Genomic DNA, 57,671 nt, shown 5'->3' with positions numbered 1-57,671 from the left:
TTTGTCTCTTCATCAGCTGTATCGGATAACGTTAAAGTGGTTTTCAATTTTTAATCTTAAATAAGCGTGCTGGTTAATCAGCACGCTTTTTTAGTGATTAGTTAATTACAATATAACGATGTTTAATATCTGACGTTATTTTACTGTCACCCTTGCCTCGCTCGTGTATCCTATAGCTTGTATATCATTTATCAAAAGTCTGTATGCCAAACTCAATCATTGCTGTTGAAAATATCAATACCCAACCAGTCACTTGCGCTAACTGCCAAGCGTGTTGCTGCCAATTAGAAGTGCGTATTGTCACTGATACCGGTGTTCCTTTTCGATATATTGATTACGACAAATGGGGCAGTGAGGTCATGAAGCGCGGCGACGATGGCTGGTGCGAAGCACTTGATAGAAATACCCTCATGTGTACTATTTACGAAAATCGCCCATTAACGTGTCGAGAATTTGAAATGGCATCGGGTGAGTGTATTACTGAGCGGGAGCTAGCGGGTATTTAAAACGCGGGCTGATTAACCCGCGTGAATGTTTGTTAGCCAATAGAGAGTTGCGCGCTTGGGTATCTTAGCTTTTTAGTGCGTGGACTTGCTAAAAAATAGGCGATAGTGAGCGGACCTATTCTGCCCATGAACATTAAAAACATAATAATAAACTCTCCCAGTGGTGATAGCGAGGATGTTAAACCACGTGAAAGCCCTACCGTCCCCAGTGCAGATACCGCTTCAAAAGCAACATCTAAAAAAGGCGCATCTTCGACGACTAGTAAGGTAAAAATAGCTAACCAAGTGACTCCTGCTGAAATAATGGTTAAAGCTAATGCTTTATACACAGATTCTTTGTCTATTTCTCGGCGTAACACAGTGACGCCTTTGTCACGTCTTAGGTAGCTATAGGTTGCTAAAATTAAAACGATAAACGTAACGACTTTAATGCCACTTGCGGTACTTAAAGAGCCGCCACCAATAAACATAAGCATCATAGTTAAAGCGGTGCTGGCATTTTTTAATTCTTCAATAGCAATGGTATTGAATCCCGCAGTACGGGGTGTGACAGCTTGAAACCAAGCAGCTAACCATTTACCTACTTCAGACAGTGGTTGCAGTGTTTTTGGATTATCGTATTCAATCGCGTAAATAAGCAATAATGCAATAACGTTAATAATAACTGTGCTGATCAACATTAATTTACTGTAGGGACTGAGCTTTGCCCAACGCTTTGATTTATATAAATCCATTAATACGGTAAAGCCAAGCCCACCAATAATAAACAAACCGGTAATAGTTAAATTCACAACGGGGTCTTCAACATACTGCATTAAGCTGTTAGGACTCAATGCAAACCCTGCATTGTTGAAAGCGCTAATGGTATAAAAAAGAGCATGAAAAAAGCTTTTCTGTAAACCCATTTCAGGTAGCCAATACAGCGTTAAAATAACAACGCCTATAGATTCTACGATTAGTGCAAACAGTAAAACAGACTTAGCGGTATTGACCAACGTAGATGTATCTGTTTGATTAAAAGCAGCTTTGGTGACTGTTTTTTGAATAAAGCCAACTTTATTACCCAGTGCCATTAAAGTTACAACCGCAAAGGTCATTAACCCCAGACCACCCAGTTGAATTAATAACGCAATAACGCCTTGTCCAAAAGGGGTAAACACTGAACCGGTATCCACTACAACCAGTCCAGTTACAGTCACCGCAGAGGTTGCCGTAAACGCACTTTGTATCCATGAAATAGGCTCATAGGTTGCGAAAGGCAGTTTTAATGCTAATGCTCCTAGCGTTATTAATATTAAAAAACTGCAACATAAAATAAGAGGCGGAGCCGCATTGATTTTTTTATGCCCACTGACTTTGCGCTCAATAGGCGTTTTGAGAGGGTGCCATAAAACCATGATTATAAGAGCCTTGGAGCTAGATAGTTTAATTCGACTCGGCTACCTGATAGCAGTAAGGTGTCGTGGGTATGTAACTCAAAGTCGTCATCAAGTTTGACAAACGTTTGCTTGGCGCGCTTTACCAATAGAGGGTCTACAGTGCCTTTTATTTCTCTGAGTAGATGCCCTAGTTTTGTTTTATGTAGGTGAGCTTTTATACTTACTTCAACAACGTATAAGCCATTGCCTAATGAAATATAGTCGTTCACTATCGGGTAATTAAGCGCTTGTGCAACGCGCACCCCCATTTCTTCCTCAGGGTGAATAATGCGTGTTACACCTAATTTAGAGATAATAGTGTGATGGGCTTTAGTACTCGCTTTTACCCATATTTGCTCAACAGCTAAGTTTTTTAATGCAAGCGTGCACAGAATGCTCGATTGCATATCTTCCCCAATCGCCACTAAAACAGCCTGACTACTCGCTAAATCAAGCTCTTTAAGCGCGGCTTCATCGGTGGAGTCGCAAACGACGGTTTCAGATAAATGCTCAACATACTTTTCGGCGAGTTTTGGGTTACTATCAACGCCAGTCACTGTGTGCCCTAAATGAATTAACTCAAGACTTGCTGCAATGCCGAAGCGACCTAAACCAATCACTGTAAAATGTGCCATATTATTCCTCGTTATTTTTTCCAAAAGCTATGAGTAAAAAGTGCAAAAACAGTAAAATATTCTAACCGGCCCACGATCATAGCGACCGAGAGTATCCAAATACCGGTATCTGAAACGGGTTGAAAGTTAGCGCCAACTTCACCAAACCCAGGGCCAAGTACATTGACGCAAGCAGCTACCGCAGTAAATGCACTCCAAAAATCAAGACCCGTTGCCATAAGCAACATTGTAAACAGTAAGCTTGTACCAACAGCAAAGGTCATAAATGCCATAATTGCATGGCGTACATCTTCTTTAACGGGCGAACCTTGATATTTAAGTGTAAATATCGCTCTTGGATGAAGTAGCTGTTTAATATTGTTATTAATCATTCTGCCAACAATAATGTTACGAATTATTTTATTTCCGCCAGCGGTTGAACCTGCGCAACCACCAAGATAGCCAGCAATAACCAGCAAAAACCCAGCCTCAGCTGGCCAGTCAGTAAAGCCTGCTGCGCCATAACCGGTGCTGGTAATAAAAGAAATAATATGAAATGTGGAGAAACTAAATGCTTCAAGTACATTTGAGTAGCTGTCTTTAAGCAGCAACATGGTGGTTAAAAGAACTGATAAAAATACGACGATATAAATAAAATAACGTGTTTCTTCATCGTGATAATAACTAGTAATGGCTCTTTTGTGCGCCACTTTGAAGTGCAAGGCAAAGTTAATCGCACCTGCAAGCATAAAGACATTAGCTATCCACAGCAGTAAATGGCTGCGGTAATACCACATACTGGCATCATGCGTTGAAAACCCCCCAGTTGAAACTGTGGTAAAGGCATGTGCAATCGCATCGTATAAACTCATTCCGCCAGCGTAATAGGCTAAAATACAAAGTAGCGTGATTGCAAAGTAAACACCCCATAAATAATGCGCGGTACTGGCAACGCGCGGAGTTAATTTTTCGTCTTTAATGGGGCCTGGGGTTTCTGCTTTTAGTAATTTCATGCCACCAATATTCAACATAGGTAAAATAGCCACTACAAAAATTACTATGCCTAAACCGCCCATCCATTGTAAAAATTGTCGATACAATAAAAAGCTAGCAGGCATGTTATCGAGCCCTGATAGCACGGTTGCACCAGTGGTAGTTAAGGCGCTAATTGACTCAAATACTGCATCGCTAAAGTTAACGCCAGTGACAACCAAAATGGGAATAGCGCCTAACACACCGGCTATAATCCACGTTACTGTGGCGTAAATGAGTGCATCTCTGAATGTTGCGCCGGTATAATCTGTTTTACGTAAATTGATAAGTAGCACTAAAGCGACTGAGATCATCGTTGCGCCAGAAATAAGAAACGCACTAATAACGCGATCTTTAAAAATAAATAATGAAAGCGCTGCGAATACTAGTTGCACCACTCCCATCCAAATAATAGGAAAGGCGAGTAGTCTTAAGGTGATTTTCCAATTTATCATCAATACGCCTTATCAAATACCTATTGCAGGTAACACGCAATCACTAAAGTTGAGTTGAATATACGGGATCAAATACTAAAGTCAGCGCTGCACTGCAAAGCTTTATAAAGATTTAACGAACGAGATAAAAAACTTTATAAAAACTTTATAGAGGCAATATCGAAAAGGCAGTAACCTAAGTGCTCAAATGTTAGAGGAATAATTAATGAATCAGGTCGAGGCCAAACCAAGGTGGTATAAAGCATTTTTTTTGGCGTTAATAATGCCATTAATTGTGGTTATGGCCATTTTCCCTGTACGTAACTGGTTTACTACTACCGATATTGTAATGCTTCAGTTATTGTGGGTGACTTGGGTTGCTGTACGTAGTAACCGTCGCCTTGCGATACTGACCACCTTAGTAAGTGTCGCATGTACAGATTGGTTTTTTGTTGCCCCTAATTTTACTTTTCATATTGAAAACATAGAATATTTAGTAACTTTTATTGTTATGCTAATTGTTGGTTTTGTGATCAGTCAATTGGCGGGGGAGCTCAGTACTAAAGTCAGAGATGTGCAATTACACGCAAGTAATAGCCGCACCTTGTATGAACTGGCAAAAGACCTAAATAGCCTAGATACGCTGGACGAACAAAAAAAGTACTTTGTACAGCGGATCGGTAAGCATTTAAATGCATCTTGCACATTTATGCCTGCAGCACCGCGAGGCAACAGTGAATTTATATTACTTAGTGAGGCTAACCCGAGCTGGGGCGGGTTTAATTTTACTAAACGGTTAACGCAAGGGCAAAAAGCTTTTGCTGATACCGCTATCTCGCTGCTTTATCAAGTACATGAAAAAACGATATTACGCCAGCAGTCGGCTGCTATTTCGGTGCAAGCGGAATTAGAGCGCGCTAAAAATGCACTTTTACGTAGTTTGTCACATGATTTACGCACACCATTGGCAACTATTATGGGCGCATCCAGCATGCTTGCAGATGATGAAATTACCCTCAGCGACAGCGTGATAAAAGAGCAAGCGAGTAATATTTATGAGCAAAGTAAAATACTTAATCAGCACTTTGATAAAGTCATGGAGTTAAGCCGAGTTAATAAAATGGGTGAAAACCTATGTTGGCAAACAATAAACTTACAAGCATTACTCAGTGAAGCCAAAGCTCGCAGACAGCAGCAACTCACTCATTTTGTTATAGATACCAATATAGACGCTCAGTCAAAATGCATAGGGGATGTGACTTTATTAGAAATTGCGCTAGCTAATATGCTCGAAAATGCATGGCGTTATGGTGATGGGAAGGTGAGCGTTGAATTTACTCAAAGTAGCAATCAGCAAAAGGTATGTTATCAGTTACTTCTCACTAATAACGTGATCACTAAAGCGCAAACAAGTAGCGATGAAGGCGTTGGGCTGGGCAGTATTATTTGTGATGTGGTAGCTAAATTTCACCAAGGTACATTTACATTAACAATTAACAACGAGACACAGATGGCGTACGCAAAATTGATCTGGGAAAAAGACAATGACTAAAATCTTAATATTGGAAGACTCTCCCTCTTTACAAAGCTTTTTAAAAACCTTGTTGCAAGCCAGTGGTTACGAGCTAAGTATTTGTGATAAAGGCTTAGATGGTTTTGCACGTTTAAGTGAGCAAAGTTATGATCTTGTGTTATTAGACTTAGGCTTGTTAGATATGGACGGTCAAGACTGGCTGATTGAGTTTCGACAATGGAGTGCCTTACCTGTTTTGGTGCTGTCAGCGCGAGATGGCGAAGTTGAAAAGGTAACCGCGCTTGATAATGGAGCAAATGACTATATTACCAAACCGTTTAGCGCGAATGAGTTACTCGCCAGAATTCGGGTGTTATTGCGCACCCAAAGTCAGCCGAGTGTGGCGTTTACCTGTGGGAATATAAAAATAGATCCACAAAAGCACATAGTAACCACCTCGGGGAATGAGATAAAACTGACTAAAAAAGAGTACGCAATATTATTATTGCTGTTTCAAAATAAAGATAAAGTACTCACTCATAATGCAATTTTAAGCCATATTTGGGGAGCGCAGTACATAGACCGTCCTGAATATGTGCGGGTACATGTAGCGCAGCTCAGACAAAAACTAGAAGCTAACCCTGCTAGTCCAAAATACATATTAACTGAACCCGCTGTGGGTTATCGGTTGGTCGATTAAACAATAAGAACTTTACAGTCTGCTCTACAACTCAGCGAGTCTGATAAATTATATAAATAACGCTTTTGTTTCCAAGCGATACTCTATTTAACAACCTTGTCCGTTATATAGCGGGTATTTTAATACCCCGCTTCTGCATTAATTTCTACACAATTGATTTGCCTAGAAAGTTTTTATAGTCTAATTTTTAAGCTTAATACTTCAGATCCTCAGGATGTTGGCTTGCTTGTTTAAGCCTAAAATTATGCGACTACCACTCATACACTCTTTGCAAGGAAAGATGCTGCTGTATTTGGCATTGCCCGTCATGCTCATTATTGCCAGTATCTTGAGTTATTGGTATTCAACTAGCCTTAATCAGGCTGTTATACAAGCAAAACTAAATTTAAGCCAGACGGCAGATACGATTGCCGCGAAGGTAAATGAAGAAACGCAATTAGCGGTACGCACTACAGAGATTATGGCCTTAGCACAGCAAAATGGGTTGTTTGGTAATAGAGAGGCAAGTATTAATTTTGTTCGTGCAGTGCTTAAAATGAACCCTTCATTTGTGGGGGCTTCGTTTGGTTATGAGCCTAATGCCGATAATCAAGATCAAGCCTATATTAATGCTCCACCGTTAAAAGAGGGCGTTTATGTAGACCAAACTGGCCGTTTTTTACCTTATTGGCATCGTGATTTTAATGACTCTGAACGTTTGTTACTTGAGCCCTTGGTCGATATGGAATCAAGTCTTTATTATGAGGGAGTACGTCAACAGTTTTTACGTGATGGTAATACCGAGACGATGATCACTGAGCCCTATGTTTACGAGGGAAGAATGCTGGTTGAACAAAGTTCGCCAATTATTATTAATGGCGAATTTGTCGGTATGGCAAGTGTAGATAGAGCACTTGCTGATATAACGGAATTCTTACAAACCATAAAGCAGCAACTAAAAATTGATGTTTTGTTACTCAGCCAACGTGACAACGTGATTGCCACGACATTAAATCATTCAGGACTAAAAACGAAAGCCATTTTAGACACAGATTATGCAAGTATAGCCAAACAGCTAAAATCACAGGGGCAAGCAAGAGAAATATTATCTGCTAACGATCCTTTTGATTCTGGAATATTCTATTTTGATAAAGCCAAGGTTGCCACTGGGCATTGGACAGTGATAGTGCGTCGCTCTGAAACCGATATTATTGGGCCTATTCAAGCGCAATTTAGCCCATTATTGGCAGCGGCTTTTGCAAGTGTATTACTGGTGTTTTTACTCTTTTGGTATTTTATTAACCGAACAACCAAGCGTATTAATATTGCGATTAAATCTGTTGAACAGCTAGCTAATGGAGATTTATCTATTCATGTTCAAAAGTATATGACTCAAAAGGATGAGCTTGGCACCATGTTTAGAAGCTTTGAGCGTTTAATTAAAGCCAGTAAAGATATTGATCAGGTTTGCTCTGCGATTGCAGCTGGGGATTTTTCTCAAACAGTTTCTAAGCGCAGCCCTTATGACAGTTTAAGTGATTCTATTAATTTAATGTCGAGTAAACGCCATGAGGCAGAGCAGGCTCTACTTGAGCAAACCATAGAGCTTCGTCGCACTCAGCAGGAACTTGTTGAAGCAGAGAAAATGTCTTCACTTGGAAGTTTAGTCAGTGGTGTGGCACATGAGGTGAATACACCGTTAGGTGTTTGTGTGACAGCGACATCTCATTTGCGAGAAATGTTAATCGAAACTAAAAACAAAGTGGCTTCTGGCACCTTAAGTAAAACAGAGTTTAGTGAGTTTATTAGTGAAGTTGATTTAAGCTGTGACATTTTGCTAAAAAACATGCAACGTGCCGCTGATTTAATAAGCAGTTTTAAACGTGTAGCGGTTGATCAAACAACCGAAGAATTACGTAATTTGTATGTAAGTAGTTATTTTAATGAGGTGCTAAAAAGCCTCTATCATACCCTTAAAGCAACACCGGTTGATATTACCATTAGTGCAACGGAGCCTGAGCCAGAAGTGTATTCTGATCCTGGTGCCTTAGCGCAAATTTTCACTAATTTAGTAATGAATTCAATTATTCACGGTTTTCAAAATGGTAGAAAAAAAGGGCAGATAAGTGTTCATATTGAGTACTCAGACTCTGTCTGTATTCATTATCAAGACAGTGGTCAAGGCATGACAGATGAAGTTCAGAAAAAAGTGTTTGACCCGTTTTACACTACAAATAGAGCGGGTGGCGGCAGTGGCTTGGGGATGAATATTGTTTATAACCTCGTAGTTCACCGCCTGAAAGGGCAAATTGCAGTAAAGCAAAAAGAATCCACAGGCGTTTATTTTTTCATTCAATTTCCGGTAACGCCACCGAATTAATAAATAGCAGGGTGTGTTTATGGAGTGGTTACAAGATGATGTAGTGTCAGATAAAGCGGTTGCCAACAGCAATGCTAAGCCATGGAAAATCTTAATTGTTGATGACGATGACTCGGTGCATCAGGTAACTCAACTTGCAATGAAGCGCTTTGAATTTGAGCAACGCCCTGTTGAACTACACAGTGTTTACAGTGCATCTGAGGCGAAAGAGAAACTACAAAGCTCAGAACGTTACGCATTAATTTTACTAGATGTCGTAATGGAAACAGAACATGCAGGATTAGATCTTGCGCGATTTATTCGCCAAGACTTACAAAATGGTTATAGTCGAATTATTTTGCGAACAGGTCAGCCTGGGGTTGCGCCTGAGCGCAGTGTTATTCGCGATTATGATATTGATGGCTATAAAGCGAAGAGCCAACTGCAAAGCCAAGATCTTGAATTGATTTTTTATACCTCTTTACGAGCCTACCGCGATATTTGTATGCTACAAACTCACCGCTATAATTTAAAAAGACTAATAAAAGCTATCTCTACCATTACCCAAATTGGTGACTTGGTAGAGTTTACCTCTGTTGTCATGGAAGAGTTAAAACTTGTACTGAATATGAGCTCGGCCAATTTATATATTGATGCGCCTAAAGTATTTGGTATTTGTCAGTTAGATGAAAAGTTGCAAATGATTGAAGGGGAAGTCTCAGGTATACATCTGTTCACGGGAAGTGGTATTGATAGTATTCCGAAAAAGCATCAAGAGTACTTTTTAAGGGCGAAACAAACCAAGCAGAATTTTATTGCAGAAGATCATTATGTTTATTTTCATCATTCACAAAAAGGTCTAGATTCAATACTCGCATTTCAATCATTGCAACCGGTTAAAAAAGAAGCGCAACAGCTTGTTGACTTGTTTTTGGGCAATGTTGTTCTCACATTTGAAAGTTTATTATTAGCTAATTCAATTGAAGAAACCCAGCAGCTGGCTATTTTACTGATGGGAGGTGCCATGGAGTCGCGCTCCAAGGAAACGGGATCTCACGTAATTAGGGTTGGCTTATATGCAAAATTACTCGCGCAGCTGCATAATCAAAATCAAGCGTACTGCGATAAAATTAGCCTAGCTGCGCAATTACATGATGTAGGAAAGGTAGGTGTACCAGATCTCATTTTAAACAAGCCGGCAAAATTAGATGCTGACGAGTGGGAAATTATGAAACAGCATACCACTAAGGGCTGGGAAATTCTCAAAGGGACAGCTAATCCTGTTATTGATATGGCTGCAAACATTGCGATTGATCATCACGAGCGTTGGGATGGAGCCGGTTATCCGCACGCAAAAAAACAGCAAGAAATCAGTTTAGAGGGACGAATTACTGCGATTGCTGATGTGTTTGATGCGTTATGTTGTCGCCGTTGTTATAAAGAGCCTTGGAGTATGGATGACGCAAAAGCGGAAATAATTAAAGGTGCAGGTAATCATTTTGATCCAAACTTAGTTGCACTTTTTGAAGCACATTTTAATGATTTTAAACAAATCTACCTGGATAGGCCTGAATAGAAAAGCGGGTATCGCTTTGACTGTGAAACCACAATCAAAGCGAAAGGTAAGTTAGTCGTACTTGGCTTCTAACTCGTTAGCGGTATGAAATTTTTCATGAGATTGTAATTGCTCATCGTATTTAACCAGGTTTTTAAAGTGCTCTAACTGGCCTGCATTTTTAACGATTTCAACAATAAACGACATCATAAAATCGGCTCCGGTTAGGGTCTCGCCCACTAAATAACGCTTGCCTTCAAGACGGCTGTTAAAATAGCTAATCACTTTAGCGGTTTCTGCATCAGCATAGCCCTCTAAAAACTGGGTTTTAGCACCATCTTTTTGCACAAACATTTTGAGTAAAAGCGGTAAAATTGCTGAGCTTTCTGCAAAATGTAGCCATTGCTGGTAGTCAACGTAATCAGGGGTGCCTGCTTTTGGGGCAAATTTACCTTTGCCATATTTAGTGATCAGGTAATCTGTGATAGCGCCAGACTCGGCAATCACTAAGCCATCATCTTCTATAACTGGCGATTTACCCAGCGGATGCACATTTTTAAGCTCATCAGGGGCTAAAAAAGTCTCAGTGTTACGTTGGTAAGCAACAATTTCGTAATCGACCTCAAGCTCTTCTAGTAACCAAATAATACGTTTAGAGCGAGATTTATTTAAATGGTGTAGTTTAATCATTTTCTTCCTTATTGAGCTGTGTTGAATTACAACACAGCCTGAATGTTATTATAGTGGGCTGTTAATCCTTACTACGGTTTTACCAAAGTTCTTCCCACTGATCATGTCGTTAAATGCACTGATGGTGTTTTCAATGCCTTCTACTAGATGTTCGCGGTATTGAATTTTTCCGTCTTGTAGCCATTTTTGCATGTCTTGTGCAAATTCGTCATAGCGGTGGCCATAATCATCAAAAATAATAAAGCCTTGCATTTTGATGCGCTTAGTTAGTAATTGTCCCATTAACATGCCCATTCGGTCTGGGCCCTCAGGCAAACTGGTCGCATTATATTGCGATACCAAACCACAGATAGGCACGCGCGCTGAGGTATTAAGCAAAGGTAATACGGCGTCAAACACTTTTCCGCCCACATTTTCATAATAAACATCAATGCCTTGGTCACATGCTTTTTCTAATTGCTCGGCAAAGTCATCGGCTTTGTGATCAATACAGGCATCAAAGCCTAGCTTTTCAACGGCATGAGCACATTTTTCGCTGCCACCGGCAACTCCAACCACTTTACAGCCTTTAATTTTAGCAATTTGGCCAACCGTTGCACCAACAGGTCCCGTTGCTGCTGCAACGACCACGGTTTCACCTGCTTTAGGGGCGCCAATATCGAGTAAACCCATGTAGGCGGTAAAGCCAGGCATACCCATAATACCCAATGCGTATGAAGGGTTTGTTGGTTCTTTACCTAATGACATTAAGCCTTCGCCATTTGAGATGGCGTAAGTTTGCCAACCTGTGTACGCTAATACCCATTCGCCTTCGCTAAATTTATCGTTTTTAGATGTTTCTACTTGGCACACCGTTGCACCAACCATTACATCACCAATTTCGACAGGGTCGGCATACGATTTAGCATCGCTCATACGGCCACGCATGTAGGGGTCTAATGATAAGTAAATTGTACGCAACAGTACTTCGCCCTCTTTTAACGATGGAAGCTCTTTGCTTTTAAATTCAAAGTTGTCATTGGTAGGGGCGCCATGTGGGCGCGAGGCTAAAGTAAATTGACGGCTAGTTGTAGACATAAAAATCTCCAAAATAAAGTGAAAAACCACCTATTACCGAATGTTTAAGCTTTAAAACAATACACGGCTCAACAATAATGCGCGGATAGGCAGATAAAATTTGTACCTTGATACACGAGCTTTGGGCGAGAGGGGGTTAATTCAACCTTTGCAAACATTTAATTAGAATAATTACTCTGTTTTTAGCATGCTAAATATATGGCTATCAAAATAGTGACCATTTTTATAAATTGCTTGTTTTAAAATAGCCTCGGTATTAAAGCCACTTTTAAGCAGCGCCTTTATTGAGCCCGCATTACCAGCAAATACAGCCGCATAAATACGGTTTAAATTAGTACTTTTAAACACTTCTTTAGGGTCTGTTGACCTTTGCGGATTACAATTTGTTCAAACTAGGGGCGGTTTAATCGCGGCGCGAGGTTTGTAACCTAGTGGGCTAAGTCAAAACCGAGCAACAAAGAGTAAATAGCCCCTAGGCAGAACCCGAAGGGCAGCGCCTGTTTAGCATTAATGCTGCGTTATCGCCTATTTATGGGGAATAACCACACCTCATAGGCTCTGCCTTGCCTAAATACCAAACAGACTGTTGCAAATTTAACCTTGAAAGGTCAACAGACCCTAATAATCAACCCAATGGCTTGGGTGATAATACCTTGCCCCCAATATTGCTGACTAAGCCAATAGCCAATTTCGCCACTGCGGCTATACTCAAATTCACCAGGAATAACACCAATACAACCAACACACAGGCCATCAACTTCAATGGCTTTAATGATGCCACATTTTGCTCCCTCGTTTATCCACCAATTCGCATCTGCCTGCGTATACGGAAATGGAATTTTAGAGGACAAATAGCGAGCTACTTGTTGATTGTTCAAAATGGTTACGATTTGAAAGGTATCGTGTTGCTTGAACTCACGTAAAATCATCATATGGTAAATAAGTTTATTATTATCAACCAATAACCTAGTAAGCTTTAGGCGTTTAAACAATGAAACTATCTTTTTAAAATTAAAGTGTATACAGCTATAATTTTGCTTTAAACTCTTTTAAAATATAATAAAAAGTACCTACACAGAGTCACTATGCACCCACACATTGCCGCCCTTTATAATAGCGCTAAAAAGCCTAGTCGTTTAATTATTGGCCTAATGAGTGGCACCTCTTTAGATGGTTTAGATGTGGCGCTATGTAAAATAACCGGAGCGGGTTTGCATACCCAAATAGAGGTATTAAAATTCACCACGGTTGAGTACAACGATGAGTATAAAACTAAAATAAAACAGGTGTTTGCTAAGCGCGAATGCGATTTAGAAGTGCTGACTTTGTTACATCCGTGGGTAGGTAAATTCCATGGTGCTATGGTTAATCAGTGTTTAGCACTGTGGCAAGTAAATCCAGCCGATATTGATGTAATAGCCAGTCACGGGCAAACTATTTATCACTGCCCGCAATCCCAACATAACCACCACGATTTTAAAAATGGCACGCTACAAATTGGCGACAGCGATCAAATAGCGGTTACTACAGGCATTACCACGATAGGTGACTTTAGGCAAAAGCATATTGCTGCTGGTGGTGAAGGTGCACCATTAGCTGTGTATGGAGATTATTTGTTTTTTGCCAGCCCAAATGAAAATCGTATTTTACTCAACATGGGGGGCATTGCTAATTTAACATTTTTACCTAAAAACGGCGATACTGGAGCGGTCTTTAGCTCTGACATTGGCCCTGGCAATACTATTATGGATGCTTATGTACAGCATTATTTTAAAGGGCTCCATTATGATGAGGGAGCTAAACTTGCCAAAGCTGGTAAAGTGAATACAAAGCTTCTTGCTGCGCTTACCGATAACGCGTTTTTTAAATTACCTCTGCCTAAAACAACCGGACCTGAGGTGTTTAATTTAGCTTATTTACGGGCGGCACAAATGCATTCAACGACACAAAGACTAAACCACGAAGATGTTTTAGCGACTTTAAATGCCCTTTCTGCCACTACGATTGCTAAGGCATTAAATGACTGTGCTCAACATACTCAAGACTGTGTAGTGTATGCCAGTGGTGGAGGTATTCATAATCCATTATTAATGGAGCAATTATTGATGCACTGCCCAAACATTAAGGCGTTTAAAAACACCGAGAGTTTAGGCGTAAATCCTGATGCCAAAGAGGCCGTGCTGTTTGCTATTTTGGCAAATGAATGTTTGGCAGGGCAACGTCAAAGCTTAAATAATAACAACCAAGGTATTTTAGATATCACTATGGGAAAAGTGAGCTTTGCCGATTGAGTAATAAAAAACCAGTGGAAAAGTGTGCGCCAATAACTAAAAAAGCGAAAGTAAAGCTGTTCCCATATTAGCGAAATACTGACGTACCCGATGCGGCCTAGGCGGCGCTATATAAGTTGCAGGTGCAGTATAACCACTACCAAATTGGTTAATATGCATATCAAACTGCAAACTATTTTTTAACGTGCCGTGCTTACCATGCAAAATCATTTGCATCACAAAATCATGACTATGTGCTATTTGACTCAAAGTTAGGTTGACTCGCCCTTGTTCTAGATCAGATAGGTTGAGTGTTTTTTCTGTGTAGTATTGAGCCGCTCGTGCATTTGGCTCAGTTGCGCTGAGTGAAATAATATCACTTTCATGAGCAGCCTCAGGTAAAACGCATTGCAGTGTGATTTGATGCTGACTGTTAGCATCCTGCGATAGCGTTTCAAATTCCATGCTGTGACTCATTGCCGCAGACATAGGATCTTCAAATGACGGAAGTGCAAAGGTAAGTTGCACTATAGATTCGCTCATGAGGGGCTTCAAATGCTATTTTTGATTAATAATGCAGCTATTATTACCGATCATTATTGCAAAATTATGACTAAACAAAACGACTTCATACATGAGCTGGTTTAAATTACATTTTACAACTAAAGCTATTGTTTTAAATCAATATTATATTTAATAAATAAACTACAATGGTCGCTTAATAATATCGTTTATTAAATGCAAGGACACAACGAGGCCTTAGCTTAGCAATAACAATAATGCTTTTATCGAGCTTGCTGGTTGTTAATTAATGTTGCCTTTATTGTTAATTAAAGGTGTTTATTTGTGTGTGTTTTCTTAATTTTGCAATAAAATTGCTTGAAAAAAAACCAAGCTAGCCATAAAGTGCTTTTAAGAGCCCAAATACATAACACACTACCAAACAGGTTGTGGCGGGGTTGTGAGAATTAGATGGCACTAATAAAAAATAATTTATGGAAACTCTTCTGTTTTTTGCTGTTGGGTGGCTTAATTTTATTAAGCGTGCTTTTGGTTTACGAGTGGAAAAACATCAAAAAAGATTACCGCACGAGCTCCCAAAATCGTGTGGAATTTTCTGCGCAAGCACTTAAAAGCACCCTTAGAAATAAAGAGCTGATGCTAGATTTAATTGGTAGAGATATTCTCTCTAATAATAATTTACATGAAAAAACGTCGACAATTAAACTTCTTGATAATATTTTGCTCGAAAATCCCGTGTTATTAGGCTTTGGACTGTTTAATCCGCAAGGCGAGATTATTTATTACAGCTCAAACTTAAACGCTTCAACCATGATCAACCTGAAAGAAAATAAAAATACACGCCAAAGCTTTGCGCAAACCCTCGTATCAGACAAAATGGTATTAGGACAGACTTACTTTAATGAATCTTTACAAGAGTGGGTGATCCCAATAAGAAAAGCATTACGCGATAAGAGCGGCACAGTAATCGCGGTTATGACGGCAGGTATGGCGGTGTCGAGAGGGACTAAGTACTTAAATATTTTGCAAAGTAATCGTGATGATTACATCATGCTAGCAAGAGAAATAGATGGCTTTATTCAATACAGCTCGGTTAGAGATGCAGATATAGCAAGTTATATAAAAACCCAGACTAAAGAGGCATTGGGGTTATCGGGTAATGCTTTGATAGAGCAAACAGGTAAAACAAAGCAAACACTTAAATCTTCCGAGGAAGTGTTTAGCATAGAAACGACGGTAAAAGGCAAACCGTATATCACCTCAGCAAAATTTGATAACCGTTATCAGTTGTGGACTCTGTCACAAATGGCGATGCAACCAATAAAAAATCTGTATTATTGGAAAGTTGGCTTGTATGTCCTAGTTTATGTGTTTATTTGTATGGTGCTATTTTTTGGTTTTAGGCTTATTGCACGTGCTGAAAAAAAGCGTATTGATGAGCTATTCCATCTTTCAAGACATGATGATTTGACCAAACTCCCAAATCGAAAAGCGTTACGAGATAGCTTTGAAGAAAAAAAAGAAACATCGTTTAGCTTAGCAATCATTAACATTACCAACTTGCGTTCTATGAATAATCGCTTTGGCATGGAGTTTGGCGATAAAGCGATAAAAACCTTTGCTGGCTTTTTAAAAACAACATTTTTATCACCCTATTTAGTATTTAGAAATAGTGGGAATGAATTTTGTATTATTGCACCTCACACTTTTGATGAGCAAAACAGACGTGCATTCGAGCATATTTTAGAGTCAGCAATCCAGCAATATGAAACCAACAATAGTGAACGATTACTTAATATAAGTGTGGGCATAGCCTGTTATCCAGAGCATGGTATAACAAAGAGTAAGCTCGTACGAAGTGCGCATTTAGCTAACCAGTGGGCAAAAGATACCGGCCAATGGCTGTGTCATTATCATGCTGATATTAAACAAGCTTACTTACGTCGTTTAAAAGTAGAAGAGCGGCTTAATATGGCGTTAAACGAGCAGTCATTGTCTATGGCGTATCAGTGCCAAGTAAATGAACAGGGTAAAATCCATGCTATGGAGGCGCTCATTCGTTGGCAAGATGGTGAGCTTGGTATGGTATCACCCGCTGAGTTTATTGCTATTGCAGAGCAAAGTGATTTAATTTTTAAAATTGGTGACTTTGTTTTAGCGCGATCTATTGGTGAGTTTGCAAAAATGCAGCAACACAGCGATACCCCTCTTGAATTGGCAATAAACATTTCAGTAATGCAATTTCAAAGTAGTGTATTTATTCCTACATTATTACACAGTTTAGAGACGCATAATGTTACTGCGCAAAGTATCATTTTAGAAATAACAGAATCCCTCTTTATGGATAATCTTGAACATGTGATTGATACGATTAAGAGCTTAAAGTCACGTGGAATACGCTTTTCAATGGATGATTTTGGCACAGGCTATTCATCACTGAGTCTTTTGAGACGCTTACCGATAGATGAACTGAAAATAGATAAGAGCTTTGTTGATGATATTTTGGTGGACTCTAAATCAAATAGTATGGTGCAAAGTATTATTGCCATTGCCAACAGCCATAACTTAAGTGTTATAGCTGAGGGCGTGGAAGAGCAAGCACAGTTTGATATGTTAGTTGATATTGGCTGTAAACGTTTTCAGGGGTATTACTTTTATAAACCAGTGGCAGCAGCAACGGTTATTGAATACCTAACGGTTAATTAACTTATCCTGCAAATACTGTGGTGGCACGGCTAAGGCGGTCATTCACAGCCCCCCACTTACTGCTTACTGGCGGCTTTTCGATATAAATATTCATCGGTGTTGTCTCATCGATATTATGCAGCGTTTTATACATGTTTTTAGCATACTCAACAGGGCAAGCACTGAGCTTAGTAATGTACTGAGGCGAAATGTGATTAGCTAATAACTGTTGCTCTGCCTTGGTTGAATAGATTAAATAATGTGTTTGCAAATGGGGAGTGTTACTCAAAACACTTTGAAAGTCTGCGCTATTAATAAGTATTGCAGGAGCATGGGGCTGATAATGCGCCTTTACATTGCCAGGCACTGCCTCATTATGTGAAAGCGGTGTAGTGACATTCAGTCCGGTTTTTTGCAAAATATCTGCAGCGGATATAGGTCCTGGGCGTAAAATGCGAAGCTGCTCAGTGGTGGCATCAACAATCGTTGATTCAATACCCACATCACATTGACCGCCCTCTAATACCGCGCTAATTCGGCCATTTAAATCGCGCATAACATGGGCTGTGTTTATTGGGCTTAGTTGTTTGTAGCGATTAGCTGAGGGAGCTGCAAGCCCAGTATTTAATTGTTTTAAAACGGCTAAAAATTGCGGATGTGCTGGTACGCGTAAACCAATGCTATTCAAGCCACCTGTTACAGGGCTATTTAAATTATCTTTTGCATTTAAAATAAGTGTGAGCGGGCCTGGCCAAAAGGCTTCAGCAAGTGTAATCGCTGCCTTATTTACATTTTTTGCCCAGTAGTGCACATGTGATAGTTCAGGAATATGCACAATTAATGGGTGGTTTGTTGGGCGCCCTTTAGCGGCAAATATTTTTGCTACAGCATCACTATTGCTCGCATCGGCAGCAAGGCCGTACACAGTTTCTGTGGGTAAGGCAACGCATTCGCCCGCTTTTAATAGTGCCACGGCTTGGTTAATACGCTCTTCAGTATTCAAAAATTGAGTGGGTTGTAATGATGTCATAATAACTCTTAAGGATTACAAAACTGGCAATATGTTGCATCAGCAACGCGTTTTTTATTCGTTTCAATGTGGCTAAAGCCGCAACTATCACATACTGAAGTAGTTGATTTCATTTGTTCTGTTGGCATATTACATAGCTCACAGGGCAAGCCTTTTGTGACCTGTTTAGCAACAAAGTTAGGGTTTTGGCACTGTGGGCATGTTGATGATAACCGCCTTGCAAGATCTTCTGCAGCTCGGCTAATAATTACTTGGCGTTGCGGGCTATACATGGCCCTCAGATCAGGCGTGATTGTACCTGTGCTTGGCGTTTTTTCTGTATACAAAGCAATAAGCGCTTCTATGCTAAGCCCTTTATGAAGCGTTTGGGTGTCGTCAAGTATCCAATGCTGGTTTTCATAGCGCTGACATGCAGTAGTGATTGATTCAGCACTGGTTTCACTGCTAATGCTTAAGCTGCTCGGCGAAAATGGCCCACCAGCGTATCCATAAATAGCATTGTTATTGTGTTTATCATAAAAACAAATAACTTCTTCGTCCCAGTTCATTAAACCCGGATACGGCCCACCCCCAAAACTGCCTTCACTGCCAAGCCCAAATTGCTCGCCTGTGAGTTCACATGCGCGCTGAGCTTTTGTCAGTGCCGCTGTGTTGGCACTACAATGACGTTGTACTTCGTGACTAAACATCCCAAGTGTATCGGTATCAAATAAATCAGTAGTGAATACCTCAAAACCAAGTGGCTCCAAAGCGGGAGCTACTAAAGGCGCCTTTTTATGTTTCGTGGCAATGACTATCTTTGGCATAGCTTATATTGGCTCATTAGAGGCTGAAATAGTTGAGAAATGTCCATTTTCGAACTGCTCTAGGGTATTATCATCGCCCCAGCGAATGAGAGTGAGCCAATGGTTATCAATCAGCTCCTTTACCATGACATGTTTGTTATAAATTGCCGCGATTGCCGATTGCGGCGCAGCAATATATACATTAAGGCGAATTGGTTCGTGCATCCATTTTTCCCCATTGTGCAGTGACTGCATGGCTAAGCCAATACGAAGGTCACCGCCATTACCTTCAAATAATCCAATATTACCGCCGACTGCATTGTGGAGTATTTTATTACCACTGCCGTATTTATGGTTGTCGGTAACCGAGGCATTATATTGACTATTGATCCAATGGGTTACTATCATGGGTGCGGTCATGATCAGTTCTAATACCGCAAATTCGTTATCGTTTTCCCATTCATAATCATGTAAAAAACAGCGTCCTTGTAAGTTAACACTGCGAGTCCATGTTCGTGGTGCAACAATAAAGGCGGCGTTATTAGCAAGCCCCCATTCTGGGCGTACTTGCGACCAATCGCGGGCACGCTGATGATAAGCATGGTTAATTTCATCCGCGGTTTTATTAACTAACTGCGGGTCGATATTTACTAAGCGTTCTTGCTGAGCGGTTTGCGTGGCAACAGTTAGCCATTTTTTCAGATTGTCATTAAGCTCGGTATCGTAAGCGGTGATGACATCCGTGGTTGTGTTATGAATAGCGGCAATAAATTGCGTGCTATGTGCCAGTGTTAGCCCTCGCTCTTTAAGCGCTTGGCGCACTTGGGTATCGTTTAGTAAGTTAGCCAGCACGCGTACATTAACTTCGCCACTTTGCCCTCCACAGGCTCCACATTCTAGGCCAGCGCTGTGCAAGTTATTAGTTGTATGACTGGCGTGACCTACCAACATAACATGCGGCGCAAACTCTTTTATTCCTAAGGTGTTAAGCACTTTTTGAGCTAAGTCGGTTTTGTCTTTTAGTGTCAGTTGTTGCTGGTTTTGTGTTAATTGCCAGTCGGTGGTTGCGCACTTTTTAGCTTTACCTTTAGATAAAAAGGTATTTTTTATTAATTTAAATGCATACAGCCAGCCTGCTGATTCAACCATAGAAAACGATGAGGGGGCTGATTTTGACCAACTTTGCCATGTAGCACTATTTTGACGAGATGCTTCAAGCGCCGCGTCTTTGTGTGTTTGTGTGGCATGTATGGCTGGTTTGAGTAGCCCTGGTAGTTGAGGACGAGTAATTGCACTACCATTTTCTTGATATTCTAGTGGCAAGCCAAAAAAACCGGCAAAGCCGAAGGTTTCTATATTTTTACTTTGCGATTCAAGCGCGCGGCGAATAACCTCTGAGCGTACATCAATACAAAACACCGCTTGTAATTGAGCGTTGTTCACTGGTGTTTTAGTGGCGCTTTGCAGTGCATGATTAAGCGGGTATTGATAGCTCAGCTCCAGTGCTTTTGCCCACACCCATAATGGCTTTTGTGCTAATTTGTGTGCATGCAGGCGCTCAACTACGAGTGACTTTTCTTGCTGCCACTGACTTTGTAGTTGTTTAAATGAAGCACTATCATGATCTGCCAGATACTGCCAAATAACCAAGTCCCATGCCATTCGCATGGCCAGTAGCTGTTTCATATCATCTTTGGGTTTAGCGTAAAGTTGGCCTTGGAATCGCAAATACGCCAACCACGATGCCCAACCATTAATATCTAAAAGCAGCGAATGAGCATATAACTCTAACGAGTCGTTATCTATATTAAGGGTTGAGAGTGTTAGTGCAATCAGTTCATCAGCGCAAGTGGGCAGTCGCTTAAAGTAGCCATTTAAATGCTTTTCATCCATTACAATACTAATGCCTTTATCCGCTTGAATAACGGTTAACCAATGGCGATATAAAGGTGATTGTGATGATGTGTCATCACCATGAAGCATAGGGCCAAGCTGCTGATAATGCGCGGCACAAAACTGGCTCAATTGATGGGTGATTTCATCATGCCAAGCCATTTTATGTTTATTGCGCTGCTGGTCGAGTAAATCTGCAATGTTGTGCCAATCCACTAAAGGAACATCAATGTGAAGGGTTTTTATGAGTTGCTCATGCGTAAAGTCACTGTTAAGTAACTTGGCTGCATCGGCTAAGTGGTTATCAGTAATTATGCCGTTGTCGTACTTGTGCTGATAAAAGTCTTTAGGCATGAGCATATTGGCATTACATAAGGTATCAATGCGTGCGCTTACATCTTCAATAGGCAGGTGGCGCATTTCCCAAAATGGGTTAACGGCAATCATCTGATCTAAAGGCCAGTTTGGTGCTATGTAACCGCATACTTTATTAAGTATGTTGTTTTCAGTGTCACTTAACGATAATGCCGTGTGATTTGAATGCGTTTGATTGCTCATTTTGATTCCTCAACGGTGATTCCAGCTGCATGATTTTTTAAATCGGTGTGGCCATTATTAGGTAAATTTATCGGCCATATTTTTAGGGTTAACCGCGTAAACCACTCATCTAAATACAAACCTGCAAATAATAGGGTGGAAAGTGATTTAACCTGTGGTCGCCAAGACTGGTAGCGTAAAAAGTAGCTGGCAATCATTAACGTTAAAATAAGGGCTATTACCCAGCTATCGGCGAGGCTAAATGCAGCTTCGCGCCACTGCTCAAGCTCTAGTGCTAAAGTAAATATATTTTTAGCAACCACATAGCTAAAAACTACTAAGAGTGCAATTAACAACTTTTTACTGCGAGTTTGCACGTTAGAAGCGCCATGTTGGTTGGCCAGTAAAATAGTTAAAGCCGATGCTAAAAGTAGCCACACACTGACCGCGCCTTGATAGCCGCTAATGAACCATGCAGCGCCAACTAGGGTAATCGACACCAATGCCCCCGTTAACCAAGCAAAGCACGTGGGTGATTGTTTTGGAATGTGGCGGCGAATCAGATCTTCGTTTACACCGTTGCCTGAGTTTAAAAATGCAAAGGCTTTATAGGTTGAATGAGTAACAAGGTGAAGCAGAGCCAGTTCAAATAATCCCAGCGCACATTCTATGAGCATTAATCCCATTTGCGCACTGGTAGACCAAGCAAGCCTTACTTTAACGCTTATTCGGGTAGTCATTATCAAAGCGCTGATCACCGTAGTTAAACCAGCAATAATTAAAATTAACCACTGTGCAGCCGCAGCTTGAATAAACAAAGGCGCAAATAAAATTAATAAAAAGCCACCTAAATTTATCACCCCAGCATGCAATAAGGCACTGACGGGTGTAGGCACCTCAACCACTTTGATTAGCCAGCCATGCATAGGCAACTGAGCACATTTGATTAAAGCTGCAAAAGCGATTAAAAAGGCTGCGAGTTGTTCAGCCAAAGATAGCGGTAGTGTGTTGGTGTGATAAAAAGTAGTGATATCGCTAATGTATAGGCTATTGTGAGTAACCGATAAAATAATAAATGCGACGAGTAATAAGGATTCAGCTACGCGTGCCACAATAAACTTTTTATGAGCGGCGAGTACCGCACGAGGGCGCTCAGGATAAAACATTAATAGTTTATGCAGTGCTAAACTAATTGCCACCCAGCCTAGCCAAAATAGCGCTAAGTGATTGCTCATAACTACAATCAGCACTGCGGTTACGGTTAATAGCAGCCAGCGCCAAAAATAGTTTACACGTGGCTCACCTTGCATATAGTGTTTGCAAAACCGAATTAATATTAGCGTTATGAACAGGATTAGTCCTAGCATAATAGCGCGGGTCACTGAGAGCGATAAGAAACTCAGTAAATCAAAGGCATAAATACGATAAAGTGCAACGGCACTGATAAATGCAACACTATTAAATAGCATCACTTTAAACAGTACATTGCCATTTGAGGCACAAGGTTGTCGGCCAATTAGCCACGCTGCTAAAAATGTGCTTAATGGCATCATTAGTAATAACAACGAAATAATATACTCGCTCATTCAGTGCTCCTTATTTAGTTATTGGAGTATGACAAACTAGATAACTAAATAAAAATAGATATAATGCATATAAACGTTCTATAAAAGAGAACTATAATGAGCCGTTTGAACTACCATCACTTGTATTATTTTTGGTCTGTTGCCCGAATTGGTAACTTAACCCAAGCCGCTAAAGAGCTGCATTTATCGCAGTCAGCGCTCTCCACTCAAATTAAACAGCTAGAGCACACCATTAATATTGAGTTATTTGAACGTAAAGGACGTACCTTGGCATTAACCGATATGGGAAAGCGGGTGCAAATGTACGCTAACGATATATTCACTAAGGGCGAAGAACTGTCGTCTTTTATTCATAAAGGGATGATTTCCCAAACTCAGCATTTATCAATCGGGGTGCTTAATACGCTCTCTCGTAACTTTATCGAGGAATTTATTAACCCTTTAATGAGTAACGACGAAGTACGCTTTTCGCTTACTGCAGGGCGTATGGATGGGCTGTTAAATGGTTTGGCAGAGCACGAACTGGATTTAGTTTTAACCAATAAACCCATCGGACTTGAGCACTACGATCAACTGTGGCAAAGCCAGTTGGTATCTCGTCAGCCATTAGCCATAGTGGGCCCTGCAGATAAAAAAACACGCGGTCAATTTCCTACCGGTTACACAGATGCACAATGGGTGCTACCCAGTAAAACCTCCGCGATTAGAGACTCATTTAATGCTTTGTGTGCCCGCTGGCAATATCAGCCAAAAATAAAAGCAGAGGCTGATGATATGGCTATGCTGCGATTACTTGCTCGTGATAGTGGTGCACTATCGGTATTGCCATCAGTTGTAGTAAAGGATGAAATAGAACAAGGCCTATTAGTTGAATACCAACGTTTACCTGATGCATTTGAGCACTTTTATGCCATTACCGCACAGCGCAAATTTGTGCCTGATATACTCAAATCATTGCTCGCCAAAACGTGTTAATTACTTTTAAACTACCGTTTTTATTAAAATATTTTATGCTTAAATAATAAAAAAAGAATTAAAGCTTTTAATTCGTCGGCCGATACCGTATTTATATTGTACTGAAGATTAAGGATAATCATGGTTAATAAACTACAAGGCAATTATGCTAACCTAAATGCGTTGCTTGCCCAATCAGTCAATAATTCAAACCAAACCAGTATGCCCACAGGTTTGCAATCGCGTGCTCACTTAGCGCCAAGCACGGCAATAATCACCGATGAAATGCTCAGTCAGTTTAGTGACGAACAAGTCGATGAAATACTTAATCAGCAATTATCCTCTTTACTCACGATTTCCAGCGCACCCAGTGGCTCAAATTATAAACTGTCCAGTGAAGAGGTTGCGCTGCGAACGGTTATAAGTTCTCAGCAAGAGGGCCTATTAAAAAATGAACGTAGTGATCAGTTAATTGAGCGTTTAAACAGCTCGGTAAAAAATATTCAGGGCGCTTATGCTAACACTAGCGATATTTTATCAAACTTGGGGCAGCTTGGGTTCAATCAAAAAACGTTTTTAGCGTCTAGTCAGCAGCGTGTTGAACGCTCGCTAGACCCCTTTATGGAAAGTTTTAACCGCGAGCGATATGAGGATGATGATAACTATGGATTTGAGCTGTCGGTAAAAACCAAAGAAGGTGATGTTATTAAAATCACTTTTCATTCTGCGCAAGGTTACGATGAGGAAACAGGCGAAACCACTGACGAATTTAGCGTAAGTTATGAAGTAGATGGCGACTTATCTGAGGCTGAACACCAAGCATTAACACAAGTATTTTCTGGTGTAGGCGAAATGGCAGATGAATTTTTTAAAGCTAAACAAAGCGCTTACAGTCGTTATGTACCCGCAAACCAAACTGATTTAGATTTAAGCTTTTTAAGCAATTTTGATAATAAACAGCTTTCGGGTTTTGATTTGTATTTTTCAACGTCAGAGGGAAATACTGCCGATGCTGATGGAGCGCTACTTGGAAAAGACAATGAGCTTAATTTAAGTTATACCCTTGATGAAGATTCAGAGCAGCAAATACTCGAGTTTGAATCGGTAAATGGTCAGAACAACATTGATTTTTCGCTCGATATGTCAACCATTGGCGCGCAAGACAAAAGCCAAATGCAGCAATACATAAAAGCGCTCGATAAAAGTTTAGAAGATAGCCAGCTCAATAGCTCAGAGAAAAGTACGCGTTCGGCGTTTGGTCACAAAAGTGATGAAGTGATGAAACAAGGGCTCGCTGTTTTTAAAAGTGCGTTTAGTAGTATGTCATCAGCCGCTGAGCGCTATAGTCAAATAGAGTCAGTTGCTACACAGCAGTTTACTAACGGACGCGAGCTGGTAGCTGATTTAGTTGACAATATGATCACCCGTGATCCACGTTATCAAGGACTAGGAAGCAGTGATAAAAATTCCCTAGGCGATGGGATTTCTAAGTTAGCTGATTTTGATGCGAAATTTTCTTTTGCAATGGATCAAGGTGATTACATAGCAACAAGCACCACAAAGCTGAGCCAAAATACAGAACACCAAAAATCAGCAGGGTTAACTGGAGTTACTCAAGATAAAACGGCGAGCACGCGTTTTAATTATGAAGAAGGTAACCGCTCTGATATCCCCCCTGATTATTATGACAAACAAGAAAATTACACTATTGGTACCGCTGTAAAAAATAACGAATTGGTTGCCCTTGATCAGGCTCATGAGGTGGATGTAGATAAAAAAGTGTATCAGTTTAATCCCGAAATATCTCAATACGAGCTAAAAAAGGAATTGAAAGAAACAACCACCAGTGAGAGCAATATTCGTGTTATTAACGATATTTGGCTCGAGAAAAATGAAGATAGTCATAGTATGGATGAAAGAAAACGACTCAGTGGTGTGGGGGCGTCGAACGAGTTTAGAACAACATCGAGTTATTCACATACGCAATTAGTAACGTTAATCGGTGACTTAGATAAATTAGAACAAAACAAAGAAGCCAAACGTGAGTACTTAGCCGTTTTATCGCAAGTGGATGATTTTATGGATAAAAGCAAGTAACTTTTATTTACTTAAGCTCGATTATGGGTATAGTAGCTAAAACACTATTTAAGTATAAGGTTATGTTAAAACAATTAATTTTACTCTTTATTTTGACTCTACCACTGGCAGCGAATGCAACGTTCAAACCACACTCAGACGCTGTTACTGCTAAGCGTTTATTAAGCGAGCACGATAAATTTGCTAAGCAATACCAAACATTCTCGCCTACACCGCAAGACGTTGTATTGATGCAAAAATTAGCAGGTAAAGAGTTGTTAGTGCTTTTAGGTAGCTGGTGTCATGACAGTGCTCGCGAAGTACCTCGATTAATAAAGTTACTTGATGAGTCTAAGGTTGAACTTTCGAAAATAACCTTTGTTACTGTAGGTTATGACAAACGTGATGAGGCAGGTATTGCGCTAGCGCATGACTTACAATATACCCCCACTTTTATTATTAAGCATAACGGGGTTGAAGTTAACCGCGTAGTAGAAAAACCCAGCGGCACTCTCGCCCAAGATTTGACCTTGGGCTTATAGCCAGTATTATGTTCGAGGTTTTATTATTACACAGGCCAGTCGGCGGCGTCTAAATCATCTAACTGTGCATCGCAGTGCTCATTCCCTTGCCATTTGGCAATATATTCACCGTGTGGGTCGTATTGCTGGGTTTGTTTTGCCAAATTAAAGTGTCGCCCACCGCGCGGATCGACCCCAACCCCAGCAATATATTGCCAGTTGCCCCAATTAGCGGCTACATCGTAATCAATAAGTTGTTGTTCAAAGTAAGCAGCGCCATAGCGCCAGTCTAGTTGTAGTTCGTTGACCAAACAGCTGGCTGCAATTTGTCGTGAACGGTTAGTGATAAAGCCCGTTGCGTTAAGCTCTTTCATAATAGCGTTAACTAGCGGAAATGGGGTACTGCCTTGGCACCATTTTGCAAAACGGTTCGGGCTAAACGTGGTCAGTGGCGAGCTTTGTTTTTTACCTTTAAAAGTAAATAACTGATGCTTCACATTAATTGCATGCCACTTAAAATACTCACGCCAGAGCAATTCAAACTTGATCCAGTATGTTGATTCATTTTCCCCATGCTGCGCTTCATAAGCATCGACTGCACAAAAAATTTGCTTGGCACTAATACAACCAAAAGCCAGCCAGCTACTAAATTTAGTCGAGTTATCAAAGCCACCCAGCTCATTACGGGTGATTTTATAGCTGCTTGGTAAAGCTGATGAAAAGTACTGTAGACAATGCGCAAGGCCGGCTTTGTGTCCACCTTGGAGTAAAGGGTTTCCTGTTGGCGGCTCTGATATAGGCTGTTTAGCACATAAAATAATAGGCGGTGGAAGTCTTTTTGCTGAGAACGGCACTGAGGATAAACTGATACCAGTGGCTTCGATTTTTTTTCTAAAAGGGGTAAAGCCGGTTGGTAAATCAGCAAGTTCAAAGGGCAGTTGTTGCTGTTGATATAAGGTATCTTGCATCACAGATTTAAATACCACAGTAGCGCATTTCGATTTAAGCGCGGTAATTTGGCGTTGCTCATAAACGCCTATTTGCTCGCTATAAACAACTTCATCAATGCCAAGCTCATTAATACGCTGTGTTAATACCCTTACCGGATCGCCTTCTAAAATATGCAAGGTTTGGCCAAGCCCTAAAACAGACTCCTGTAGCTCGTATAGGCTTTGCATTAGAAAGCGTTGTTTATGTACACCATAGGGTTTTTGTTGATAGTTATTGCTTTTAAACCAAGCAGGATTGATCACAAATACGATATCAAGTTCACATTGTTGTTGTGATAAATCATTGAGTATGGGGTTGTCATCAATGCGCAAATCATTTTGCAGCCAATACAGAATACGTTTTTTCATACTTAAGCTCTGGTTTTTAAAATCATTAACTTTACGAAGCAAAAGCGGGTAGGGATTAGTTTTGAGGTGTTTAATAGGGCTTTAAAAAGAGGCGGTAACAATACCGCCTCTCAATTTGTTCTAGCTTTATTTTAAATAGCTGATTTTTGCTGTGCTATCCAGTCATTAATTACATCTTCAAGTACCGCCATAGGGAGTGAACCTTGACCAATAACGGTATCGTGGAAGCTGCGTATATCAAATTGTGCGCCTAGCTGTTTTTCTGCTTTGGCACGTAGTTCGCGTATTTTAATTTCGCCCATTTTGTATGAAAGCGCTTGGCCTGGCCAAGAAATATAGCGGTCTATTTGATCTTCCACTGCGCTTTGTGGCAAAGCGGTATGATCAGCCAAATAATCAATCGCCTTTTGGCGGCTCCAGCCAAAGGCATGAATACCGGTATCAACCACTAAGCGTACTGCGCGCCACATTTCGTAGCCTAAACGGCCAAAGTCACTGTATGGGCTTTGGTAAAAGCCCGCTTCTTTACCTAAACGCTCTGTATAAAGTGCCCAGCCTTCGCCAAAAGCAGAGTGGCTCAGTGTGCGTCTAAACTCAGGAACGTCTAACTCCATCGCAATGGCGTTTTGTAAATGATGCCCAGGTATGGCTTCGTGTAGGCTAAGTGCTTCTAAATTATATAAAGGCTGCAGTTTTGGAGTTGAGGCTAAAAAGTAAGTCCCCGGTGAGCGATTATCTGGCGGTGGCATATAAAATGCGCCACGACTAGCAGAGCCTTTAATGGTAAAAGTATTGCGCGGTAAGTGGCCAAAGTAAGTAGGGAGTTTGCCGTACATTTTTTGGGTTATAAAGGCGGTTTTTTCGAGCAAGTCTTGGGGATCGGTTGCGTAAAATTGCTCATCGGTTGCCAAAAATTCTAAAAACTCGCTATAGCTGCCATCAAAGCCAACTTCATCAATAATACTTTGCATTTGCGCTTTGATGCGTGCCACTTCTTTAAGGCCAAGCTCATGGATTTGCTTGGGGGTCGCATTTGTTGTGGTGTAATAATTTACTGTATATTTGTAATAATCAAGGCCCCCTTTGATGCTTGCAATACCGGGCTGCGCTCTACAATGTGGCATATACTCGTTTTCAAAAAAGTCGTAAAAGTGCTCGTAAGCAGGCACGACTTTTGAGGCAATTAACGCTTTAGCTTTATTTTGGTAAGTTTCTTTTTGCGCTGCGCTAAATGTATTAGGGATACGAGTAAATGGCTCATATAAGGCGCTATTCTCAGGTTGTTTAACTATATGGGCGCTAATACTTTGGCCATAATTTTTAAATGTTTCGCAGTAGTGGGTAAAACCAGTTTGAATGCCTTGCTTCAGTAAATTAATGTTTTGCTGATTAAAGCGCGGGTAATCACCAAGGCTCACTAAAAAGGCATCGTAATCCTCGGCGGTTAAAAAGGCCATGTTAGCCGGCGCTTCTGCAAAGTAAGTATGCCAGCCACTTAAAAAATTAACCGGAAAGTATTTATCTTGGTAAAGGTAGCTTTGCTGCTCGGTTTCTCGCTCATATTTAAACAAGCGGTAGTTCATTAACTGCTCGCTATTGAGCGTTTTAGGATCAATGCTGGCTAAGTTTTTTAGTACGCTGTTGTTGTAAGCTTGGCGCTTCGCAATGGCTTGCTCGCTCCAATCGGGTAGGGTGCCGTTTGGTTTCCAACCGTCTGGATCGGTTCTAAAAAATATTTTCTCAGCTTTGGCGTTTTGCCAGTGGTTATCAATAATGGTTTTTAAATCGCTGTTACTGTCGGCTAAGCTTGGCAGCGAGGTGGCTGCTAAGGCAATAGCTAAGATTGTTTTTTTTAGCATGTTGAATTTCACTTTTTAAAATTTTAATTATTACTTATGCGCGCTGATTTTATGATAATAACAAGTTCACTCAATTAATGCGTTGGTTTTTAACAACAGCCTAGCTTATTGTTCTACTGGTGTTTAAAATGAAAAAAGCAAAACATACTTTAGTAGCCATGTTTAATATCGCAATTTCGCTAATCGAACAGGTGAATAGCCAACACCCATATATTTATTGAGCTTTACATGTTTAGCTTTGCAGGTTCAAAACCTGATTATGATGAAGAAAAATGGATTGGGATTATTCGCCACACGTGACAAAAAATGTCAGATGATGCACATGAGTTTGTATTGGCAGGTCATACTACATTGCTACCACCATTAATTGGCCTGATACACAAAGCATTAGAATAACTATTTAACTTTACGTATTAAAATAAAAAGGATTTTGAAAATGTTGTGCCCTCGAACGAATACACCATTGGAGCCTATATTAGTTGGCGGAATCACTGTTTATACATCGTCATTAGGCGGCGTATTTTTTGATAACAGCCAAATTTTTAAATTTAGCTCGCCAGAGTTAAAACATGGTCAGGTTTTACTTAAGTATTTGAGTAATTATGCAGAAGGTGAGGGTGAAGTCGCAATGCGAGTAAATTGCCCTAAATGCCCAAGCATAGTGATGATGCGTAGGTATTTTTCACCGCTAAAAGCAGTTGAAATAGATGAGTGCCCAAGCTGTGCAGGAATATGGCTTGATAATGGTGAACTGGAAAAAATACACGAAAATCATCTAACGCCCAAAGAGCGTAAGCTATTAGCTAATGAGATGGCTACAAATCATGGTTTCATATCCATTAAAACGCCAAAATCGAAATATTACCCTAAAGCGCCTAAAAATCTTCAAGGCACCACAGTTGAACGGCTGGTGCAATTAGCATTAATTAATTTTGAATCATAAAAAACGGCGTACTATAAAGTACGCCGTTTTATTAAACTGACTTAATCAAAATCGTTATGACTTATTGCGGTTTTCTTTACTAAACGCACGAATTTTACGTTTTTGCGACAGGGTTACTTTATTAGTACGCCCTGCAAATGGGTTATCGCCTTCTCTAAATTCAATTTTGATTGGCGTACCCATAATCTTAAGTGCTTTACGGTAGTAGTTCATTAGGTAGCGTTTGTAGCTATCAGGTAAATCATGAACTTGGTTACCATGAATGACGATACGCGGCGGATTATAACCCCCAGCATGCGCATATTTAAGCTTAACACGACGACCGCGAACAAGTGGCGGCTGGTGATCCGCTTGTGCCATGTCCATGATACGACGTAGCATAGCGGTGCTTATACGTTTAGTTGCCGACTCATACGCTTCGTCAACTGATTCAAATAAATGACCAACACCCGTACCATGTAGCGCAGAGATAAAGTGCAAGCGGGCAAAATCAATAAAGCCCAAACGACGATCAAGCTCAGTTTTAATACGATCTTTAACGTAGTTATCTAGGCCATCCCACTTGTTCACGGCAATCACCAATGAGCGCCCTGAGTTAAGGGCAAAGCCTAATAAGCTTAAGTCTTGATCAGAAATACCATCGCGGGCATCAACCACTAGTAACACGACGTTACAATCTTCGATTGCTTGTAGCGTTTTAATGACTGAGAATTTCTCAACCACGTCACTTACTTTTTTACGTTTACGCACACCAGCGGTATCGATAAGAATATATTCTTTGTCGTTACGGGTCATCGGAATGTAAATTGAGTCGCGGGTTGTACCTGGCATATCGTATACAATAACCCGGTCTTCACCTAGTATGCGGTTAGTAAGGGTTGACTTACCAACATTTGGACGACCAATAATAGCCAGCTTTACCGGCTTGTCGGCAAACGCTTGGTGATCAGTGTCATCTTCTTCACCTTCTTGATATAAGTCGATAAGCTCTTCATCGTCATCGGCTACATCTTCATCAAGTGCGGCAAGTTCAGCAATAACTGGCTGAAGTGTTTGTTCGAGCAGTAAAGTAATACCACGACCATGAGCGGCTGCAATATGATGAACTTCACCGAGTGAAAGTTGATAAAACTCAGCACAGTTCGAGTCAGCATCAATGCCGTCTGTTTTATTGGCTACCACAAAGCACTTTTTCTCTTGCTTACGCAAGTGGTTAGCAATAGCTTGGTCAGCCACTGTCATACCTACGCGAGCATCAACTAAAAATAAAACAATATCCGCTTCTTCAATGGCTAGTAATGACTGATCAGCCATTTCGGTTTCGATACCTTCTTTTGAGCCATCAATACCGCCCGTATCTACCACGATAAATTCAAAGCCATCGTAATTTGCTTGGCCATATTTTCTATCACGCGTTAAGCCAGGAAAGTCGGCAACGAGTGCATCACGAGTACGTGTTAAACGGTTAAATAATGTGGATTTGCCCACATTGGGTCGCCCTACAAGAGCGATCACGGGAAGCATAAACTACCTCTTTAAAAAACAACAAAAGGCTTCGCAGTGCGAAGCCTTACAAAAAATAATTAACTATTAGTGCCTTACACTAATAGTAGACAGTTAGTTCGGTATTTTTACCGCGCTAACTTCACCATCACGGGTGTATAAAATCAACTTATCGTCAGCAACAACAGGCTCAACAAAAAAACCTGAGCTGTCAAAGTCTTCACGAGATACTAGCTCGCCAGTGTCTTTATTTAACCAATGCAAATTGCCTTCTTGGTCACCTAACGCTAAATAATTACCGGCAACTGCTGGGCCTGTTAAGTACCAGCCACGAAGAGCGGGTTGGCTCCAACGTTCAATGCCTGAATCTTTATCAAGTGCATAAACAACGCCGTTACTATCAACAACGTAAATTGTTTGCAAATCCATGGCAATTTCACGGTAGCTGCTGTATTCACGTTTCCATACAACATTACCAGAACGAATATCAACTGCTGATAAGTTACCATTGTATGCAATCGCATAAGCAAACGGGCCACTAATAAGTGGTTGTGTATCAACATCAACTAAACGCTCAAACTCTGATGCGCCTTTTGCTACTGCAATTTCTGCGCTCCACGCTGAGTAGCCGCTCTCAGAAATTAAAACACTGAGCTTACCTGTTTCAAGGCCAACCAACACACCACCATTAGCGACGGTTGGTGAACTTTGACCGCGTAAGGTAAGTGCTGGCACTTCTTGCTCAAAGCTCCAGCGCTCTTCACCCGTATCAGGATGCAGGGCCAGTAACTTACCTGATGCTAAATTAACAAACACTAAACCATCGCCTGCAGCAGGTTTAGACAGTGATTCGCCTGGCACTTTTTTACGCCATACCTCTTTACCTGTCTCACGATCAAGGGCAATGACATAGCCATGTTCTGAACCTAAATAGATTTTACCATAAGCTTGTAATATTCCGCCTGATAATTTTGCACTATCGTTATCGCTCCAAGGCCAAAACGATAAATCATGACGAACATCGGTTTCCCAAAGCGTATCACCATTGGCAAGTGATAACGCTTCTACTTGGCCTTCGCGACTCGCTACATAGACAGTATCTTTATAAACAGCTGGTGATAGGCGTGAGAAGTAATGCTCTACACCGCTACCTATTGATTCTTGCCAAACAACTTCTGTTTCAAACTGATTGGCTATTTCAGGAAGTACCAGTTCTTCTTCATCATCACTTGATGAACAGCCCATAAGTGTTGCCATACAAAGGGCGAGCGTTGCTGTTGTTATTTTTCTCATGCCTAAAACCTTATGCCGCTGGGCTAGTTACTGCTAGGTCATCTAACTTAATTTGTAATAGAGGATTGCTGGTTAATCCACCGGCATCAACCGCAGCTTGGTAGGCTACGCGTGCTTGTTCTTTATTGCCTTGCTGAGTGTAAATATCGCCTTTTAACTCTGCAACATTTGCATTAAATGCCTCTGGCAACGGCGAATTTAACGTGGTTAATGCATCATCGTATTGTTGTTGAGCAATTTGCACACGCGCTAAACGCGTAGTGGCAATGGCTTTTAACTGCGCGTTATCGACATTTGATACAATCCAGCTTAGCTTTTCATTCGCTACATCTAATTTTTGTGCATCTACCGCTTCTTTTGCAGCAACAAATGCCGCTAAAGTTGCGTACTGAGTGTCTTTATTTTCACTGATGAAGGCATCAGCAGAGGCTAATACGTCATCACTTTCAACAAGCTTAGTGTAGGCATCAGATGCTTGCTCTGCTGTTGTTATTTGGTTTTGCTTGTAGGCCTTCCAACCGTACAAACCACCTAAGCCAACAATTACACCTAACGCAAGTGATAGGCCGTTTTCACGAAAAAAGCGTTTAATCGCTTCTGCTTGTTGTTCTTCAGTTGAATAAATTTCCATGCTTACCTCTATTAAAGCGCTTTACTCGCAGCGCTTTATGTAATTTTAGCTATTAATTAGTTCTGCAAGTAGCGCTTTAGCTTGTTCTAGTTCTAATGTGACTTGTTCTTTACGCTCACGTAAATACTTTATGGTCACAACGCCTTGCTCTAATTCATCTTCACCGATAATAACCGCGACTAATGCATCGCTTTTATCAGCACGTTTTAATTGTTTTTTAAAGTTACCACCGCCAGCATGCACCATAACGCGTAATCCAGGTACGTCACGACGTAACGTAGATGCAATAATGGGCGCTTGAATGCTGGCTTTGTCGCCCATGGCTGCTAAATATACATCAGCACTACGGCGTATGTCACCTACACATTCAAGTGCTTGAAGCAATAAAACTAGGCGCTCTAATCCCATCGCAAAACCAACTGCTGGGGTTGATTTACCGCCTAATTGCTCAACTAAGCCATCATAACGACCACCGGCACATACTGTACCTTGTGCACCTAAGCTATCGGTTACCCATTCAAATACAGTACGGTTGTAATAATCTAAGCCACGAACTAGCTTTTCATTAACCGTGTATTTGACGCCTGCGGCATCTAATCGTTCACATAAATTTTCAAAATGTTCTTTTGATTCAGTATCTAAATATTCAGATAATTTTGGTGCATCGACTAAGATTGCCTGTATATCTGGGTTTTTAGTATCCAAAACGCGCAGCGGGTTAGAGTACATACGACGCTTAGAGTCTTCATCTAGTACATCGGTATGTTGTTCTAAAAAGGCAATTAAGGCATCACGATACTGCGCGCGCGCTTCATTTGAGCCTAATGAGTTAAGTTCTAAGCGTACATGATCGCTTATGCCAAATGCTTCCCAAAGTTGCGCCGTGAGTAATATAACTTCAGCGTCTATATCGGCGCTGGCAATACCAAAGGTTTCTAAACCAAATTGGTGAAATTGACGGTAACGACCTTTTTGTGGGCGTTCATGGCGAAACATAGGGCCCATGTACCAAAGGCGTTGTTCTTGATTGTATAACAGGCCATTTTCGTTACCTGCACGTACACACACCGCGGTACCCTCAGGGCGCAGAGTTAAATTATCACCGTTACGATCGGCAAAGGTGTACATTTCTTTTTCTACAATATCGGTTACTTCACCAATAGAGCGTTTAAATAGGTCGGTTGATTCTACAATTGGAAAACGAATTTCTTGATAACCAAACGATGATACGGTCTCGCGTAAAATGTGCTCTACTTTCTGCCAAACTTGCGTATCGCCTGGCAGGCAATCGTTCATACCGCGAACTGCCTGAATTTGTTTTGCCACTGATAAATCCTAAATCTGTTTATGTGCAGTCTTAGACTGCAACTACGTAAAACTAAAAAATCGACCGCGCATTATAACCCTAACTACAAGGTAATTGCGAGTATAGCGGTGTGTATGTAATTTGTACTGCGCTGTGAATGCCGCTACTAAAAAAGTCAATTGAATGCATATTGCTGGCGTTTAAATCACTCTACGATTTTTATATCGATTGGTGTTTGTTGCTGCTTTTGCTCGATAAAATCGCGCACATAGCCTTCGAGCTGATCAACAATATTATTGTTATCAATACGGGCTTTTTGGCGTTCGCCATTTATGTATAAGCCTGAGCGACGGTTTGCACCGGCAAGGCCAATATCACTGACTAGCGCTTCGCCTGGGCCGTTAACAACACAGCCAATTACAGACACTGAAACCGGTTCAATAATGTCTTCTAAACGTTCTTCAAGTTGGTTCATGGTGCTCACCACATCAAACTCTTGGCGTGAACAGCTTGGGCAAGCAATAAAGTTAATCCCGCGCGAGCGAATACGCAGTGATTTTAATATATCAAAGCCAACTTTTATTTCTTGTACTGGGTCTGCAGCGAGAGATACGCGCAGCGTATCACCAATGCCTTCTGCTAATAACATCCCTAAACCAACGGCCGATTTAACAGAGCCAGAGCGCATGCCGCCAGCTTCGGTTATTCCTAAATGCAGTGGTTGGTCGATTTCTTTAGCGAGCAAGCGATACGCGCCTACCGCTAAAAATACGTCTGATGCTTTTACTGAAATTTTAAATTGATCAAAGTCTAAACGGCGTAATATATCTACGTGGCGCATAGCCGATTCTAATAGGGCTTCTGGAGTAGGTTCGCCGTATTTCTCTTGTAAATCGCGCTCAAGTGAGCCGCCATTTACCCCTATTCGAATAGGAATGTTATGCTCACGCGCTGAATCAACTACCGCTCTAATGCGCTCTTCACTGCCAATGTTACCTGGGTTGATACGCAAACAATCAACACCGTATTTTGCTACTTTTAATGCAATGCGATAGTCAAAGTGAATATCGGCGACAAGGGGTATCGACACTTGCTCTTTAATACTTTTAAATGCCTCAGCGGCGTCCATGGTAGGTACTGACACGCGAACAATATCTGCACCGGCATCTTGAATAGCTTGAATTTGGGCTACAGTGGCATCAACGTCCATCGTATCTGTGTTGGTCATCGACTGCACGGCAATAGGTGCACCATCACCAATAGGAACATTACCCACATTTATGCGTGTGGATTTTCTGCGTTTTATAGGAGATTCTGAAAACATAGCGACTACTCTGCTAAGGGTAATTTAAATTTAGCTAAACGGTTTTTAGGAAAGGCCGAAATATCAACTGGCTCACCATTTAGGGTAATACGAACAACATCATGCTTGCCTAATACCACTGAAAAAGGCGCTACTCCGGTTAGGGTCATTTCGTAGCCTGCTTTTTTTACACCAAAAGCAATTTTTTCATCATTGGCATCGTGAATTTCTACCCAGCTCTCATCGTTAAACATCATAAAAATGGTGCTTAAATCACTGTTTTTTGGCTCACTGGTGCTCTGTGCATTATTAACTGGCGCAGCTTGAATTGTTTGTTGTTCATTTTGTAATGCAGAATCTACTTCTTCTGTAGATTCAATGTCATTTAATAGTGCCTCGTCGGCGGCTTCAGCTAACAGCTTGGTGTTTTCTTGTTGTTGAGTTATGAGCGAGTTATTAGCATTAATAGTTTTAGTTTGTTCATCAATAGGCATTGCATTTTGCCACCACCACACTGCAGAAGAACCAATAACGATAGCTAAAATTAAGTAACTTACGGTCATAAGTCGGCTGTCATGGGCTTCTTTTTCTGTGCGCCTTGAAAAGCTTTGCATATCGACCGGTTTATCTGATGTGCTAAAGGCCGGCAGCATCGCTAAAATAGCTGCGCTATCAATGTTTAGTGTGCGGCAGTAGTTTTTTATATAGCCTTTAACGAACGTTTTTGCACCGAGTAAATGATACTCGTCGCTTTCAATATGCTCAACTTGTGATTCTGTTAGCTTTAATAGCGAGGCGATTTCAGCAATGCTGATATTTGCATTTTCTCTATGCGATTTTAGTATTTGTCCTACAGAGGGTTCGTCGCTCTGCGGTTGTGTATTATCTTCATTCATAATATGTATGAGTCTGGATCCACGAGTAAAAGTTAATGTTTTGGCTTAATAACCAGAGTAAGACTTTGTTTTTATTTTTTAGTGTTCGTTTATTCTTGCTACTAGAATGCACGCTTTTAAAGGGTATCATCAGCTGCGGTTTTATAAAAACGTTAGTATCGCCCTTTTAAAATTTTTGCTGTTTTTATTTTTAAAGCCCTTTAATGCACCTAACATATAGCAGTTTAGCATTGAATCACACTGAAATGCTAAATTGGTTTACAGTAAAACGAGCGATATCAACCGATACACTCGTTTTTACTCTTATTTATACTAATTTAAAAAGGTATTTGTGTCTCTGTTGTATTTTATGCAGCTTACTTTACTGAATCATCAGAGTTTACAGCAGATGTTGGGCTTTTTTTACGAATAATTTTTATTTTTGGCTCCACAATAATTTGATTGTTATTACTGCTTTCTTGCAATTCATCAAGTTGTGCTTGACGGTACTTTTCTCGCAGCACTTCAAACTCTGTTTGCCTTAATTGGTTGTCACGAATGGCGTTAGCTTGAACACTATTTGGGTACGTTTGCAAAATGGTAGCTGCAATTTTTTCAGCATCTTCTATTCTACCCATGCGTTGTTTAACCAAGTAGCTGAGTAACAATGCTCGCGAAGAAACCTGTGCAGTATCGTCATAACGTTGTATTAAAGTACTGGCTTTATATAAGTCACTTTTGGCGTAATACAAAGCCGCTAAGCTTATTAATGTAGAGGCGCGTTGCGAGCTGTGGTTTAGCGCTTGTTGAAAGTAGCTTTCTGCATTGGTAAAGTCATTAAATTCAATGGCGCATAAGGCTAAATTTTCATAGCTTTGTGCTACACGAATATAGCTAGGAATTTCAATCGCTTTTAAAAATTGATCGGTCGCGCGATCATACTCATCAATACTACATAAAAACGTACCGTAGTTATTTAGGGTGTTCGGATCGTCAGGCTTAATCGCCAACGCTTTTTGATAGGCTTTGTCGGCTAATGCATTTTCGCCAACTTGTTGGTAGTAATAGGCTAAAGAATAATGAACTTCGGGAAGATTTGGTGCATATTCGCTCGCACGCTCAAGGTTGTATTTTGCTTGGGAATTATTACCGGTGTTTAAATATTGTAATGCCAAAGCAATGCGGGTACGTGCTGCGCCTGCGTTGTTTATTTTATTTTCGACGACGGGTTTGTCACTGCCGTTGTAACTATTTTCAGTCACACAACCGCTTAAAAGTAGTGTTGATAGTGCTAAAGCAAGTAAAGATCGCATTACCTTGTCTCTTTATTTATTTCCATAGCCTCTATCTTACCTCAAAGCCTTTGTGTTGCATCATTTATTTAAAAATAAACAATTTATCACAAAGGCACAAAGGCACAGAGTTACTTAGTTAGGCTTGGTGAATATTTACTGCAATTGCATTGTCATCACGCATTTTCTTTTTAGCCATACGTTTTGTTCTATCAACCACATCGCCAGCTAACTGACCACAGGCAGCGTCAATGTCGTCCCCTCGTGTACGACGAACAATACAGGTAATCCCCGCAGCTTGTAATACCTTTGAAAAACGGTCAATTCGGCTGTTGCTTGAACGCGTATACTCATTACCTGGGAACGGGTTAAACGGAATAAGGTTTACCTTAGATGGCGTACCTTTTAGCGTTTTAACCAGTTCATGTGCTTGGTCGGTACTGTCGTTTACGCCATTAAGCATAACGTATTCAATGGTGACATCTTTATTGGCTTTTGAGCCATCAATATAACGACGACAGGCCGCTAAAAATTCTTCAATTGGGTACTTTTTATTGATCGGTACTAAAATATCACGCAGTGCGTTATCAGGAGCGTGAAGTGAAATAGCCAGTGCTACGTCTATTTTTTCTTTTAATAAATCAAGGGCAGGTACTACACCCGAGGTACTTAATGTAACGCGGCGCTTAGATAAACCAAAGCCCCAGTCGTCCATCATCAGCTCCATCGCCGGGACTACGTTTTTAACATTCAGTAGCGGCTCGCCCATTCCCATCATAACGACGTTAGTGACAGGGCGTTTTTCACTGTTTCCATCAAGGCCAATGTCTTTGGCTACACGCCATACTTGGCCAATAATTTCAGACACTTTTAAATTACGGTTAAAGCCTTGTTGTGCCGTTGAGCAAAAAGTACATTCCAGTGCACAGCCCACTTGAGACGATACACATAAAGTGGCGCGATCTTTTTCTGGGATCCAAACAGCTTCAACTTCTTGGCCGCCCTCAAGTACGAGTGCATATTTAATTGTACCGTCGCTGGCTTGCTGGCGAACTGAAATTTCAGGTGCAACGATTTCACACTCATTTTTAAGCTTTTCTTTTAGCTTTTTGTTTACGTTGCTCATTTCGTCGAAATTATCTACGCCAAAATGATAAATCCATTTCATCACCTGATCGCCACGAAATGGCTTTTCACCGAATGATACAAATAACTCTCGCATTGCATCTCGGTTTAAATCTAATAAGTTAATCTTTTTTTGCTCGGTCATGTAACAACCTCAATCGGTGGCGGTGATGGTAAAAATTTACAAGGGCGAATTGTACACAATTCATCCACTATAATCATTAAGTAAAACATCATAAATAAACGGTTAATACTTTACGTAATGACTAAAAAAGGGCTCGAAAGCCCTTTTCATACTTTGCATCACAGGGTTAGCTGTGAACTCGAATTAACGAGTACGTGGGCAAAGTTCTTCGTCAGCGAAGAAGTACGCGATTTCGCGAGCAGCAGATTCAACAGCGTCAGAACCGTGAACCGCATTTTCGTCGATGCTATCAGCGTAGTCTGCACGTAAAGTACCCGCTAGTGCTTCAGCTGGGTTAGTAGCACCCATGATTTCACGGTTTTTAAGAACAGCGTTTTCGCCTTCAAGAACGGTAACCATTACTGGGCCAGAAGTCATGAAAGATACTAAAGCACCAAAGAAAGGACGCTCGCTGTGCTCAGCGTAGAAACCTTCAGCTTTCTCTTGTGAAAGGTGAACCATTTTAGCTGCAACGATTTTAAGACCTGCAGTTTCGAAACGGTTGTAGATTGCGCCGATGTGGTTTTTAGCAACTGCATCAGGTTTTACGATTGAAAAAGTACGCTCTAAAGCCATCTTTGTGCTCCAATAATTTAAATAAAAGGTTGAATATTAACGGGCGCGAATTATACGCGTTTTAGTCAAAAAAACCTAATTTATTCTACCTTGCTTGCTTTTTTTAATTTGCTAACCCCGATTTATGAACTAAAAACAATGTTTTTACGTTTACTATGTGTTTATAAACATGAGCTATACTTTTGTTTAAGTGGTGAGACTTTTTATTCATAGTACACTTTTTATAGACTCAATATGCATGCCGATACATTTAAACACTAAGGTAACAATATGTTTTTTAACCAATCTTTAGAAAATCAAATCGCTGATTTACAAAGTAAGCTTTCTGTAAGGGAGCAGGTTAAGCAAAGCTTAGACAGTGAAATGCTGGTGTTAGAGCTTGATAAGCAAGGTGCTATTTTAAGACAAAATAAAAATTTTGAGCGAGAGTTTAACTACTCAAATAACAAAATAATTAATAAAAATATTTTAGACTTCATTCCTGAAAATGCTAGAAATAACGCGGATTTTCATGCCTTTCAAAAAGCGCTAAGTAAAGTAGAACATTTTGCCGGCGCTATCCAAGTATCCCACCCAAACGGACAACGAGATTGGTTACGCTGCATTTTACATCCTATAAAAAACGAGCAAGGTCAGCTTGAGTATTTAACCCTGCATTGCACTGTGCTTACACAAATAATTGAGAGTTCAAGAGAAAACGAAGATTTAATCAAAGCATTGCATCGTTCAACAGCGGTTATTGAGTTTGATACTCAAGGTATGGTGTTACGTGTTAATGACAACTTTTTAAAAAGTATGAGTTATTCAAGACAAGACGTGGTGGGCAAGCATCATGGTATGTTTTGTGACGAACAAGAAGCGAGTAGTAAAGAGTATCAGGCCTTCTGGCAACGTTTGCGTAATGGTGAGTTTATTGCGAGCAGATTTAAACGTATTGATAAACACGGCCATGTAGTTTGGTTAGAGGCTTCATATAATCCGATTTTTAATGAAGCAAATGAGCTCTATAAAGTAGTTAAATTTGCCACAGTGATCACTGACCAAGTAGAAAGAGAACTGGCTACAGAGCAAGCGGCGAGTATTGCGCATGGCACTTCTATCGAAACTGATAATAACGCGGATAAAGGTGCTGAAGTGGTACAAAAAACAGTTCAGGTTATGAACGAACTGTCGGTGCAAATGGAGCAAGCTGCTCAAGAAATTTCAGCATTAGATAAACAGTCGCAACTCATTGCGAGCATAGTGCAGAGCATTAGCAGCATTGCTGATCAAACTAATTTATTGGCGCTTAATGCGGCTATTGAGGCCGCGCGTGCTGGCGAGCAAGGCCGTGGGTTTGCGGTGGTGGCTGATGAAGTGCGTTTACTTGCCTCCAGAACCAGTAAAGCGACTGAAGAAATAGTGGACGTTGTACAGCAAAACCAAAATTTAACTCAATCAACCGTTGCAGTAATTGAGCAAGGTAAAAATAAAGCGCAACAAGGTCTAGCGCTCTCCAAAGAATCTGGTGATGTAATGAGTGATATTAAAAAAGGCGCGCAACAAGTTGTTGATGCCGTTAGTCAATTCTCGAACCAATTAAGCAGTAAAAAATAACTTAAATTTACAGCTCTTTATTTATTAGCGCTGAAGAGAAATTTTGATGATCTTGATCAAGGTTTCTCTTTTGCCATCTCATTATACTTGCGCGCTTTATTTCCCTTAATTATTCATGCAACCGGCTTGAACCCGGTTCGATGTATGGAGCGCACATGTCAGCTGTTTCTTCTTTAACCTTATTTGTACCTGAATTACTTTGCCCCGCAGGCAGCTTAAAAAACATGCGTTATGCCTTTGCCTATGGTGCCGACGCGGTTTATGCCGGTCAACCTCGTTACAGTTTAAGGGTTCGCAATAATGAATTTGATTTAGATACATTACAAATAGGGATTAACGAAGCACATGCGCTGAATAAAAAGTTTTATGTAGTGTCGAATATTGCCCCGCATAACGCAAAAGTTAAGTCGTATTTACGTGATATAGAGCCGGTGATTGCTATGAAACCGGATGCATTGATCATGTCAGATCCTGGGTTAATTATGCTAGTACGTGAAAAATGGCCTGATATGCCAATTCATTTGTCGGTTCAAGCTAATGCAGTGAACTTCGCAAGCGTACAGTTTTGGGCAAAACTAGGTATTGAGCGGGTGATTTTGTCTCGCGAGCTATCGCTTGAAGAAATCAGCGAAATTCGTGCTCTGTGCCCAGAAACAGAACTAGAAGTATTTGTTCATGGCGCACTGTGTATGGCTTATTCAGGGCGTTGTTTACTCTCGGGCTATATTAATAAGCGCGATCCCAACCAAGGCACCTGCACCAATGCATGTCGTTGGAAGTATGATGTTAAACCTGGCACTGAGAACGAAACCGGTGAAATGGTACATAAAATTGACCCTAAAACGGTTATACCTACGTTAGGTGAAGGCGCACCAAGTAACGATGTATTTATGCTAGAAGAGCAAGGTCGCCCGGGTGAATATATGCCTGCATTTGAAGACGAGCATGGTACTTATATCATGAACTCAAAAGACTTACGCGCCGTGCAATACGTAGAGCAGCTAACAAAAATGGGGGTGCATAGCCTAAAAATAGAAGGGCGTACTAAGTCATTTTATTATGTTGCGCGTACCGCTCAGGTGTATCGTAAAGCGATTGACGATGCGGTTGCAGGTAAACCATTCGATGCTGATTTATTTAAAACTCTTGAGAACCTTGCACACCGCGGTTACACCGAAGGATTTTTAAAGCGCCACGCTCATCAAGATTATCAAAATTACGAATACGGTCACTCTGTATCTACCAAGCAGCAATTTGTAGGTGAAGTATTAGAACGTAATGCTAATGGTTTGGTTGAAATAGATGTAAAAAATAAATTTTGTGTTGGCCATTCATTAGAGCTAATGACGCCGAAAGGTAATATTAGCTTTGTGCTTGAATGTATGGAAAATAAAAAGGGCGAAAGCATTACTGATGCTAAAGGCTCAGGCCATATCGTAAAAATCCCACTGCCTGACAACATTGATTTAGAGCACGCGATACTTATGCGCAACTTGGATGAAAACCAAGACACCCGCAATCCTTTCAAACAAGCTGTTTCATAATAGAGAGTTTAATCATGGCTTTACTTATAAACAGCAAATGCATTAACTGTGACAGTTATAAGGTTTTCAATTAAAGTCTTTAAAAACAGGTTGTTACTTTGTCGTGCTATGGTTTGTGCTACGATTTTACGTAACTCGTCAGCACTTACTTAGTATCTTAAAAACGGCTCAAAAAAGCAAATTGCACTAACTAAAAAATTTGAAAACACATAACCATATTAGAACAGTATAAAAAGCTAAACACACTTAGCATGAATAGCTTCTAATAGAATAGAGCTTGGAGGATCTACACGCTCTAGATGTATGTTGATTCAGGACAATACGAATCGTAATGCCTGAATCAGTTACTCACAGTGATTAAAATGATATGACTTTTGTTTCAGCATCAAGCATTTTTTTAGCTATGTGGGGAGGTAAAGCAGGGGTAATACCTTCAATCAAATCAGTTTTTTTAACACCTTTATTAGGTAGATAAAGAGCGCAAACTTGAACTGTTCCCCCCATTTTTATAATGTTTTTCATTAAGCTTTGTGGGCTCATATTTTTAGGCTTTAGCTGTGTTAAAACTGATTGAGGAGCATCGATCAGTGCAATATCGCCGGCTTGCCCACATAAAAGGATATTGACATCAGCACCTTGTTTTAAAGCTTGTGATGATAAAACCATACCCATTAACTGAGTTTGTGTGTTGTCAGATGTTATAAATGATAAAAGCTTAGGTTTAGTGCCTGCCTTATTATCGTCTGCAAAAGCAGTGAAACTAATAGTAGAAGCCAATAATAAGATGACTGTTAATATTCGCATAAAATTTACCTTTTTTAATTCAGTAATTGAGGGCACTTGTTTTTAATTACACTCTCTGGTTCCACGGCATCAATGCTATAATTCTTGCTAGACCACAAAAACCGGTTGCGCCAGCAACAAACAAGCCTGCTGCAATAAATATTATTGGCCAAATGAAAGCGGTCGAAATTGTTAAAGAAAGAGCACAGAACACTAAAATTAGAGTACTTATAGATAATTGAACTTGACGATCTAGTGGCAAAATTGATTTTTCACCTTTACGAACATTATATCCTTCATTGACCCACTCATTTATGCCTCCGCTGATATTGTATATATTCAAATCTGGGTTATGGGCAAGTAACTTTTCACACGCACTTTTACCACGACCGCCTTTTTGGCAATATATTATATAAGCGCTTTTCTCATGTTTAATATCTTCTCCTTTTAGTTTACTCAAAGGGAGTAATTCAGAGCCCTCTATGTGTGAAGTCATGTGTTCTGCTGGTTCACGAACATCAATTATTCCTAAATCTTCCCTTTCAATTAACATGAAAGCTTCATTTGCAGATATTTCTTTTGGTTGAATTTTTTAATTTCCTCATGAAATAAAATTATTTAGAACAAGCTGTACTTTATATTAGATTATTCTAATATAAAAGGTGAATACTTTACTAAATTTATAAAATTGAGTTTTACTTTTCGAGGTTGGTAATCTTTTTTAACTCTTAAAGCTTACTTTTTCATCGATAATATTGATTAAGTTAATCTGTTTTTTGATATTGCCTTTAGTTATATGCTTATGCGATATTGATCTTGTCAAAACGATAAACATCAATTATGAAAACATTATGACTGAACAAAATGAAACACAATTACAATTTCCACAACTGAATAAACCTGCGCCTGCGTTCAATGCAAAAACCACTCATGGTGATCGCACATTGGAAGACTACAAAGGTAAGTGGTTAGTGCTTTTCTCGCATCCAGCAGACTTTACTCCGGTATGTACTACCGAGTTCATGGGTTTCGCAAATGCAGCAGAAGAGTTTTCAGCGATGAATACTGAATTATTAGGTTTATCGATTGACAGTATTCATGCGCATATTGCTTGGGTACGTAACATTGAAGAAAACTTTGGTGTGAATATACCTTTCCCAATTATTGCAGATCTTTCAATGGAAGTGGCTCATGCTTACGGCATGGTTCAACCTGGTGCAAGCGATACTGCAGCTGTACGAGCTACGTTTATCATTGACCCTGAGGGGGTAATGCGAGCGATGGTTTATTACCCAATGAGTAATGGTCGCTCAGTAAATGAATTTTTACGTTTAGTTAAAGCACTACAAACCAGTGATGAAAATTCAGTAGCTACACCAGAGAATTGGGTAGAAGGCGAACCAGTTATTGTACCACCACCACATACCGTTGAAGACGCTGCTGGTCGTAAAGATAAAGGATACGATTACGTTGATTGGTACTTTAGTAAAAAAACTCTTTAATACTGTTCAATGAAACGTTGGCCCAAGGATTTCTCCTTGGGCTAACTTCGAGGGAATATTTATGAAAACAAACTATGAAATACAAGAATTTCTTGATCAAGACAGTGAAACATTTAGCTATGTCATTTTTGATAAAAAGACAAAGAAAGCTATAGTCATAGACCCTGTATTGGACTTCGATTATAAGTCTGGCCGCACTTCAGAGGAGGGGGTTGAGAAAATAGCGAATTATATTAAGAAAAATGAGCTAAATCTTGAGTGGGTGCTAGAAACCCACGCACATGCTGATCATATCTCAGGTGCTCCATTCTTCAAAAAGGTATTTGGTGCAAAAATTGGGATTGGTGAACATATTAAAACGGTCCAAAAAACATTTAAAACGTTATTTAACCTAGAAAAAGAATTTCTACCAAATGGAACTCAGTTCGATAAATTATTTAAAGATGGTGAAATATTTCATATAGGTGAACTTACTATCCGAGTAATGCATACACCTGGGCATACACCTGCCGACTTGGCGTATTTAATTGATGAAAGTGTTGTATTTGTTGGAGATACAATTTTTATGCCGGACGTTGGAACTGCGCGTTGTGACTTTCCGGGTGGGAGCAGTTCACAGCTTTTTGACTCGATAAAAAAAGTATTGGCTTTGCCGGATGAAACAACGATTCAAGTATGCCATGACTACCCAAACGAAGATCGAGATTATCGCCATAGCGTAACGGTTAAAGAGCAAAAGGAGTCTAATATCCATGCCAACAATAGCGTAATAAAAGAGCAATTTATAGAAATGCGTGAAACACGTGATAAAACGCTATCTATGCCGCGCCTTATTTTGCCTGCAATTCAACTTAATGTGAGGGCTGGTAATTTTCCACCTGCAGATAATAACGGTGTAAGTTATTTAAAAGTACCACTAAATCAGCTTTAAAATTATAGCTACTTTTATAGTTAATCTATTTTACAAGAGCTCAGAGGGAAGAGTAATGTTAAAAAACTACTTAGTTTTAATTTTAATCATGGGTTTTACTCCTTTAGCTGTAAATTCAACATCACTTGGTGAAAATGATAAAAGTGTATTGGAGCAAGAAGCACAAAAGCGAATAAAAGAATTCTCGAGCAGTTTAAAGTCGCAGTTAAAGTCAGCTATCAATAAAGGAGGGCTCAGCGCTGGTGTTAAAGTGTGTAGTGAGCAGGCACCAAAAATAGCTGAGCAGTTGTCAACTGATGGTTGGTCTGTTGGTCGTACTAGCTTACGCGCCAGAAACACCAACAATACGGCTGATCAATGGGAGCTAAAAACACTGGTTAATTTTGAAAAACTCAAACAACAAGGTATTGAGGTTAATACATTGGCAAAGTCGAGTTACGATGAACAAAGTTTTCGTTACATGAAAGCGATACCAACCGGCGGTTTGTGCTTGGCTTGTCATGGCTCCTCAGTCACACCTGAAGTCAAAAAAGTTATTCAGCATTATTACCCTGAAGATAAAGCAATTGGATTTAATGTGGGTGATATTCGCGGCGCGTTTACACTAATAAAACAATTAAAAGCAACTAATTAATGTAAACAGTACTGAGGTTAGTATTAGCACATTGAATTTTTTATTATATATTTTATTTGAGAGTTGATTTTTTGATCAGATCAAATATAATCCTTATATTAAAATTTAAGGTATATATATTAAAATGGAATAAGCGCTGTTAAAAGCCTTTTACTGTTATGAATTACTGGTGAGTTAAATAAATTTTATTCTGCTAAGGTCAATAGATCAGAGCGTAATTTTAAAATATTAGGAATGGATATGGAACTAGATCCACTTTTACTATCCCGAATACAGTTTGCGTTTGTTGTGTGTTTCCATGCAATATTCCCTGTCTTCACTATAGGCTTGGCAAGCACAATTGCTGGCTTTGAATTCTTATCATTTAAAACGGGTAATCCAATATGGCAAAGGCTCTCTAAATTTTGGATTCAAGTTTTTGCAGTCGTATTTGGTATTGGTGTCGTATCCGGTATCGTCATGTCCTTTCAGTTTGGAACTAACTGGAGTAACTTCTCCTATGCAACCGCAAACTTTTTGGGTCCAGTACTGAGTTACGAGGTTGTGACTGCGTTCTTTTTAGAGGCTGCCTTCTTAGGTGTACTATTATTCGGTAGAGATAAAGTGCCACAAGGTGTTCATCTATTCGCCGCCTGTATGGTTGCGTTAGGTACATTTATATCTTCTTTTTGGATACTTGCAGCTAACTCCCTTATGCAGACGCCTCAGGGATTAGAATTAGTAAATGGCATTTATCATGTTTCTTCATGGTCTGAGGCATTGTTTACTCCCTCGTTTGGATATCGCTTTCTACATATGGCTTTGGCTTCTTTTTTAACTGCGGCGTTGGTTGTAGCAGGCGTAAGTGCATGGTTCCTGCTTAAAAACAGAGAGTTTGAAGCTAACCGAAAAGCGCTTTCAATCGCATTATGGTTTTTACTTTTCTTAGCTCCGGCACAAGCGCTTGTAGGTGATTTTCATGGAATTAACACACTTAAATATCAGCCTATGAAAGTAGCTGCAATGGAAGGTAACTGGGAAACACAAAAAGGTGTTCCGCTGTTACTATTTGCAATACCTGATAAAGAAGAGCAAACAAATCATTTTGAAGTAAAAATTCCAAAACTAGCCAGCTTCATTTTAACTCATGACTGGGATGGTGAAGTACCAGGCCTTAAAGAAGTGTCCAAAGAAGAGCAGCCACCAGTATTTATTGTATTTTGGTCTTTTAGAGTAATGGTTGCATTGGGTTTCTTAATGATCGGGTTTGCTTTATGGGGTCTTATCCTCAGAAGAAAAGGCCAGTATTATAAATCGCCTTTATTTTTAAATGGCTTAAGATTAATGAGTTTAAGCCCGTTTTTTGCTGTTTTAGCTGGTTGGATAGTAACAGAAACTGGCAGAGCGCCTTGGTTGATTTATGGTCAAATGACCCATGCTCAAGGACTAACCCCTTCACTAACCGGCGGTATGGCACTATTTACTTTAGTTGGGTATATCATCGTTTATTCACTCGTATTCAGCTCTGGTGTTTACTACTTATTAAAAGTGTTTAAAGGCGGAATAGAAAAGGCGAGTGCACCACATGAGATGGATGAAATTGAGCGCCCTATGCGTCCGTTTTCTGCAGCACATGTTGCTATCGATGAAAAGGAATAAATTATGGAACAACCATTTGATTTAACCATTATTTGGGCAGGCATTATTGGTTTTGGGATCATGATGTATGTATTAATGGATGGTTTTGACTTAGGGCAGGGGATTTTATTTCCCTTTGCCCCAAACGAAAAAGCACGCGACAAAATGATGAATTCAGTCGCCCCTGTCTGGGATGGAAATGAGACTTGGCTAGTACTTGGTGGTGCGGGTTTACTTGCGGCATTTCCACTGGTTTATTCTGTTTTTTTACCTGCACTATATATAGGTGTTTTTTTATTACTGGCTGGACTGATTTTTAGAGGAGTTGCATTTGAGTTTCGTTTTAAAGCAAAAACGTCAAAACATTTATGGAGCTGGTCATTCTCAGTAGGTTCTATTGTTGCCTCATTTGCTCAAGGAGCGGTCGTTGGTGCTTATATACAGGGCTTTGAAACAGAGGGTTTTGTATATTCTGGTGGCCCGCTTGATTGGTTAAGTGTATTTACCATATTGACCGGATTAGGATTGGTTGTAGGTTATGCATTATTGGGAAGTACTTGGCTCATAATGAAAACTGATGGTGAAGTACAAGAGTGGGCTTATAAAATTACGCCAAAATTACTAGTCGCATTTTTAGTTATGTTTGCAATTGTATGTGTTTATACCCCTTACATCGATGACAGCGTTATGAGCAGATGGTTTGATGAGATAAGCTTGTTATGGATAATTCCTGTTTTAGTGATTTATTGTGCTTACGTTGTTTATCGTTCAGTTAAAAAGCAAAGTGACGGTATGCCGTTTGTAGCAACAATGGGTATTTTCTTGTTTAGTTATATAGGCTTATTAGCCAGTAAATGGCCATATATTGTCCCACCTAAGTTTACTATTTGGGACGCTGCTTCGTCGTATAATTCTCAGTTATTTTTACTTATAGGGTTTCTTTTTGTTATCCCTATTGTATTAGGTTACACAAGCTGGAGTTACTGGGTATTTAGAGGGAAAGTTAAGGATACTGGTTACCACTAGATGCTTAAGAAAAATAAACCCGCCAGTGAGAGTGCAGCTCTCACTGGCAAGCTGTTTTTAAAACGCTACAGTAAAAAACAGTCATTTTTACTATATGCGGCTGTATTGTCAGGAACAGCCTCCACGTTACTTCTTTTAATTCAGTGGGTTACTTTTAGCTATTTGGCGCACTCCTTATTCATTGAAAAAGCACAATTAAATGATTTATATGGCTCCCTTATCGTGCTTTTTACCTCACTAATTGGCCAACCTTTATTTATAAGGTTGCAAGTTAATTTGAGTCAAAAAGCCAGTGTGCGAATCAGAAATGATATTCGGCTATCAATTTTAGCTAAATGGCGGATGTCGAGCCCTTTGGTGTTAAAAAAACACTCCGCAGGGGCCTCTGCAGCTCAATGGATAGAAGAAGTTGAATCTATGGATAGCTACTTCTCTAGATATTGGCCGCAGCAAAATTTAGCTATTATATCTCCTATTTTAATATTAAGCGTTATTGCTTGGCTTGATTGGCTATCGGCATTGCTTTTACTTATTTCTGCGCCTCTTATTCCGTTATTTATGATTTTGGTGGGAATGGGCGCTGAAAAAGTTAATCAGAAGTATTCATTGATCCGTCAGCGTTTGGCTGGTCACTTTTTAGATAGAGTGGCAAATCTTGATTATATTAAATTATTGCGCTCAGAAAGCGCAATTTATGACGAGGTTAAAGTTAATAGTGAAGGTTACAGAACCGTTGTAATGAAAACGCTTAAGCTCGCATTCTTATCCTCAACGGTATTAGAGTTTTTTACAAGTGTCGCGATTGCTAGCTTGGCAATCTATATTGGTTTTTCTTTATATGGGTCAATCGATTGGGGACCCGCAAGCAGTCTTACTTTATTTTCAGGGTTAGCAATTCTTATTTTAGCACCTGAATTTTTTCAACCACTTAGAAATTTAGCTGCATTTTACCATGACAGAGCGACTGCTTTAGGCTCTGCTAATAACCTCGTCTTATTGCTTGATAGCGATGCATGTGATGAAAAAAGCACTACAAGTAAAAAGTATTATAATTTAAGTGTACCTGATAGTGGTTCAGAGCAACACATTGCGGTTAGATTGCAAAACTTAGTCATTGGATACAACCAGAAGTTACCACTTCCTCATACAATTAATATTGATATACAACAAGCACAAATGTTAAGTATTACGGGGCCTTCGGGTGCAGGTAAGTCAACACTTTTAAACACACTTGCAGGATATACAGCACCGATAGCGGGCACTATGAGTATTTATCCGCAAGCAGCACCCATTGCGTACTTGCCTCAAAGAGGGTGGATAAAAAATGACACCGTTTTTAATAATTTAAAAGTGTTAGCACCTAATGCCACAAAAGAGCAGATGTTTGATGCGCTTCGAATTGTTGGTCTTGATAAAGAGTTATTACAAAAACACACGGGTTTAAATACTCTTATTGGCGAACATGGGCAAGGTTTATCTGGCGGGCAAATTCAGCGTATTAGTATTGCAAGAGTATTATTAAATCCAGCACCATTGATTTTATTAGATGAACCCACTTCTAAGTTAGATAGATTGAGTAAAAAATATATTATCAGTGCGCTTAAAATACTTAAAAAAGAGCGTATATTAATTGTTGCCTCGCACGACCCATTACTTTTGAATATTGCTGATGCCCATTTAGATTTATCAATAACAAGCACAGAGGATGACAATGAAGTATTGGTTTAAACTTTTATACCAAAGTCAAAAAAAACGTCTTTTTTTAGGTGTTTTCTGGGCTTTATTAACTGTTATTTCAGGTGTGAGTTTATTGATGGTATCGGGCTGGTTTATCACAGCTACAGCATTAACGGGTATTGCAATAAGCTTGGGCATTACTTCTATATTAAATTTATATATACCCGGCTCCGGTATTCGTTTTTTTGCATTAAGTAGAACGATCTCTCGGTATATAGAAAGAATTTACAACCACGATACTATTTTAAGGTTAATATCTGTTTTTAGATTATCTCTTTTTAATAATCTTTCAAAATCAACCATAGAGCAGTTGAGAGCTCGTTCTGATAGCGAATGGCTTAGTAAGCTAACGGTTAACTTAGATGCACTTGATAGTTTACTTCTTCGTTATATTGTCCCGCCAATTATTTCAGTATTACTGATCACTATATTAACTGTATTTACCGGCTTTATTTGGTTGGACTTTGCATTGTATTTTGCTTTGTTTTTATTATTTGGTATTACCTCAGTAATTGCAATAACAACCAAGTTTACAGCTAAGCTTTCATATAAATATGCCAGTATGATGGACGAGTTTAGGCAAAAAATAATTGAGCACTTAAGTGGCGCCTTTGAGCTAAAGTCAATAGGGTTAATGCAACATCATGAGCAGATTATTATTGACGAATTGGCGTTATTTAACTCTCTGCAAGAACAGCTGAATGCAAGAATTGCTAATGTTCAGCTAATTTTTGATTCATTATTAAATATTGCATTGTTTGTTGTGGTTGTGAGTGCTTTTTTTGCAGTTAATGAACAGCTCATAAGTGAAGCACAAGCAATTATGCTCGTAATGATGCTGATAGGTACCTATGAGGTTGTTCAAAGTTTACCTAATCATTTTAGCTCTTGGGGGCAGACTTCTTTTGCAGCGACAAAACTAGCAGCTTTATCCCGTTCTAATCCATCAAGTAAATACAAAGAGATTAAGCCCCTAAGCGATATTAAAATTGATATAAAAAATCATAATAAAATACCTAAAAGCTTAGATACGCCTCTTAGTTTATCTATAAAACAGACCCAGTGTGTTTCAATTATTGGCCGCTCTGGTACTGGTAAATCAACGTTTGCTAATTTGTTAATGGGTATTGAAAGCATTGATTCAGCTCATGGAGGTGTTTACATTAACCAAATAAACCTGCAAGAGATAGCATCTAATAGTTGGTATAAAAAAGTGAGCTACCTACCTCAAAGTGATGCCATTTTTTCAGGAACACTTGGTTATAATTTAATATTAGGTTTAGATGGCATTTCAGAGGGTGATATTTGGTCAGTTCTAAAAACAGTAGAGCTATACGATTGGGCGATTAATTTACCTGATGGTTTAAATTATTGGTTGGGTGAAACCGGAGGTATTGTCTCTGGCGGACAGGCAAGACGTATTTGTTTGGCAAGATTATTACTTCGAAGCCCTGAACTAGTTGTTTTAGATGAACCCTTTAGTAATCTTGATGAATCAATGGCGTGTCGAGTATGGGCTAATATGGCTCCTTGGTTAGCTAAAAAAACAATTGTGTTGTTAACTCATGAAACCCCTCAATTTTTAAGGAATAAAACTGCTAATTTAGTAATATCGCTTGATTAATTTATGTAAATTTTAACTTGTTGATTTTTGATGACTGACAAGTATAAGTTTTGAATGAAGTCTATACTTAAAGTTAATATTTAATTGAATAAGTCGAAATGCTCTATAACTCAAGGTTAGATATTAGGGTCTGTTGACCTTTGCGGATTACAATTTGTTCAAACTAGGGGCGGTTTAATCGCGGCGCGAGGTTTGTAACCTAGTGGGCTAAGTAAAAACCGAGCAAAGCTTCCGCGTCCTGCTCACGCCCCTTACCTACATCCATGTAGGCAACAAAGAGTAAATCGCTCCTAGGCAGAACCCTTCGGGCAGCGCCTGTTTGGCATTGATGCTGCGTTATCGCCTATTTATGGGGAATAACCACACCACATAGGCTCTGCCTTGCCTAAATACCAAACAGACTGCTGCAAATTTAACCTTGAAAGATCAACAGACCCTAACGTAATTAGCTTTTCTTCGTTCATAATATGAAAAAACTAAATATCAAAAATTGTTTTTTTAGAGTTAAGTGAGGGCTTTAATAATATATAGTTAAAAGTAAGTTTAAATTAGTACTTACTTTTAACCTAAGCTCTAATCCCGGTCCTTTTCGTTGGACAGGACAAGCATTTGTAACAAGAATCTAACTAATTTTTATGCTACTTTTTTATATTCATTTAGACCGCCTGCAATGTATTTTGCATTTACATAACCCATAGACCTGAGGGTGGCCGCCGATAATGCCCCTCGGTTATTAGCATTGCAGTAGCATAATATTTCAGTATTTAAATCTGGAAGATTAGATTCTATGAGCATTTCCAATTTTCCCCGACTTATATTTAATGAGCCTGTAATATGGCCATTTGCATGTTCATCAGGGTCTCTTATATCAAGTGCTATTGCCCCCGATGCAATCAACTGGTTGACCGTATTGGCTTCTACTTTTTCGACTTGAGTTTGGGCTATATTTGCCAAGTTTTGGAATTTTTCAGTGTATTTCATAGGTCACCTTTTGGTTATAAAGTAGTAAATTAAAAATATTAGATAGTATATTTTTCATAAAGCCACTCGCTTTTAATTTTCAGCTCACGGTAATACGGCTGGTGTGAAGCTTATTGCATTGGTTTTACCTGTTAGTTTTAACGCTTTTGATTAATATTCCACCGATGTAAAGTGCAACCCCAAAAGCAACATGAGACACAATTACCTTTGTAATAACAAACATGGGGTTGGGAGTTAAGTAACCGGCAATACCCATTCCCATACCCGGTTGCATGATTAAATAAGGAATAACAACGGTAACCATACCTATGATTATTGCAGGTTTAAACATTGGCTTTTCAAGCCATTTTAATCCAAATACAAGGAGTAAAAGGGCAGCAAATACAATACCTATAAAATAATGGCCTAACCAGCCAGCTAATAGCTCATAGGGCAGTGCTGGAGATGCTTTTATAGAAGTATGGTAAAACTGACCATCAAACATATAAAGCATCCACCGGCCTATAAATTCATATTTGGTGAGCGGGGTATCAAATAGGTAATGTCGACTCCAATTCCAAATATCTAGCATTGCAGTTGCGAGAGTACCTAATATAATTGAATAAAAGCTGAGCTTGACGAGGTATTTCATTTTAATCTCCACAGGGTTATACCAAAGGAATGGATACAGATAAACGAACATTTCGCCCCATTCCTAATGTGTAACCTTTATAAGTATCTAAAAAATTTCGATATGATTTATCAAAAAGGTTATCTATTTTAAGTTGAATAAAAAAAGGCTTATCAAGCAACAGTGAATCTGCCGATGCACTAATCCCAAAAAGCCCATAGCTTTTAGTTGACGCGGTTCCAAAAGGTAAATCATCATATTGGGAGAATGGCTCATAAGCCCCAGCTGATTGTTTATCTGCATAAAAAGAATAGTTAGCGTTGAGCTGTAGATTTTTTGTTAGCTTTGTATTGTCAAACAAATAATTCACTGCAATGTAGCCACTATCCGCAGGCATCATAGGAAGTTCTTCAGTTGTTTGCGCTAACTCACTATTGATCCATGTATAGTTTGCTTCGACGGACGTTTTTTCATTAATCTTCCAATTTAGTTCAGCTTCTACACCATCTATAGTGGCGTTGTTTTGTTTTTGAACGTATATGGGGAGCGAAGAGTTATGATCAAACGATAAGGAGTTTGCTTGGTATATATAGTCGTCTATTTTGTTATGGAAATAGGTTATTGTACTACCTAGTTTATTTCCTAAATAAGTTAAGCCAATTTCTTTATTTAAGGAATATTCTTCTTTTAGTTCAGGGTTACCTATTTGATATGCAGCCACACCACCATGAACACCATTTGCGTAAAGGTCGAATATTGAAGGAGCTCTAAAACCTCGTGCAACCCTGTTCATCAATAGCCATTGGTTGTCAAGCTTCCATGTTATACCAATTGATCCACTCAGTGCCTGCCATTGGTGTTCTGTAAAATCATTAACCCATGCTTGTTCTTTATTAATAGCTTGTTGTTTTATTGAGTCATAGCGAGCACCGAACTCAGCTATATATAGATCTGAGTCTAATACTTCATATAAAAATATCGCTTTGGAATTATAGTCAGCATCCGGTACAAGTGTGCCGATTGAGGTATTCTGATTTTTACTAACAAGCTCAGTGCCAAATTGGCCCTTCCAACCATGTACTTGTGGGTGATTGAGTGAAATAGTGGCTTGCTTTCGCTCTAAAGAGATAGCTAAATCTTTATTATATTCCGTTAATTGTTGATAGGAAGCGCCTGTTACTGCATCCCTCTCATTCTTTTGTAGACTTAGTTTAATATTAGCTGACCACTCAGATAAAAATTCATAATTTAAGTTTGCTGCAAAGTTTTCGTTGCGTAACTTTTGACCTGTAGGAAGGCCATTCGGTTGTAAGAAGTTTTGATCGTTATTCCAAATATTTATGCGAAAATCCGCATCCAAGTGGTGGGCAGAATACCCTATGGCAACATCAGCATTTTTAATATTGAAGTCTGTAAAAGGAATTTCACCTGTAAACTTCGGGGCATTTAGTGTTTGTGAATCGTAATAAGATTGAGTGTTTGGTGTTTTGAAATTATCAGCCGCAGACTCCGTTAAAGCTGCGTTCCAGCCCCATCGGTTTGAGCCACCTGACAAACTAAGATTATAATCTTTTTGTGAATTATTCGTTTGATAGGATAGCCCTAAATTAGCATCAGAAATAATGTTATCTGCGCCAATGGGAATATCGCTGCTTATTAAATTAACAACGCCACCTATTGCATCTGCACCATATAAGACACTCATCGGCCCTTTTACTAACTCTATTCTTTGGGCCAGTACAGGTGTTAAACCTGGAGGATGACGAACACCAAACTGTAAAAAGTCTTGCGCCACTGAATTCCATAAAATTTTTATTCTATTTCCACTCAAACCTCTGATCACTGGCTTCCCAGACTGGCTGCCTGTTGATATTGAGCTAACACCGCTGTAACTGGCTAATGAATCACCTAAAGATAAAGTCTGTTTTAAGCTCTTTTCTTGCCCATCTAGTATTTTTATTGCTGCTGCAGAATCAAGAACCTTAGTAGCGAAAGGAGAAGCGGTTACAGTTATTCGGTCTATTTCTGAATAACTATGCTTGTCTTGATTTGCAAATAAAGAATTAGAAAACAGCAGTAAAAAAAAATATCAATTTAATTTG

47 protein-coding genes and 3 pseudogenes (1 of these 50 running past the window's edge) are annotated in these 57,671 nt (G+C 39.8%); 22 read left to right on the top strand and 28 right to left on the bottom strand.

The features are described from left to right. Both QL984_RS10110 and QL984_RS10105 read left to right on the top strand, forming a co-directional pair. Positions 1–54: the 3' end of a substrate-binding domain-containing protein gene (locus QL984_RS10110; protein ID WP_013462898.1), read on the top strand. It extends 354 nt beyond the left edge of the window; 54 of the gene's 408 nt are visible here — the last part of the coding sequence; the start codon falls outside the window, past its left edge; the stop codon is at positions 52–54. Between the two features lie 149 nt (positions 55–203). Beyond that, on the top strand, positions 204–506 hold the full coding sequence (locus QL984_RS10105) for a YkgJ family cysteine cluster protein (protein ID WP_013462899.1): 303 nt from the start codon (positions 204–206) through the stop codon (positions 504–506). 32 nt (positions 507–538) lie between these two features. Here the strand turns inward: QL984_RS10105 and QL984_RS10100 are convergent, their stop codons facing one another. Genes QL984_RS10100 through QL984_RS10090 form a run of 3 tightly spaced genes read right to left on the bottom strand, consistent with a single transcriptional unit; the run spans position 539 to position 4,025 of the window. After that, positions 539–1,903 carry a TrkH family potassium uptake protein gene (locus tag QL984_RS10100; RefSeq protein WP_013462900.1) on the bottom strand — a complete coding sequence of 455 codons (1,365 nt, stop codon included), beginning with the start codon at positions 1,901–1,903 and terminating at the stop codon, positions 539–541. Between the two features lie 2 nt (positions 1,904–1,905). Further along, positions 1,906–2,559, bottom strand: coding sequence for a TrkA family potassium uptake protein (locus QL984_RS10095; RefSeq protein ID WP_016899132.1), 654 nt, complete (start codon positions 2,557–2,559; stop codon positions 1,906–1,908). 11 nt (positions 2,560–2,570) lie between these two features. Beyond that, complete coding sequence (locus QL984_RS10090; protein WP_036955330.1) at positions 2,571–4,025, bottom strand: potassium transporter TrkG; 1,455 nt, start codon at positions 4,023–4,025, stop codon at positions 2,571–2,573. 205 nt (positions 4,026–4,230) lie between these two features. Here QL984_RS10090 and QL984_RS10085 point away from each other — a divergent pair, with 205 nt between their 5' ends. The 4 genes from QL984_RS10085 (at position 4,231) to QL984_RS10070 (ending at position 10,131) form a co-directional block, all read left to right on the top strand. Continuing rightward, entirely contained in the window at positions 4,231–5,556 is a 1,326-nt protein-coding gene (locus QL984_RS10085) for a DUF4118 domain-containing protein (RefSeq protein WP_024602613.1), read from the top strand. Next, positions 5,549–6,217, top strand: coding sequence for a response regulator transcription factor (locus QL984_RS10080; RefSeq protein ID WP_290172616.1), 669 nt, complete (start codon positions 5,549–5,551; stop codon positions 6,215–6,217). The genes QL984_RS10085 and QL984_RS10080 overlap by 8 nt, the downstream gene beginning before the upstream one ends. 244 nt (positions 6,218–6,461) lie before the next feature. Beyond that, on the top strand, positions 6,462–8,576 hold the full coding sequence (locus tag QL984_RS10075) for an ATP-binding protein (RefSeq protein ID WP_231893559.1): 2,115 nt from the start codon (positions 6,462–6,464) through the stop codon (positions 8,574–8,576). Positions 8,577–8,595: 19 nt separating this feature from the next. Beyond that, a complete protein-coding gene (locus tag QL984_RS10070; protein ID WP_036955328.1) occupies positions 8,596–10,131 on the top strand; it encodes an HD domain-containing phosphohydrolase in 1,536 nt (511 codons plus the stop codon). A 51-nt stretch (positions 10,132–10,182) separates the two neighbouring features. On the opposite strand, the gene QL984_RS10065 is transcribed toward QL984_RS10070, so the two are convergent. From QL984_RS10065 to QL984_RS10050, 4 genes and pseudogenes are all read right to left on the bottom strand, one after another. Next, the gene (locus QL984_RS10065; RefSeq protein ID WP_016899137.1) at positions 10,183–10,800 is read right to left on the bottom strand and encodes a glutathione S-transferase; all 618 of its coding nucleotides are present in this window, start codon (positions 10,798–10,800) and stop codon (positions 10,183–10,185) included. A 48-nt stretch (positions 10,801–10,848) separates the two neighbouring features. Then, positions 10,849–11,877 (bottom strand): NADP-dependent oxidoreductase, encoded by a 1,029-nt coding sequence (locus QL984_RS10060; RefSeq protein ID WP_024602617.1) that lies wholly within the window; start codon positions 11,875–11,877, stop codon positions 10,849–10,851. A gap of 171 nt (positions 11,878–12,048) precedes the next feature. Continuing rightward, on the bottom strand, positions 12,049–12,225 hold the full coding sequence (locus QL984_RS10055) for a GNAT family protein (protein ID WP_013462910.1): 177 nt from the start codon (positions 12,223–12,225) through the stop codon (positions 12,049–12,051). Positions 12,226–12,500: 275 nt separating this feature from the next. Next, positions 12,501–12,809, bottom strand: a pseudogene (locus tag QL984_RS10050) (GNAT family N-acetyltransferase); the annotation flags it as partial. Between the two features lie 153 nt (positions 12,810–12,962). On the opposite strand from QL984_RS10050, the gene QL984_RS10045 reads away from it, so the two are divergent. Continuing rightward, positions 12,963–14,168: an anhydro-N-acetylmuramic acid kinase gene (locus tag QL984_RS10045; RefSeq protein ID WP_036955325.1), complete on the top strand. Its 1,206-nt coding sequence runs from the start codon at positions 12,963–12,965 to the stop codon at positions 14,166–14,168. 36 nt (positions 14,169–14,204) lie between these two features. Here the strand turns inward: QL984_RS10045 and QL984_RS10040 are convergent, their stop codons facing one another. Beyond that, positions 14,205–14,690: a hypothetical protein gene (locus QL984_RS10040; RefSeq protein WP_013462913.1), complete on the bottom strand. Its 486-nt coding sequence runs from the start codon at positions 14,688–14,690 to the stop codon at positions 14,205–14,207. A 429-nt stretch (positions 14,691–15,119) separates the two neighbouring features. Between QL984_RS10040 and QL984_RS10035 the strand changes: the two genes are divergently transcribed. Continuing rightward, positions 15,120–17,375, top strand: coding sequence for an EAL domain-containing protein (locus QL984_RS10035; protein WP_013462914.1), 2,256 nt, complete (start codon positions 15,120–15,122; stop codon positions 17,373–17,375). 1 nt (position 17,376) lies between these two features. On the opposite strand, the gene QL984_RS10030 is transcribed toward QL984_RS10035, so the two are convergent. Genes QL984_RS10030 through QL984_RS10015 form a run of 4 tightly spaced genes read right to left on the bottom strand, consistent with a single transcriptional unit; the run spans position 17,377 to position 23,185 of the window. Further along, positions 17,377–18,384, bottom strand: a complete 1,008-nt coding sequence (locus QL984_RS10030; protein WP_036955322.1) for an L-threonylcarbamoyladenylate synthase — start codon at positions 18,382–18,384, stop codon at positions 17,377–17,379. 8 nt (positions 18,385–18,392) lie between these two features. Next, a complete protein-coding gene (locus tag QL984_RS10025; RefSeq protein WP_013462916.1) occupies positions 18,393–19,190 on the bottom strand; it encodes a DUF6671 family protein in 798 nt (265 codons plus the stop codon). A gap of 3 nt (positions 19,191–19,193) precedes the next feature. After that, positions 19,194–21,620, bottom strand: coding sequence for a DUF2309 domain-containing protein (locus QL984_RS10020; RefSeq protein ID WP_036955319.1), 2,427 nt, complete (start codon positions 21,618–21,620; stop codon positions 19,194–19,196). Further along, positions 21,617–23,185, bottom strand: a complete 1,569-nt coding sequence (locus QL984_RS10015) for an NADH-quinone oxidoreductase subunit L (RefSeq protein ID WP_036955316.1) — start codon at positions 23,183–23,185, stop codon at positions 21,617–21,619. The genes QL984_RS10020 and QL984_RS10015 overlap by 4 nt, the downstream gene beginning before the upstream one ends. Before the next feature lie 96 nt (positions 23,186–23,281). On the opposite strand from QL984_RS10015, the gene QL984_RS10010 reads away from it, so the two are divergent. The 3 genes from QL984_RS10010 to QL984_RS10000 all read left to right on the top strand — a co-directional run bounded on the left by QL984_RS10010 (position 23,282) and on the right by QL984_RS10000 (position 26,757). Then, the gene (locus QL984_RS10010) at positions 23,282–24,160 is read left to right on the top strand and encodes a LysR family transcriptional regulator (RefSeq protein ID WP_028834276.1); all 879 of its coding nucleotides are present in this window, start codon (positions 23,282–23,284) and stop codon (positions 24,158–24,160) included. Between the two features lie 120 nt (positions 24,161–24,280). After that, positions 24,281–26,236, top strand: coding sequence for a hypothetical protein (locus tag QL984_RS10005; protein ID WP_036955313.1), 1,956 nt, complete (start codon positions 24,281–24,283; stop codon positions 26,234–26,236). Positions 26,237–26,298: 62 nt separating this feature from the next. Then, a complete protein-coding gene (locus tag QL984_RS10000) occupies positions 26,299–26,757 on the top strand; it encodes a thioredoxin family protein (protein WP_029609904.1) in 459 nt (152 codons plus the stop codon). A gap of 26 nt (positions 26,758–26,783) precedes the next feature. Here the strand turns inward: QL984_RS10000 and QL984_RS09995 are convergent, their stop codons facing one another. Together QL984_RS09995 and QL984_RS09990 are read right to left on the bottom strand one after the other, a co-directional pair. Continuing rightward, positions 26,784–28,094 carry a DASH family cryptochrome gene (locus QL984_RS09995; RefSeq protein WP_013462922.1) on the bottom strand — a complete coding sequence of 437 codons (1,311 nt, stop codon included), beginning with the start codon at positions 28,092–28,094 and terminating at the stop codon, positions 26,784–26,786. Positions 28,095–28,225: 131 nt separating this feature from the next. Continuing rightward, positions 28,226–29,953, bottom strand: a complete 1,728-nt coding sequence (locus QL984_RS09990) for a DUF885 domain-containing protein (protein WP_036955309.1) — start codon at positions 29,951–29,953, stop codon at positions 28,226–28,228. Positions 29,954–30,163: 210 nt separating this feature from the next. On the opposite strand from QL984_RS09990, the pseudogene QL984_RS18475 reads away from it, so the two are divergent. Beyond that, positions 30,164–30,349, top strand: a pseudogene (locus QL984_RS18475) (DUF4202 domain-containing protein); the annotation flags it as partial. 40 nt (positions 30,350–30,389) lie between these two features. Continuing rightward, positions 30,390–30,896: a zf-TFIIB domain-containing protein gene (locus tag QL984_RS09985; protein WP_036955306.1), complete on the top strand. Its 507-nt coding sequence runs from the start codon at positions 30,390–30,392 to the stop codon at positions 30,894–30,896. Between the two features lie 54 nt (positions 30,897–30,950). On the opposite strand, the gene der is transcribed toward QL984_RS09985, so the two are convergent. From der to ndk, 9 genes and pseudogenes are all read right to left on the bottom strand, one after another. After that, entirely contained in the window at positions 30,951–32,420 is a 1,470-nt protein-coding gene (der, locus tag QL984_RS09980) for a ribosome biogenesis GTPase Der (protein WP_290172603.1), read from the bottom strand. Positions 32,421–32,513: 93 nt separating this feature from the next. Continuing rightward, positions 32,514–33,692, bottom strand: a complete 1,179-nt coding sequence (bamB, locus tag QL984_RS09975; RefSeq protein ID WP_028834271.1) for an outer membrane protein assembly factor BamB — start codon at positions 33,690–33,692, stop codon at positions 32,514–32,516. 10 nt (positions 33,693–33,702) lie between these two features. Then, positions 33,703–34,323 carry a tetratricopeptide repeat protein gene (locus QL984_RS09970; protein ID WP_036955303.1) on the bottom strand — a complete coding sequence of 207 codons (621 nt, stop codon included), beginning with the start codon at positions 34,321–34,323 and terminating at the stop codon, positions 33,703–33,705. 45 nt (positions 34,324–34,368) lie between these two features. Then, positions 34,369–35,649 (bottom strand): histidine--tRNA ligase, encoded by a 1,281-nt coding sequence (gene hisS, locus QL984_RS09965; protein ID WP_036955301.1) that lies wholly within the window; start codon positions 35,647–35,649, stop codon positions 34,369–34,371. Between the two features lie 185 nt (positions 35,650–35,834). Beyond that, on the bottom strand, positions 35,835–36,953 hold the full coding sequence (gene ispG / locus QL984_RS09960; protein WP_013462930.1) for a flavodoxin-dependent (E)-4-hydroxy-3-methylbut-2-enyl-diphosphate synthase: 1,119 nt from the start codon (positions 36,951–36,953) through the stop codon (positions 35,835–35,837). 5 nt (positions 36,954–36,958) lie between these two features. Then, on the bottom strand, positions 36,959–37,828 hold the full coding sequence (locus QL984_RS09955) for a RodZ domain-containing protein (RefSeq protein ID WP_036955299.1): 870 nt from the start codon (positions 37,826–37,828) through the stop codon (positions 36,959–36,961). A gap of 392 nt (positions 37,829–38,220) precedes the next feature. Beyond that, positions 38,221–39,120, bottom strand: a pseudogene (gene pilW, locus QL984_RS09950) (type IV pilus biogenesis/stability protein PilW); the annotation flags it as partial. A 118-nt stretch (positions 39,121–39,238) separates the two neighbouring features. Next, positions 39,239–40,369 carry a bifunctional tRNA (adenosine(37)-C2)-methyltransferase TrmG/ribosomal RNA large subunit methyltransferase RlmN gene (locus QL984_RS09945; RefSeq protein ID WP_010389431.1) on the bottom strand — a complete coding sequence of 377 codons (1,131 nt, stop codon included), beginning with the start codon at positions 40,367–40,369 and terminating at the stop codon, positions 39,239–39,241. 183 nt (positions 40,370–40,552) lie between these two features. Next, the gene (gene ndk / locus QL984_RS09940; RefSeq protein WP_008111339.1) at positions 40,553–40,984 is read right to left on the bottom strand and encodes a nucleoside-diphosphate kinase; all 432 of its coding nucleotides are present in this window, start codon (positions 40,982–40,984) and stop codon (positions 40,553–40,555) included. 270 nt (positions 40,985–41,254) lie between these two features. Here ndk and QL984_RS09935 point away from each other — a divergent pair, with 270 nt between their 5' ends. Further along, on the top strand, positions 41,255–42,580 hold the full coding sequence (locus QL984_RS09935; RefSeq protein WP_036955295.1) for a methyl-accepting chemotaxis protein: 1,326 nt from the start codon (positions 41,255–41,257) through the stop codon (positions 42,578–42,580). A 155-nt stretch (positions 42,581–42,735) separates the two neighbouring features. Beyond that, positions 42,736–44,124 (top strand): tRNA 5-hydroxyuridine modification protein YegQ, encoded by a 1,389-nt coding sequence (gene yegQ, locus QL984_RS09930; RefSeq protein ID WP_128583202.1) that lies wholly within the window; start codon positions 42,736–42,738, stop codon positions 44,122–44,124. A 357-nt stretch (positions 44,125–44,481) separates the two neighbouring features. Here yegQ and QL984_RS09925 read toward each other — a convergent pair whose 3' ends face one another. Both QL984_RS09925 and QL984_RS09920 read right to left on the bottom strand, forming a co-directional pair. Continuing rightward, positions 44,482–44,928 (bottom strand): hypothetical protein, encoded by a 447-nt coding sequence (locus QL984_RS09925; protein WP_036955289.1) that lies wholly within the window; start codon positions 44,926–44,928, stop codon positions 44,482–44,484. 46 nt (positions 44,929–44,974) lie between these two features. Beyond that, positions 44,975–45,460 (bottom strand): rhodanese-like domain-containing protein, encoded by a 486-nt coding sequence (locus QL984_RS09920; RefSeq protein ID WP_036955287.1) that lies wholly within the window; start codon positions 45,458–45,460, stop codon positions 44,975–44,977. Positions 45,461–45,758: 298 nt separating this feature from the next. Between QL984_RS09920 and QL984_RS09915 the strand changes: the two genes are divergently transcribed. The 7 genes from QL984_RS09915 (at position 45,759) to QL984_RS09885 (ending at position 53,978) form a co-directional block, all read left to right on the top strand. Continuing rightward, entirely contained in the window at positions 45,759–46,409 is a 651-nt protein-coding gene (locus tag QL984_RS09915) for a peroxiredoxin (RefSeq protein ID WP_036955284.1), read from the top strand. A 61-nt stretch (positions 46,410–46,470) separates the two neighbouring features. Then, entirely contained in the window at positions 46,471–47,340 is an 870-nt protein-coding gene (locus QL984_RS09910) for an MBL fold metallo-hydrolase (RefSeq protein WP_128583201.1), read from the top strand. Positions 47,341–47,395: 55 nt separating this feature from the next. Further along, positions 47,396–47,974: a DUF3365 domain-containing protein gene (locus QL984_RS09905; protein WP_051894366.1), complete on the top strand. Its 579-nt coding sequence runs from the start codon at positions 47,396–47,398 to the stop codon at positions 47,972–47,974. A 240-nt stretch (positions 47,975–48,214) separates the two neighbouring features. After that, a complete protein-coding gene (locus QL984_RS09900) occupies positions 48,215–49,612 on the top strand; it encodes a cytochrome ubiquinol oxidase subunit I (RefSeq protein ID WP_036955282.1) in 1,398 nt (465 codons plus the stop codon). Positions 49,613–49,615: 3 nt separating this feature from the next. Beyond that, positions 49,616–50,617: a cytochrome d ubiquinol oxidase subunit II gene (gene cydB / locus QL984_RS09895; RefSeq protein WP_016899620.1), complete on the top strand. Its 1,002-nt coding sequence runs from the start codon at positions 49,616–49,618 to the stop codon at positions 50,615–50,617. Next, entirely contained in the window at positions 50,618–52,345 is a 1,728-nt protein-coding gene (gene cydD / locus QL984_RS09890) for a thiol reductant ABC exporter subunit CydD (protein ID WP_036955279.1), read from the top strand. Beyond that, the gene (locus QL984_RS09885; RefSeq protein ID WP_036955276.1) at positions 52,329–53,978 is read left to right on the top strand and encodes an ATP-binding cassette domain-containing protein; all 1,650 of its coding nucleotides are present in this window, start codon (positions 52,329–52,331) and stop codon (positions 53,976–53,978) included. The genes cydD and QL984_RS09885 overlap by 17 nt, the downstream gene beginning before the upstream one ends. Before the next feature lie 633 nt (positions 53,979–54,611). On the opposite strand, the gene QL984_RS09880 is transcribed toward QL984_RS09885, so the two are convergent. From QL984_RS09880 to QL984_RS09870, 3 genes are all read right to left on the bottom strand, one after another. Next, positions 54,612–54,959, bottom strand: a complete 348-nt coding sequence (locus tag QL984_RS09880; RefSeq protein ID WP_051894365.1) for a rhodanese-like domain-containing protein — start codon at positions 54,957–54,959, stop codon at positions 54,612–54,614. A 124-nt stretch (positions 54,960–55,083) separates the two neighbouring features. Further along, positions 55,084–55,590 carry a DUF2938 family protein gene (locus QL984_RS09875; RefSeq protein WP_128583200.1) on the bottom strand — a complete coding sequence of 169 codons (507 nt, stop codon included), beginning with the start codon at positions 55,588–55,590 and terminating at the stop codon, positions 55,084–55,086. 16 nt (positions 55,591–55,606) lie between these two features. Beyond that, positions 55,607–57,583 (bottom strand): TonB-dependent receptor, encoded by a 1,977-nt coding sequence (locus QL984_RS09870; protein WP_290172620.1) that lies wholly within the window; start codon positions 57,581–57,583, stop codon positions 55,607–55,609. Positions 57,584–57,671 lie beyond the last annotated feature (88 nt).

The organism is Pseudoalteromonas sp. APC 3495, assembly GCF_030407645.1.
Lineage (GTDB): Bacteria > Pseudomonadota > Gammaproteobacteria > Enterobacterales > Alteromonadaceae > Pseudoalteromonas > Pseudoalteromonas tetraodonis.
Note: the sequence above shows the minus strand (reverse complement) of the source record. Positions and strands in the feature narration are given on the sequence as shown.

Excerpts from the sequence above, each read along its gene's own strand:
- QL984_RS10105 (WP_013462899.1), top strand. The coding sequence starts at position 204 with ATGCCAAACTCAATCATTGCTGTTGAAAATATCAATACCCAACCAGTC.
- QL984_RS10100 (WP_013462900.1), bottom strand. The coding sequence starts at position 1,903 with ATGGTTTTATGGCACCCTCTCAAAACGCCTATTGAGCGCAAAGTCAGT.
- QL984_RS10095 (WP_016899132.1), bottom strand. The coding sequence starts at position 2,559 with ATGGCACATTTTACAGTGATTGGTTTAGGTCGCTTCGGCATTGCAGCA.
- QL984_RS10090 (WP_036955330.1), bottom strand. The coding sequence starts at position 4,025 with ATGATAAATTGGAAAATCACCTTAAGACTACTCGCCTTTCCTATTATT.
- QL984_RS10085 (WP_024602613.1), top strand. The coding sequence starts at position 4,231 with ATGAATCAGGTCGAGGCCAAACCAAGGTGGTATAAAGCATTTTTTTTG.
- QL984_RS10080 (WP_290172616.1), top strand. The coding sequence starts at position 5,549 with ATGACTAAAATCTTAATATTGGAAGACTCTCCCTCTTTACAAAGCTTT.
- QL984_RS10075 (WP_231893559.1), top strand. The coding sequence starts at position 6,462 with ATGCGACTACCACTCATACACTCTTTGCAAGGAAAGATGCTGCTGTAT.
- QL984_RS10070 (WP_036955328.1), top strand. The coding sequence starts at position 8,596 with ATGGAGTGGTTACAAGATGATGTAGTGTCAGATAAAGCGGTTGCCAAC.
- QL984_RS10065 (WP_016899137.1), bottom strand. The coding sequence starts at position 10,800 with ATGATTAAACTACACCATTTAAATAAATCTCGCTCTAAACGTATTATT.
- QL984_RS10060 (WP_024602617.1), bottom strand. The coding sequence starts at position 11,877 with ATGTCTACAACTAGCCGTCAATTTACTTTAGCCTCGCGCCCACATGGC.
- QL984_RS10045 (WP_036955325.1), top strand. The coding sequence starts at position 12,963 with ATGCACCCACACATTGCCGCCCTTTATAATAGCGCTAAAAAGCCTAGT.
- QL984_RS10040 (WP_013462913.1), bottom strand. The coding sequence starts at position 14,690 with ATGAGCGAATCTATAGTGCAACTTACCTTTGCACTTCCGTCATTTGAA.
- QL984_RS10035 (WP_013462914.1), top strand. The coding sequence starts at position 15,120 with ATGGCACTAATAAAAAATAATTTATGGAAACTCTTCTGTTTTTTGCTG.
- QL984_RS10030 (WP_036955322.1), bottom strand. The coding sequence starts at position 18,384 with ATGACATCATTACAACCCACTCAATTTTTGAATACTGAAGAGCGTATT.
- QL984_RS10025 (WP_013462916.1), bottom strand. The coding sequence starts at position 19,190 with ATGCCAAAGATAGTCATTGCCACGAAACATAAAAAGGCGCCTTTAGTA.
- QL984_RS10020 (WP_036955319.1), bottom strand. The coding sequence starts at position 21,620 with ATGAGCAATCAAACGCATTCAAATCACACGGCATTATCGTTAAGTGAC.
- QL984_RS10015 (WP_036955316.1), bottom strand. The coding sequence starts at position 23,185 with ATGAGCGAGTATATTATTTCGTTGTTATTACTAATGATGCCATTAAGC.
- QL984_RS10010 (WP_028834276.1), top strand. The coding sequence starts at position 23,282 with ATGAGCCGTTTGAACTACCATCACTTGTATTATTTTTGGTCTGTTGCC.
- QL984_RS10005 (WP_036955313.1), top strand. The coding sequence starts at position 24,281 with ATGGTTAATAAACTACAAGGCAATTATGCTAACCTAAATGCGTTGCTT.
- QL984_RS10000 (WP_029609904.1), top strand. The coding sequence starts at position 26,299 with ATGTTAAAACAATTAATTTTACTCTTTATTTTGACTCTACCACTGGCA.
- QL984_RS09995 (WP_013462922.1), bottom strand. The coding sequence starts at position 28,094 with ATGAAAAAACGTATTCTGTATTGGCTGCAAAATGATTTGCGCATTGAT.
- QL984_RS09990 (WP_036955309.1), bottom strand. The coding sequence starts at position 29,953 with ATGCTAAAAAAAACAATCTTAGCTATTGCCTTAGCAGCCACCTCGCTG.
- QL984_RS09985 (WP_036955306.1), top strand. The coding sequence starts at position 30,390 with ATGTTGTGCCCTCGAACGAATACACCATTGGAGCCTATATTAGTTGGC.
- der (WP_290172603.1), bottom strand. The coding sequence starts at position 32,420 with ATGCTTCCCGTGATCGCTCTTGTAGGGCGACCCAATGTGGGCAAATCC.
- bamB (WP_028834271.1), bottom strand. The coding sequence starts at position 33,692 with ATGAGAAAAATAACAACAGCAACGCTCGCCCTTTGTATGGCAACACTT.
- QL984_RS09970 (WP_036955303.1), bottom strand. The coding sequence starts at position 34,323 with ATGGAAATTTATTCAACTGAAGAACAACAAGCAGAAGCGATTAAACGC.
- ispG (WP_013462930.1), bottom strand. The coding sequence starts at position 36,953 with ATGTTTTCAGAATCTCCTATAAAACGCAGAAAATCCACACGCATAAAT.
- QL984_RS09955 (WP_036955299.1), bottom strand. The coding sequence starts at position 37,828 with ATGAATGAAGATAATACACAACCGCAGAGCGACGAACCCTCTGTAGGA.
- QL984_RS09945 (WP_010389431.1), bottom strand. The coding sequence starts at position 40,369 with ATGACCGAGCAAAAAAAGATTAACTTATTAGATTTAAACCGAGATGCA.
- ndk (WP_008111339.1), bottom strand. The coding sequence starts at position 40,984 with ATGGCTTTAGAGCGTACTTTTTCAATCGTAAAACCTGATGCAGTTGCT.
- QL984_RS09935 (WP_036955295.1), top strand. The coding sequence starts at position 41,255 with ATGTTTTTTAACCAATCTTTAGAAAATCAAATCGCTGATTTACAAAGT.
- yegQ (WP_128583202.1), top strand. The coding sequence starts at position 42,736 with ATGTCAGCTGTTTCTTCTTTAACCTTATTTGTACCTGAATTACTTTGC.
- QL984_RS09925 (WP_036955289.1), bottom strand. The coding sequence starts at position 44,928 with ATGCGAATATTAACAGTCATCTTATTATTGGCTTCTACTATTAGTTTC.
- QL984_RS09920 (WP_036955287.1), bottom strand. The coding sequence starts at position 45,460 with ATGTTAATTGAAAGGGAAGATTTAGGAATAATTGATGTTCGTGAACCA.
- QL984_RS09915 (WP_036955284.1), top strand. The coding sequence starts at position 45,759 with ATGACTGAACAAAATGAAACACAATTACAATTTCCACAACTGAATAAA.
- QL984_RS09910 (WP_128583201.1), top strand. The coding sequence starts at position 46,471 with ATGAAAACAAACTATGAAATACAAGAATTTCTTGATCAAGACAGTGAA.
- QL984_RS09905 (WP_051894366.1), top strand. The coding sequence starts at position 47,396 with ATGTTAAAAAACTACTTAGTTTTAATTTTAATCATGGGTTTTACTCCT.
- QL984_RS09900 (WP_036955282.1), top strand. The coding sequence starts at position 48,215 with ATGGAACTAGATCCACTTTTACTATCCCGAATACAGTTTGCGTTTGTT.
- cydB (WP_016899620.1), top strand. The coding sequence starts at position 49,616 with ATGGAACAACCATTTGATTTAACCATTATTTGGGCAGGCATTATTGGT.
- cydD (WP_036955279.1), top strand. The coding sequence starts at position 50,618 with ATGCTTAAGAAAAATAAACCCGCCAGTGAGAGTGCAGCTCTCACTGGC.
- QL984_RS09885 (WP_036955276.1), top strand. The coding sequence starts at position 52,329 with ATGAAGTATTGGTTTAAACTTTTATACCAAAGTCAAAAAAAACGTCTT.
- QL984_RS09880 (WP_051894365.1), bottom strand. The coding sequence starts at position 54,959 with ATGAAATACACTGAAAAATTCCAAAACTTGGCAAATATAGCCCAAACT.
- QL984_RS09875 (WP_128583200.1), bottom strand. The coding sequence starts at position 55,590 with ATGAAATACCTCGTCAAGCTCAGCTTTTATTCAATTATATTAGGTACT.